Raw genomic sequence first — 57,671 nt, 5'->3', positions numbered from 1 at the left:
GTGGGACGGGCTGTGCGCTTGGGTTATGTTTGTTCTTGGCTTTCTTTGCTAAATCTAAACAATTCAAGACACTCGGTCGGATTTCTTTACCAGCTGTCATTTTTAATACCGATGAACCAGTTATTTTTGGGATGCCCATTGTTTTAAACCCAATTATGTTTATCCCATTTGTCGTTGCACCTTTGGTTAGTTTTGGCGTTTCATACTTAGCGACGTTAATTGGCTGGGTGAAACCAATTATTGGGTTGGCATTACCAGAACAAACACCAGTACTGATTAATGGCTTTTTACAATCAGGTCCCGCGTTTGTTATACTTCAAATTGTGATGATAATTGTGACCTCAATTATTTATTTGCCATTTGCTAGAATTGCAGATAATCAGGCCTTAGCACAAGAACAAGGTAATCAAGAATAGGGTGACACGGTGGTTTGACTGATGACGTGTTGCTGTAAGGGATGATAGCGATGCTGAATCGTCAGCGACAAATTTTAACGGCTTTCAATCAAGAAGCTAACTATCTATCGAGTCAGCAATTGGCCGAAAAGTTTAATGTGTCATCAAGAACAATTACGAACGATATTCGAAGCATCAATGCTAATTTTTCAAGTCAATTAGTCATTTATGATAAGGAAAAGCGAGCTTACTTTATTGAAGACGCCGCAAGATTGGTGAAGGTAGTTGCTTCTGAAGAATTCGGTGATGATCATTTAGCCTTAGCCAAGGATTGGCCATTCTTAATATATTGGTATTTATATACCAAGGATGAACAATGTACGATTCAAAATTTAGAAGATACGCTACACATTTCAGTTTCATTGATCAATCGGACGCTTAAAAAATTGAAAATAGTTTGCCGTCCATGGCACGTCAGGGTCCAAGGAAATAAACAAGGGGTTATTTTGATTGGTAATAAGCTTTGGTTGGACTTTGCTTTAGCACAATTGACATTGCCGCGGATTAATCGGCGCATTGATAATTTATATTTGAAAATGATCTTTAAAAGTCAGGTGAGCAAGCCACAGTTAAAACGGTTATTAAGCCAATTAGTTGAGGATTATCAGCGATTGACTGGAATTCGGTTGCCAGATACGGAGTCATATGTTGCCTTGGTCTTTTACTTGTTGTCGACTAATTCAAGTGACGTGGAAAATTTCAGCTTGCAGGCTATGTCAGTCGAAAGACAGCAATTTATCACCGAATATTTACGATTATCACCTGTGAATAATGTGATGCAACTGCATGGTGACTATCAAGACTTTTTTGAAAAATATAAAAATAGTGAAAATGACACCGTGTATCGGCTCGCTTTGACTAATTTTCAATACCATGAACAAGCAATACTAAATATTTATTTTCCAGTTCATGAAATAACAGATTCCTTGAAACAGCCGTGTCCGTTTACAATTTATGATATTGACCGACCCTTTGTAAAATTTCTTAATGAAGGAACCTTTACGCGCAATCAAGGTAAAGCTAAAGTTATTATTTATACGAACGATTTAGTGGCAGGATATCAGTTGCAGACACAACTGGCAGCTGTTTTACAGCCGCACATTCCAATTGTGATCTGTAATAATATGTTTAAATTAGACGAGTTGATCCAACCGCATGAACATATATTCTTTATTTCTGATCAGTTACGGATTCGTTCTAATGAACTTTTAAATGATATTAGTTTCTTTGAAATTCATACTCTCGCTGATCCTAGTAATTTAGCAGATTTTATTAAGGTAATCAGTCAAACAATTTATCAGGCAAAATAAAAGGAAGCTCGAATTTCGTGTTATGAATTCAGGCTTCCTTTTATTTTAGTAAAGTACTGTTTATAAATCGCCGGCGTCTTTCAAACGTTTCTCTAACAAGTAGGCGTCCATATAGCCAAATGACAATTCGACCACTGAGTCCAGTTCGATTAAGGTACCAACGCGATTAATTTGGTTATCGTCTTCCACGTTATAAAAAATAAAGTGGCCGTTGGTAACCGTACCTGGATAACCAGTCATGTCCGGTAACATCGGATTTTCAGTTGTGAGGTGTAAGAGGTTATTGAAGTTACTTGCCTGTCGCAATTGTGCTTCAAATAAATCGGTCGTGCCATCAAATAAACGTTCATCGTTCAAAACGGGTTGAACATTCAATTCATATTGTTGATTCAATTCGATAAAGCCACGCATCGTTTGCAAGTAGTCTGATTGGATCGTGACCGATTCAATTAGAGAACGTCGGCAGAGCGTGTAGCCACCAAATTGGCCGGTCATATCGACCAAATTGATGACGACACTGTCAGCGTTCAACGTGTTGACGAAACCAACGAAGAACATGTCGGAGCCATCGGCGGAACGAATGGCAATGAGATCGTGTTTAGCTTGGGCATTCACCAAGCTATCATTGATCGCATGAGCGCCGGTAGCCTTAATGGCATCAACGTGATGGTAAGCTGTTTTCACATAGGCACTTTCAAGCAATAACTCATTTCCGCGGAATTCAATAATATTGACCGCATCGTAATTGAGCGCGCGGGACTTTTGTTGACTATAGTTAAATTTATCAAATGGCATGAAATCGAAGGTATCTTCCGCTAGTCCCTGTACCTGACCCTCTAAGTAGTTGTCGTTATTAGCAACGACTAACAGGATGATCTGTTGCTGGGTCAAAGCGTCCGCTAAAATCTGGGACAGTTCGGCGTGTTCGGCGTTGAAATGAACCGGGGATTGTGGCACGGTACTTAAGCCTTCCGTATCAGCATTTTCGATGCGAAAAGCCATGTTATCTAAATCTTCACTCATCGTTTCCACTTCGTCAATGACGCGGTAGCGCATGAAAACTGCGCCGTCTTGAAGCCCAGCGTCGTCGTAAGTGTTCAGGACGACGCCATCGGGTGCCAGACTGTCAATATAGCCGGTGTAAACCACATCGCTATTGGCTTGGTAGAGATTGATAAGGTGGGCCTGTTGTTCGGCCAATTGTAAATCTTCCATAATTGAACTCATCTGGTAACCCCCTTCATTGTTATCGTTTAATCATAGCACGTTTTACTAGGGAACCGTTGCTTTTAGTCTGTTTTCTATTGGTTAAAAAAGTGAATTTTATCGGTAAAATAGCCAATTGCTTGATATATATCTAAAAGATATATATACTGGTGAAGTTCTAGAAGTAAGGTGATTAAAAATGTATGAATTATTTATTTTAGGTCAATTAATGGATCGACCAATGACCGGTTATCAATTGCGTAAGGCACTGATCAGTGTGGTCGGGCAAGAGTTGACGATTAGTTTTGGTGCCCTTTATCCATTATTAGACAAATTAGCCGCAGCGGATGAGTTAACCTTGGATTTCAAGGCGACCACGAGCAAACGCCCCCAGAAAGTGGCGACACTGACGGAAACAGGTCAGCAACATTTCTGGCAGTTGATGATGGCGGCAGTGGGGTTGAATAAACAAACCCAATTGACGTTTCAGATCAAACTGAACTTTTTACATTTGTTGACGTTGCCGCAGCAGTTAACCGTCTTAGCTGACTTTCAAGCCTTTGCCCAAGGTCAGTTAACTAGATTGGCCGAACATCAGTTACAGTTACAACATAATGTCCATATGGTCGCGGCTGATATCACCGATGCTTTATTGGTGAATGAGCTACAAACTGTCCGAGCACAGACACAGTTTGACTGGGTCACTCGGCTAATTCAAACAAAGAAGGAAGCAGAAATATGAAAACACCCTCATTTGCGGCTGATCCCCAAATCCAAAAACGGCGTTGGTGGATCTTAGTTGCCGTCTGTTTATTTACATTTATGTCGACCCTGGATGGTAGTATCGTCAATATTGCTTTGCCAGTGATGAGTAAGTCGCTGGCGATTCCAATGAATCAAGCCGAATGGGTCGTCTCAATCTATTTGATTATTATTTGTGCGTTATTGTTATTATTTGGGAAATTAGGCGATTCTCACGGCAAGATTCGGATCTTTAAAATTGGGTCTGTCTTATTCACGGTTGGGTCACTGTTGTGTGGATTTAACTCTGGTCTGGTGATGTTGTTGGTTGCCCGAAGTCTACAAGCGGTTGGTGCCGCAATGACGATGAGTGCGAATAACGGGATTATTACCGAAGTCTTTCCCTTTCAAGAACGTGGTCGCGCATTGGGCATGATTGGTTCTTTTGTCGCGTTGGGGAGTATTGCCGGACCTGGGATTGGTGGCCTGATTTTAGCTCATTTAAGCTGGGGATATATTTTCTGGATAAACGTGCCTGTGGGAATTTTAGCAATTATCTTGGGCCAGATCATTTTGCCAAAAGACATTACGATGAGTAAGCAGCCGATTGATAAGCCTGGCGCTGTCTTATTTGCGGTCATGATGGTCAGCTTGTTTGCCGGCGTCTTTATCGGCCAAGAAATTGGATTTACGAAGCCGATTATTCTGGGTGCGTTTGTCATTGCAATTATTGCCACAGTGATTTTTGTCCGGGTTGAGTTACATCATGATAATCCAATTTTAGCGCTGCAACTATTTAAAAATTCGCGTTTTTCAATTAGTATTCTCTGTGCGTTTCTGATCTTCGTGGCAAATTTCTTCTTTAATGTTATTTCACCATTTTACTTGGAAAATGCCCGTGGCTTAGCTGCCAATTATGCTGGTTATGCTTTAATGACATTCCCAATTGTTCAAGTAATCGTGGCGCCAATCGCTGGTGCAATCTCTGACAAAATTGGGCCAGAACTATTAACATTTATCGGGTTGGTCTTGATTACGTTGAGTCAGATTGGCTATATGTTTGCTAGTTTGACGACGCCGCTATGGTTCTTCATGTTCTTCATTGGACTGGTCGGTTTCGGAAACGGGATCTTCCAAGCGCCAAATAATTCGATTGTCATGAGCTCAGTTGAGGTGAAAGACTTAGGTGTCGCTGGTGGGATTAACGCCTTAGCGCGCGAACTCGGGATGATTATCGGGATTTCACTAGCAACGACAGTTTTATTCTCAGCGATGAGTCAGTCGGCTGGGTATAAAGTGACGTCATATTTACCGGCTCACCCAGAAGTTTTTATTGACGGGATGCGGGTTGCGTTCATGGTTGCACTCGTAATTTGTTTGATTGCAACCGTGATTACGGGCATACGTTTGTTAAAACGGCAACGTGCTTAGCTGTGAAAAAAAGCTGTTTTTGCCACTCTGGGTGAATCAGAATTGGCTGGAACGTGGTAGCCGCGTTTCCGAGCCAAAGTGCGGTCTCGTAAGCCGGGCTTTATCTAAGTCGCAAAACCAGCAACTAAGATAAATAACACCACTGAGCCAATTCTGACTCACCCGACGTTGAATAGCCGTTTATTTGGAATTTGCGTCATAACTATTTAGTCGAGAGGTTGGCACCTAAAAGGCTCAGCCGTGAAGTTGTCCTTAGTACGGTGGTTTTCCGGACTTAGGACAAGGCCAGTTTTAAAGACCGCCTTTTGGCTTTAAAATGGTCCACGGCGTTCCAGCCTTTTAGATGCCGACCGGCAGGCGGAAATCAATAATGTAACCACTGAAAAAAATGACCTGTGACGACTCAAGCGAGTCATCGCAGGTCATTTTAGTTGTCTAAAATAACTGATCATTAGCCACGGAAATAGCCATAGCTACCTAGAATAACGAGCACGTAACCCGCGGCAATCACGAGTGAAAATAACATGCTACTGCCTTGTTGGAGTCCACGGGCCTTGCAGAACCGTAGACAACCGCTAGTTAAGCTTGCAAGTGCGAATCCAATCAGGATGACACTTGCGGTGCGGCCCCATTTACCTAAGAGGGCCGTCCCGACACTGATAATGGTTAAAATAACGATTAAAGCGAATCGTCCTCGACTTGTCAGCTTTTGTTGCATAAAAATCATCCCACCATAATTAGTTGACGCATTAAACGTTCTGTTTAGTAAAATTCTACCATGGTTATACTAATTTTGCCAAGAAAATTCGAGAAATCCCTTTGTTTTAGTGGAATCTTAAGTCAGAGACAGTTACCGCAATATTGCGTAATTTATTTTTTTCGATAATTATTTGTTGATTGCTATATGTGATAAAACGTAACATTTAATTAGTGAAAGTCACTAAATTAACATATGGGCAGGCTTTAAAAACATATAAAAAGGCAAAAAATTAAAAAATAATGAGCAAACCTCATAATTAATGTTATAATTTCTTACATCAAATGGTACGGATGGGAGTTGTTATTATGAGTGCTGCAAATTCAACGTTCTTAGTTTTATCAAGTATATTGGTCTTGTTCATGACTCCCGGTTTAGCTTTTTTCTATGGGGGGTTAGTTTCTAAACGCAACGTTGTCAATACAATGTTATCAGTTTTTATGATTTGTGGCTTAGCCATTCTACTCTGGATTTTAGTTGGTTATTCGCTATCGTTTTCGGGTAACTTAGGTGGTGTCGTGGGAGATTTGAAGTCGGTTTGGTTACATGGGGTCAACTTGGCCGCACTGACGCCAACGAAAATTCCAACCGGACTCTACATGATTTTTCAGATGATGTTTGCAATTATTACACCGGCCTTGTTTGTTGGGGCAGTCGTTGGGCGAATTCGTTTTAAGTTTTTATTATCGTTTATTATTTTCTGGTCAATTTTGATTTATTATCCAATGGTGCATATGGTTTGGGACAACGGCTTCCTAGCCCATTTAGGCGTGATCGACTTTGCTGGTGGAACGGTCGTGCATATCAATGCCGGCATCACAGCGTTAGTCCTTTCAGCCTTTTTAGGACCACGATACAACTATGGAAAAGGTGAAACGCAACATTACAACATTCTCTGGGTTTTACTTGGAACGGCCATTCTGTGGATCGGCTGGTATGGGTTCAACGCCGGTTCTGCTTTAGCAATGAATGGTGTGGCGATTCAGGCCTTTTTGACCACAACGGTGGCGACGGCGACTTCGATGATGACTTGGATGGTCATTGATATGATTACCAAAGGAAAACCAACCTTAGTTGGCGTTTGTACTGGGACCTTGTGTGGCTTAGTTGCGATTACCCCAGCTTGTGGTTATGTGACCACGACCGGGGCCTTCTGGATTGGCATGATTGCGACGATGACTAGTTACGCCTTTATTACATTACTCAAGCCACGATTAGGAATTGATGATGCCTTAGATGCCTTTGGTTGTCATGGGGTTTCCGGTATCATGGGGAGTATCATGACCGGATTATTTGCGACCAAAGCGGTTAATTCAACGGTTACAATCAACGGTCTATTTTATGGCGGTGGGTTCAAGTTATTTGGGTTACAACTGCTGGCGACAGCATTTACAATCGCTTTTACGACTGTGATGTGCATTGCGATTATTGTTCTGTTGAAACGCGTGGTTAAAATGCGAGTTGATGTTGACGAAGAAAAACTCGGCTTGGATCAAGGTGAGCATGGTGAAGTGGCGGATTATACCGTGTCGATGAGTTCTGAATTGAGCGATATTCAAACGCACAGTAACGAATTTCAAGGTCAACTGGCAAAGTTAATGGCTAATCACGAAAGGTTCCGCTGATGATGTTTAAGAAGACTGGTACGAGGTCACAGTTTAGTGACGTTGTGCTAGTCTTTTTTTTGCTGGTCCAATGTTAGTTATGACTATTAATACCGTGATAATTGAACCATGAATGCTTTTATTAATGACGATGATTGAATACTAGCTCACAGTGCTTAGATTGAATTTAAATAATTACTAATTTTATGAAATCCTTAGTTTTCCGGGGTTACAGCCGGTTAGTAAGCTTAACGAATGAGACCTTGTCTTAATCTTATAAAGTACAGGCGTGGTAACTTTTGGGTATCAAGTGAGTAGTGCTTGCTTGGTAATAAACTGAATGGAGGAGAATGAAGATGCGCAAGTTTTGGCGATTTATATTATTCGCGGTGACTGGCTTAGCGCTGATGGTATTTAGTCCACCTGTGATTGGGCAAGCACGCGAAATTACCGAAGCCATTGGCTTAGATGTCAATAGTGCAGTGATTAAAGATAGTACTGGTAAAGTTTACACGCACGATGAAGTCTTACCGCCTGGCGAATACGAGGTCGACTATAGTTGGAGCATTCCCGATAGTGCCAGTGTTAAAAAGGGCGATACCATGACGTTTGAGCTACCACCCAATATTAATGTGCCGGAACCGGATGATTTCACCTTGTATGCAGCCAGTGGTTCTGGTTCGATTGGGACTGCTCATATTAATCAAGGTGCGTCGTATGGTGTGATTACACTAAATAGCAGCCTGCAATATCGGACGAACCGACATGGTTGGATCAAGGTTGGTGTGGAGAGCAAAGTTGCGGGTTCTGTCAGCATGACGAAATCGGCAAGTTGGTCTAATCCAGAAACGCCAACAGTGATTGATTGGCGGGTTGTCGCGCAACCCAATGATGGGACGACGATGAAGAATCCTGTGATCAAGGATACTTTTAGCAGCAACCAAAAGTATATTGCTGGGAGTGCCGAAGCCACGGATGCGGCCGGTCAAACGATCCCAGTTGCGGTGACAACGAGCTACTTTGGCAATAGTGTCACATTCAAGTTGACTGGATCATACACTGGTAACATTGTATTGTCGTATCAGACACAGACCAAACTACCGACGGGTGCGGACACGTTTACTAACAACGCCGTTTATTCGGATGATGGTGGCTATAAGGATTCGGCGACCGCTTCGATTGATCGTGAGGCTGAGCCGGAAAATCCAGAGCCAGAAACGCCTAATGAAACTGAACCGATAACGATGTCTAAGTCAGTTAGCTGGGCTGATCCGAACGACCAGACGAAATTGAATTGGTCGATTAAGGTTAATGATAATGGGAATACTTTGGTTAACCCCCAAATTGTGGATCATCTCAGTCCTAACCAAACTTATGTCACTGCCAGCGCCAAACTGGTTAATTCTTTAGGGGAATATCAGTTAGTGACTGTTAGTACCAGTGGTAATTCGATTGTTTTCATGGCGGTTGGTTCCTTCACCACTAGTTTACATTTGACGTATCAAACGACGCCTAATGCGGCCAGTGGCCTAGAAACATTTACCAATAACGCTGACTACACGGATGACAGTGGCAACAAGGCGAGTGCTAACGCCGATATTGACCGGACCGTTGAGCCGACCCCTAATCCGATTGGGTTAACGAAGTCGGTTGCTTGGACTGATCCGAATGATAAAACCAAGTTGAACTGGTCGTTGGCGGTGGCTGCCAATGGGAACAAATTAGTTAATCCGTCGATTGTCGATAAGATGAGTGGTAACCAGACTTACGTTGGTGGCAGTGTCAAAGCGATGACGGCGTCTGGTGCAACAATTCCGGTGACGGCGACGCCAAATGGGACGGAGTTATCGTTCCAACTTAGCGGAACTTATACTGAGGATTTAAAGCTGACCTATCAGACGACGACTGATGAAGCTGGTACGGCAGCGACATACACTAATATTGCTTTTTATGTCGATGAAGCTGGTAATCGTGCTTCCGCCAATGCGGCAATCGAGCGTGAAGCGACACCAGTGCCTAAAGTACCAATCAGTATGACCAAGACAGCTGCTTGGGCTGATCCAACTGATCCAACGAAGATCAAGTGGATGCTTGACGTCGATGCTAATGAGAATACGTTAGTCAACCCAGTTGTTACCGATGTGTTAAGTCCAAATCACACTTATATTGATGGGACGGCGGAAGTTCGTGATCTTACCGGACCGTTACCATTTACCGTGACAGTTGATGGATCGAAGCTAGTCTTTAAGATTAGTGGCGATTATGAAACTGATCTGGAAATCAAGTATCAGACTCAAACGACCACGCCAACTGGGGCAGCAACCTTTGATAATGTCGCTGTGCTTGACGATGAGAATAATAACCATGCGGAAGCTAATGCGTCGATTGACCGTGAAGCGCCGCCAGTTAAGGATCCCATCGAAATGACGAAAACCGCTACTTGGGTTGATCCAGCCGATCAGACGAAGATTAACTGGCAATTACAAGTTACGGCCAATGGCAATCAGATGATTAATCCGGTGATTACGGATCAGTTGAGTACTAATCAAACCTATGTTGCTGATAGCGCCAAAGTTATTGATGCGACTGGGCAAAACGTTCCCGTAACGGTCAGTGTTGCTGGTAGTCAGCTGACGTTTGCGTTTAAAGGAACTTTGACGAGTGACCTGACGTTAACGTATCAGACCACGACTAATGCGCCAACCGGTGAAGAAACCTTTGATAATGCGGCAGTCTTCACTGATGATAATGATAATCATGCGGAGACTGACACATCGATTGACCGTGAAGCCCCACCTGAGGAACCTGAAAAAGTTCCGATTGAGATGGCGAAGACTGCAACTTGGGTTGATCCAAATGACCAGACGAAGATTAACTGGCAATTGCAAGTAACCACGAACAAGAACCTATTGAAGAATCCGGTGATTACGGATTTGCTGGCTGGTGAGCAGACCTATGTCGCTGACAGTGCGAAAGCTGTTGCGGCGGATGGTACGGTGATGCCAGTAACGGTTACGGTAACTGGTAATGAGTTGAAATTTAGCTTTTCTGGTGAGTATGGCAGTGATTTCACACTGACGTATCAGACCACAACGAATTCACCGACTGGTGCGGCAAATTATGCGAATGTGGCGGTGCTGGATGATGACGACAATAATCATGCGGAGGCAAATAGTTCGATTGATCGTGAAGCGCCACCGGTTGAACCAGCCAAAGAGCCAATCACAATGGCTAAAACCGCGGTCTGGAGCGATCCAAACGATAAAACGAAGATTAATTGGCAACTCAAGGTTACGGCCAATGGCAACCAATTAGTTAATCCAGTGATTACTGACGTATTGAGTGATAACCAGACTTATGTTGCCGATAGTGTGAAAGTTGAGACTGCCGATGGGACTACGGTGCCCGTCGTTGCAACAGTCACCGGCAATATTTTGACGATGAAACTCAGCGGTAGCTTGACCAGTGATCTGACGGTAACCTATCAGACGACAACTAATGAGCCAACGGGTGCGGCAGTCTTTGCAAACGCGGCCGAATTCGAAGACGATAATGGTAATCACGCTGAAGGTGGTAGTTCGATTGATCGTGAGAATCCACCGGTTGAACCGATTAGCGATCCAGTCACCATGACTAAAGTGGCTGCTTGGGCCGATATGAATGATCGGACGAAGATTAATTGGACTTTAGCGATTGCGGCGAATGGCAATGAGCTCGCTAACCCAGTGATTACGGATGAACTTAGTGATAATCAAACTTATGTGGCAGAATAGTGCCAAGGCCGTTGATGAAGCTGGCCAGACGGTAGCTGTGACTGTCAGTGTGACTGGTCAGATGGTGACCTTTAAGTTTGCCGGAACATTTACTACGAACTTGAAGCTGACGTATCAGACGAAGACGAATACGCCAACTGGCGCTGCAGTCTTTGACAATGCCGCGCTTTACAGCGATGACAACGGCAATAACGCGAGTGCGAGTGCGTCAATTGATCGTCCAGCGGTAGTGCCTCAGCCAACACCAACGCCTAAACCAAATCCAGGGAAACCTGAACCTGGCACACCGGGGACAACGCAACCTGCAACACCAGGTCCTGCGCAGCCAGGAACGACTAATCCCAACACGACTAAGCCAACCAATCCGGGTACAACCGGCAAACCTGGTGCAGGTCCGACTACGCCAGTTCAACCAGCGCAGCCAGGAGCTAAACCGGGTGTGACACCAGCAACGCCAAATGTGACGACGCCGAAAGTACCAACACCATATAATCCGACACCTGGTCGTTTGCCACAGACTAGTGAACGTCGTAATACGGTTATTGATACGATTCTTGGTGTCTTAGCACTGTTGTTAGGCTTAACACTAGGGTATTTTGATTATCGACGGCGACTATTGTAATTTAGAAAGGTGGATTGCCCTATCGCAACCTCAACCCAATACCAACAAGCTTGTTTAGCAAGTTGGCATCACGCCCGACGATTTTGACATTGCTTAGCAATGCTAGAATCGCCGGGTTGTTTTTGTCTTGGTAACAAAAGGGCAAAAGGCTCACAAACGTAGCAATTACGTCTAAAGTAGGACTCATTCAAATATAGCGCTCCGTCAGTCAAAATCGGTGTGCTGTGGGGGACAACGCCAGCCAAAGTGCGGTCTGGCGCCTCACTTCAAAGCCGGAAAATCACGTCTTTGAAGTGCCCCGCAAAATTAGTCAGCCAAGAACGCCGCCTAATCTTGCCGACACTGCACACCGATTTCGACTGACTCCGCTAAGCGTAAATAACAGATTTATCCAAAAAAGAACTACTGACTTAGTTGGAGGTTGTTGCCGATAGTATCGGATGTGCAGGTGGCGTTTGACCGGCATTTTTGCCGGCCTTACACCACGGACGGTTCGGGAGATTTGCGGTTTTTGCAAAGCTTCCGGGCGAGGTTCAAGACGTTCCTAAGGCTTGAACCGGTCCCTCGTCCGCATGTTATCAGCAACAACCGGAAGCGGCAGTAATCGATTATTTCTCATCGTCCGATTGTTGACGTAGTAGCGCAGATACAAAATTTTCAACTTACAACCTTTAGTTGGAAACAAAAAACGCCACGATGATAGTGACGTTGTGGGAAGGATGAAACGTACCAGTGAATTAACGATTGTTGTTCTCAGGTATTATTCTTCAAATAACTGACTAACCGTGCCAGTCGCTTCGTCGCCGAGGATAGCGTTAGTCACTAAGTGGTCAAAATAGGACGTTTCGACCACCCCGGCGAGAGTTGCAAACTCAGTGTTCAAAGCTGTTAAATGGCTATAACTTGGGAAATGACAATCAATCAAAAAATTGCCGTTATCGGTCAATGTCATGCCATCACGATTAGCCGCAGTACGGATGCTGGCTTGACCGCCGTGTTCAGTAATGGCGCGCATCACGAGCGCAAGCGCTTTAGGTAAGACTTCGAGCACGAGGGGCGTCTTGGGGTCAAATTGCTCTTGAACGAGTCTTGATTTGACGGTTAATAGCCAGTAGTTATCTGCCAAAGTGGCAATGATTTTTTCGTTGGTATGGATGCCGCCGCCACTTTTTAAGGCTGAGCCATGCGTATCAAGCTGGTCGCAACCGTCAAAAGCAATATCGACTCGATCACAATATTGTGGATCAATGACGGTATAACCTAAAACGGTTGCCAGCTGGCGTGTGGTTGGTGATGGTGTGACAACTTGAATGTCATTCACATGATTAGCAGCTTCTTTGACGAGTTCGGCAACAGTCGACCCACCACCAAAGCCGACGATCATGCCGGGTTTGATTAAAGGTAAAGCCTGCTGTACGATGGCTTGTTTGATAGACATTAATGATCACTCCTGAAATATAGTGAGTCGCCATGGGTTGTTTCGGACGACTGAGATGAACTGATTCCATGATAGCACTAGCCTTCAGAAAGCGCGATTAACTTACAAGTAGTTAGTAATTAATAGACTTATTTTATGATAAATTGAAACGCGAAAATTTATTTGATTAAAGCCACGTCTTAAAATGAATGTACATTGATAGCTACCCTAATTGTGGTGAAAGAGGGTAACGGCAATGAAGAGAAAGCGAATTCGATTAGGTGTGTTAATACTGACGACCACATTAGTTTTGAATCTCGGGGTCGTGGCGGATGCTTCTACAGCGACACCGTTTGGAACCAGTCGTTGGCGAGCGCCACGAGTAACTTATGTGGTCAGTGGGTCATCGTATTATCGCTATATTTATGCGACGGCCATTCGGGCTTGGAATGCAACGGGGCAATTTCATTTTGTGCCAGGATCATACGCCCATCATCAAGTCACGTTGACGACAAGCGGTGCGACCACTGGTCAATATCATATGTTGGCTGGGATTACTTTTACGTCTGGTCCGAGAAATGGGTACTTTACCCAAGCAAGAGTGCTGTTATTGACTAGAAATTTGGCAACCTATCATTATACGACCTACGATCAGATTCACGTCGCTGAACATGAGTTAGGTCATGTGATGGGGCTGCAACATAGCACTGCGAGAAACAGTGTCATGCTAGCCAATAATCGGTATAACGGGATTAGTCGTAATGACATTTACGCTGTTGAGAGACGGTACCATACGCCAGTAGGGAGACATTCGTAGGCTTAGAGTTTTAGCCATAGTTGGCGGTTAGCTGTCGATTTGAAGGCACAGCGTTGGACCCCACAACCAGTATCATGCAAGCGATGCGCCTTTAGTGGGCCTGGTGAAAACCAGGCTCATTTTTGTGGTTGTTTGTCACTTTTAGTTGGGTCAGAATTAGCTGGAACGTGGTGGCCGCGCTTCTGAGCCAAAGTGCGGTCTCAGAAGCCGGGCTTTATCTAAGGTGGGACCACCGCCTAAGATAAATGTCACCACTGAGCCAATTCTAACCCGTCCGTCGTTAAATAATTGTTAAATTTAAAGTGCTAATTCTGATTATTAACTAGCAATGCAAATAGCTAATTTAGACCCCGACCGGTAGGCGAAAAAGCACAGTCCAGGCGTTGACACCTCTTTAAAATAATTCTAAACTAAAGTCACGTGTTAGTAAGCGCTGACACCAATCAAAGACTCAACTGATAAATACGGTTTAAAATTTTAAGGGGATGTCGAGATGGCAAAGAAAGTCTATACAGATTATTTTTTTGATGAACCAGCTTACAATACTCATGATGGGGGCTATATTCCACTGGTCACGCCGAAAGTAGCGCCACAACCATTAGTGATTCCACCACTGTTGAAGCCAGATAAGCAAACAGCGACGGATGATTATTACACGGTGACTGCTGAAGCGAGTGAAACACAATTTTTGCCTGGTAAGAAGACCAAGACTTGGGGCTATAATGCTGGTTTCTTGGGTCAAACAATTGTTTTTCGTAACGGTAAGCATACGCATATCGATTTGAAGAACGAGTTGCCAGAGTTAACCACGTTCCACTGGCATGGTTTAAATGTGCCCGGACCAATTACCGATGGTGGTTGTCATGCGCCAGTTTATCCTGGAAAAACGAATCACATTGATTTTGATGTGGATCAACCAGCGGCAACGATTTGGTTACATGCCCATCCATGTCCATCAACGGCCACCCAAGTTTGGAAAGGGTTAGCCGCGATGGTGCTCGTCAAAGATGATGTGGAAGACCAATTGCCATTACCACGTAATTATGGTGTCGATGATATTCCGATGGTTTTGCAAGATCGTGAATTTCATGAAGACAACCAATTTGATTATCGTGCCGACTACGATCCCGATGGTGTCCAAGGGCATACCGCACTCGTGAATGGGACCGTCAATCCGTACTTTGACGTGACGACGCAACGTGTTCGTTTACGGATTTTAAATGGATCGAACCGCCGTGAATGGCGCTTACACTTTGACGATGATTTGGAATTTGCACAGGTCGCTTCGGATGGCGGAATTATGCCAGCACCCGTTGATCTCACCAAATTAATGATTACCTGTGCCGAACGTGATGAGATCGTGATCGACTTTGGTAAATATCAACCTGGCGATGAAGTCACGTTGATGACAGACGATACCCCATTGTGCCACTTCCGCATCAAGGCATTTACCCCTGATGAGACTAAGTTGCCGGCACATCTCGTGGATATTCCTGATGAAACGCCAACACCTGGGTTACCTGTTCGGAAGATTACAATGGACGGGATGGATGAAGAAGTCGCAATGGACGGTAAAAAGTTCGATATGCAACGCATCGACGCTCGTCAAAAAGTGAACGACGTTGCCATTTGGGATATTACGAACACTAATAGTACTGAAAACGGGATGGTGCATCCATTCCATGTACATGGGACGCAATTTACCGTGTTGTCACGGAATGGCGGCCCTGTCTATCCAAATGAACATGGTTGGAAGGATACGGTCGGTGTCAATCCTGGTGAAACGGTCCGGATTAAAGTTCGGTTCAAATTGACTGGGGTTTACATGTATCATTGTCACATCATTGAACATGAAGATGGTGGGATGATGGCGCAAATTGAATCTTATGATCCAGACCATCCAAAGACGTATCATTTGATGGATATGACAACCTTGCGGAATGCGTTTGCCGAAGAACAAGGCGTTAAACCAGAAGATGTTTGGATGCCAGGAATGTAAATTAGCGCTTGCTTTTCAGTAAATAGATACGCTAAAATTAAGCTAAATAAATAACACTATCGGAAGACATTAAAGTTAGATAAGGTACGCCGCGGCGTATCGGAGGGTTACGGCCAGATAAGATGAGCAACAACAATCTTATCTGGTCGTTTTTTGTCTTCTCAGGGAGGAAAAATTGTGAAAGAAACATCCTATTGGAGTCGGAATTTTATTTTAATTTTGATTGGTAACGCGTTGCTATTTATGGTCTATAACATGCAAGTTCCGGTGTTACCTTTGTTTGGGAAAAAGCTGGGGTTAACACCAGCTCAAATTGGGATTTTTGTTGGTGCGATTATGTTTGCGGCTTTATTGACGCGCTTATTTGTCCCGTGGTTTTCAGGAAAATTTAGTAAGAAAGTATTGCTAGTAGTTGGGATTCTACTCTATTTATTGGCTTCGGTTGGCTACCCCTTGTTAGGTAGCTTTGGCCTGTTGGTATTATTACGATTATTCAATGGCCTAGGACACGGCATTACAACAACTTATTTCGCCACTTCGGCCGCGGCTGAGTTGCCAGCTAATAAAATCGGTGAGGGCATGGGGTACTTTGGTATTGGGACGATGGTCACGGCGTCATTAGCGCCATTATTGGCATTAGCCATTGTACAACAGTTTTCGTTTACGGCCTTCTTTTTAAGTTGTATTGGCATTTTGTTTGCGGCAATGTTAGCCATTTTGGGGACGTCACAGCCGAAGCAACCGGTTATACATACAGCGAAAAAGGCCGCCATCTTTGATCGTCAATTTATCCCTCAGTGTAGTTTGGTATTTATTTTAGGCGTTTTAATGAGCGGTGTGATGACCTTTACGCCAATATATGCGCAGCTTAAGCATCTTACGGCTATCTCGTGGTTTTTCTTTGTCGCTGCGGTGGCCGGTGTCGTGATTCGACCAATTGTTGGGCGTTCATTTGATCAACGAGGGCCGCGGTTAGTTTTGCTCATCAGTACGGTATTGTTGACGGTCGGCATGGTCATGATTGCGTTCATTGATCGTAATTGGTTGCTAGTGGTGGCGGGTATCTTTTATGGGGTTGCTGATGGGGCAATTTATCCAACCTTACAAGCCTGGGTCTTTAAAGTGACTTCCGTTGAAAATCGCGATACTGCCACTGGCATGTTTTTGAATTCTTATGACTTAGGCATGGGATTGGGTGCAGTTGTCCTTGGTGCGCTGGTCGAAGATATTCAGTATCAAGGGATGTTCTTAGTGTTGGCCGTGGTTGGTTTGATTTATATTGGGTTATCGCTGGGACTAAGTCGACGCTGGCTTGCTTAATTGCGATTCAGAAATACTGTTAACTACCTGTTGAGTCTGTTAGACTGGGAAATGAAATTGTTCTAACAGGGGGAAATGAAAATGGCACTTGCAGCAACAATTATGGCGTGTTTAGTCGCGCTGGAACACTTTTTTATCTTATGGTTAGAGATGTTTAATGCGGACAGCGAAATGGCCGCCTCAGCATTCGGTGTTTCACGAGAGTTATTGAAAAAGCCAGAAGTCCAGACTTTGTTTAAAAATCAAGGGTTATACAATGGTTTCTTAGCTGTTGGGATTCTTTTTAGTTTATTCGTAGTGCCGGCAGCGGCCAGCATGGGCGTGACGTTGTTTTTCTTAGCCTGCGTAATGGTCGCAGCAGCTTATGGTAGTGTCACTGCCAGCAAGTCCATCATCGTCGTACAAGGATTGCCCGCGTTGATCGCGTTTGTTTTGATTTATTTAGCCTAAACAATGACTAATTAACTGGAAAATTTTCGCTTGCGGTTGTCAGTGACTTCACCAGCTATGGCGACCGGTTCCAGCCATAGGACGTCTGAAACCTCGCTTTTAAGCTTTACCCAAACCGCAAATTTTAAAAGTCGTCGGTGGCCTAAGAATAGAAAATCGCTGTTCTAAAGCCACTTACATAGCAGGTTTCGTCACTGACAACTTGCGGCTGGAATTGTTTTTGGAACTCAAATAATAATCATTTCAATTTGAGTGTAGCAAGTTATTCGGACTTTCCCGTGACGGTGATGTTAGTCAGCGCTTTATGCTGACTTAGATCACAGGGCGACCTTAAAGACGTGTATTTTCGGCTTTGAGGCGAGGCCACAGACCGTACTATGGCTGTGACCGTTCCCCCCACAGGAAAGTCCGGATGACTGGCGAAACGGTATCATAGATAGTTGAGCTGCACCCCATCGCTAGATGATGTGGGTGTTTTTTTGTTTGCCGTTCAGCTCTGTTAATTAGTCAATGAAAGCGTTACAATTTAGAAGTCATTAACACTGGTTAATCAACTGGTGAGAGGGGGATGTTCAAAATGACATCACGAATTGGAAAAGGAATTAGTTGGCTCTTAATCGTTGCATTAGCGGTGACTGAAATCATGGCAACTTGGTTGATGTGGCTGGGGAAAAGCCCATTTGGGGTCGTTATTCATGGTCTATTAGGTCTAACAATTGTCTTGGTTGGTTGGAGAAGCTTGCACACCGTTCGGCAGAATCGAATTTTTTCTGGTCATGAGCCGACGCTGAGCCAAGTTTACAGTTTGATGATCACCAATTTAGCAATGCTAGAAGTAATTGCAATTCATGATTGTGACCATATGCGTCAAGCGATGGGCTGGAATTATCATTTTACGTTGGCATTATTATTAGTGAATATTATCGTTTATCTGCCAAATCTGATTTCACTGGTTTTAGCAAGTCAAGGACAGCTGAATGGGGTAGTGGCAACTTTGATTAGCGGTCCATTAATTGCGATTGCCTTTTTAAAGTTACATCTACTGGGCGCCTGGTTACCCGTTTGGGGACCTTGGAATCGATCCTTCTTTGCGCTGGGCGTGGACGCGATTAGTTGGTGGATTTTGGTCATTACAGCTGTTGCGGGAATTTTGGTGGGAATGATTGCTACCTATATTTTAGGAGAACTGACGACGAGTTAAGTCGTGGTGCTTAATTGGGGGTGTCCTGATGGAGCGCTTTTTTCATAAGCTGAATTGCTAGTGTCTGGTTGGTTAGTTGTGAAATAATTAAGGGTAAATAGTTGAGTCGGCGAGTCAAGATGAAAGTGGGCGCAAAATGGATGGGTTAAAAAGTAGCACGATGATTGAGTTAGTTGGGGACCAAGTCTTTCATTTACATAATCAAAAAATCAGTTACGTACTGGACGTCATGCCAAATGGTCAATTGGGACACTTGTACTATGGTCAGACGTTGGGAAAGCTGACTGACGCGGATGTCGCCTATTTACAACGGCACAGCAGCCGCTCAGCTGGAGTTGTGGCCTATTCAATTGAAACGGGTGATTTCAGTTTGGCGGACCGCGCGCAAGAATGTCCGGTGTACGGTTCGTCTGATTTTCGGCGTGGGGCGTTGGCGGTTAGTGTGAAACAAGAGCCTTGGTACCTAGACTTTATTTACAAAAGTTATACGGTGACGGCGACGAAGCCCCGTTCATTGGCTCAACCGACAACATATGCGGTTGGTGACCAAGACGCGCAACAGCTTGCGGTGACTTTGATTGACGAAGTGCACCAGTTGAAACTGATTCAGTATTACACGATTTTTAAGGACCATGGTGCGATTGTACGTAGTAGTACGCTGACGAATCTTGGTAGCCAACCAGTCATGATTCAAAATATGATGAGTGCCACTTTGGAATTACCGGATGATCAATTTGAAATGGTCAACTTAGCGGGCGCGTGGCTGAAAGAACGTGGCATTAAACGACATAATCTGGCTCAGGGGACGGTTTCGGTGGAGTCCTTGCGCGGGGCGTCGGGACATCAACATAATCCATTTGTCGCGTTAATGCGCAGTCGTGAGTTAAATCACGGGGACGTTTACGCCAGTAATTTAATCTATTCGGGAAACTTTTTGACTCAAGTAGAAGTGAATGAATGGCAACAGACCCGCTTGATGACTGGGATTAGTCCGGCTTATTTTGGCTGGCGGTTGGCGGCTGGAGAGTCCTTCAGCACGCCGGAAGCGGTGCTCTATTACAGCCATGCCGGAATCAATGGTTTGATCAGTGAAACGCAAGCGCTCGCCCAACAACACATTGTGGCGCATCAATGGCAACAGCGGCCTCGACCGATTGTTTTCAATAATTGGGAAGCGACGTATTTTAAGTTTGACGAGACGAAATTGCTAACTTTGGCTAAACAAGCCCAGCAATTGGGAATGGAATGTTTTGTTGTTGATGATGGCTGGTTTGGTCATCGGGATGATGATTGGACCTCGTTAGGAGACTGGCGGGTTGACCACCACAAATTTCCAAATGGTATCGGTCATTTTGCAACGCAAATTCACGCAATGGGCCTGCAAATGGGCTTATGGTTTGAACCAGAAATGGTGTCACCAGATACACCACTTTATCGTGATCATCCGGATTGGGTCGTGCGACATCCATATCCTCGAACGGCGATTGGTCGGCATCAGTATGTGTTAGACTTTGCGAATCCAGCGGTGGTGCAAGCTATTTATGACCAAATGAAACCAGTGATTAAAGCGGCTCAGCTCGATTTTATGAAATGGGACATGAATCGCAATATTACTGAAGCGTACTCGCCTTATCTAGCGGCACAAGGCTTGCCGCAGACAGAATTTTATCATCGCTATATTTTGGGTGTTTATCAGTTGTATCAAAAAATCTTAACGGATTTTCCAGACTTATTAATTGAAGGCTGTGCGGGCGGTGGTGGACGCTTTGATCTAGGCCTGCTCTTTTACAGCCCACAAATGTGGCCGAGCGACGATAGTGATGCGGTGGAACGGCTGGGTATCTTAACTGGCACAACTTTAGCTTACCCCTTAGCGGCGTTCAGCAATCACGTTTCGGCAGTTCCGAATGCGCAAGTCGGCCGGCAAACGTCGTTAGCACTACGGCAAAATGTAGCTGATTTTGGGCCACTAGGGTATGAGCTGGATATTACGAAGCTGTCAGCGGATGAACTAGCGGCGATTAAAGCCAATATCACATTCTATCAACAACATCGTCAGCTCTTCGTCAACGGTCAGTTCCAGCAGTTACGACCAATAGAACCGACTGCCAATACGGTTGCTTGGAGCGTGACAAATCCGGACCAGACCGAATTGTTTGTGGGGTTTTATCGTAAGTTAGCCCGTCCCAATCCAACGGTGTTAGCGACGATTAGTTTGCCAATGGTCAGTGCCGAGCGCCATTATCAAATTGACGATGGTCCCATTGTTAGTGGGCGGTTATTACAAAAGTTCGGACTCCGTGAACCGGATCAATTTAATGGTGCGAATGCAGATACCGCCGAATTACGCGGTGATTTTCAATCACATCTATATCATTTGATTGCGGTAGATTAAAGAAAAAATAGCACGTCTGCGTCCCAATTAATGGTCGCAGGCGTGCTGTTTTTAGTCATTTTCAGTGGCTACCCGAACACGGTTAATGACTTGCTTATAGGTAAAGACGATTCCTAAGAAGAAACTGGATGCAAGTAAGGCAGCGAGTGGCAAATGGTTAAACATGTTCGTCGGTAAAACCAGGGCTAATAATGGAAATGCATAGGCGGCCGGTAGTTTTAAGTTTAATAGTGCCAATAAAATAAAAACCAGTGGCAAACTAATGAGTGTGGTTAATAGCCAAGAGGCGAAGACGAGGTGAATAAGGACTCCAAGCGTGGCAGCGCCAGTTAAGGCAGTGATTTGCTTGAGGGCCATTTTGCCATGATAAGTTGGTTGCTGTAGTGCTTCAAAAAACACCACTAATACTGGTGGGATGGCCGCCATTTGTGGATTGCCACTTAACCAAACTAAACCGGCCCACACGATTCCAGCGACTAGAAAAATACTCATGTGGCGAATAGACAACGGTTCACCTGCAGGAATGCCGTGATACAAGCCGCGGAATAACACACCAGCCATGAGAATCAGTGTGAACCCAAAAATTGCGATGATAAAGGACCAGTGTGTCGCGTTCACGATAATCGGCAATAGCCCAGTCGCAAATGAAGGCGCTAGGGTCGATCGTAAACTTCTTAATAAGACGAGTATTAGTAGCAGGGTGGTCACGACTTTAGTCGGATAGTTGAGTGGCAATAGATTGATGATGAAGCCAATCACCGCCGTGCCGGATGGCGCTAGAAAAATCTTAATTGGTTGGCGAATCCAGTCACGCTTGTGATAGATCCACATACCTGCCGTTAAGGCGCCAATTTCTGGTAAAATAATTTCGTAATCGTGTAACCAAGTAGCAATGCCAACCATGCTAAGGACTAAGGCAAAACCAACGAGGTAGTCACGCAATTCAGTCTTCTCTAAATGCATTTGAAACTAAGATCCTCCTTAAATCATTTGATATAGAATAGTTATTTAATTGATGACAACGTTTTTGATTATATCACAGAGTTAAATTGAATTCTGGTGCTAATGCTGCCGTTTTGTGATCCTTTTAGATAAATTCGATAATCGAAATATTGCAAAAATAATTCTATAAATATATAAAACCGTTACCAAAATGAATTGGTAACGGTTTTTGTAAATAACTATTTTTTTCCGACAACGACGGTTGTGGCAGTCGCTAGCACGTGTCCAGCGCTAGCTTTATAAAAGTGATTTAACCAGTAACCAGGTTGTAGGGGTAATTCGGTGTCTAAGGCGTAAAGTTTAAAGGTATAATCGTGATCTTCATTTGGCGGATAGGGGCCAACGTAGTGTTGTGTAATGGTCAGATCAGTTTCGCCAGTATAGCCACCGGCGGTCGAGTTATTACCTTGAACCATAGCTACGGCACCAGTTTGACTAGCATTTTCTGGAATATCCGTTGTCTCGGCGGGAATATTGGCAGCAATCCAATGAATCCAAGTGAAGCCACTAACTGGAATGGCATCGTCATCGTAAAAAACGAAGGCTAAGCTTTTAGCGTCAGCGGGAACATCTTCGATATGGATTGGAAATGAGACGATTGGGTGCCCCTTGAGTTGTAATTCTGGTGCGGCTTGCTTGGAATACTTGGCAGCCAGGACACCATTTTCGGTTGGAATTGAAACTTTCATCAAAAATTCCTCCTTACAGTTGATGGCACTGGGTACTGGTGTGACGTTTCGCCTGCCGGTTCGCCCCTAAAATGCTGGAACGCCATGGGCCATTTTAAAGCCAAAAGGCGGTCTTTAAAACTGGCCTTGGTCTAAGTCCGGGAAAAACCACCCGTACTAAGACCAATTTCATGGCTGAGCATTTTAGGGGCGAACCTCTCGGCTGGATTTAGTTTCTAAAACAGGAAACTTATCTAACGTCGGGCGGGCCAAAATTGGCTCAGTGGTGTCGTTTATCTTTGGCGCTGTTTTTGCGCCTTAGATAAAGCCCGGCTTGTGAGACCGTCCTTTGGCTCACAAACGTGGCCACCACGTTCCAGCCAACTTTGGACCAACCAGAGTGGCAAACTAAAGTAATATCCAGTGTTGTTGATTGTATTATAACGCTAATAAGCGTTGCCGTAATGCCGGATCAACGGCGTATAAATATAGACCATAGCGGCCGCGCTTCATTAACACATTAATCGAATTAAAAATGATTTGAGCTTTTAATGGCGCTAAGTTACCAAGGTCATCGCGGTTCTTGAACGCTTCTTGATCTTCGTACCGCTCGGGATGGACGACAACGGTATCCGTGGCCGCGTCATAACCTACAGATGGTCCTAAAACCACGCCAGCATAGTTGAGGTCGAAACCTTGGATAGTGTAAATTGAGCCGACTTCGTTGAGCGTCTCTGATCGCAATGCCCAAGGATCATCTGTTAAATTGACTTTATCCCAAGGAATCTTGAGACTACCTGCAGTCACGTACCAAGTCCCGTGGTTAACGACGTATGGAAAGTCCGCAGTCGCCACCAATCGCGATAAGCTGACTTCGTGGTCACGTTGGCGAATTAGGTCATACATGGGTTGACCGTCTGAAAAAACTTTGAAGTCAAACTGTTTATCGACAGGCTTGGGTGACAGGTTTCCTTGTGTAAACTGGTCAATCCAGTTCACAACATCGGCGTTACCATTCATTCTGAATTGTTCATCCAGATTAAAAGTTTCATGTGGATATAGCGCCAAAAATGGCGCTAGATCACTCGTTTGCCAGTAACTTTTTAGCTTTAAAACTTGCCGCGTATCGAAGACGAGAACAACGACACGACTGTGTTTTATCAGTTCAGTTAGCTGGTTGTGTCCAGTGAATTTATTGTAGCGATCCGGTTGCGTGAGCAAGAGATGCGCTTCATCAATAAAGACGACATCCGCCATAGTGTCGGTTTTAGTGAGTCGGTTAATTAACGGTGTTGGCTTTTGAAAGTCCTTTTTTCGTAAATCGGGATCATCACCGGCGAGTCGCTTATAAATCTTGAGCATCTCGTTATGGTTAACGACCAGATAATTAGTCGTATTTTGTAAGTCATTCGGTTTTTCGCTGCGGCTTAAAGCTTGTAACCGACTGAAGGCCGCGGCTAGTACGGCGCTCTTGCCGGTACCGGCGTCACCGTGAATGACGAACAGGCCAGTATCTGGTTGTTGCCGATGTTTCCGGATAAAAGTTAGTAAGGTTTGTTCCAATTGCTGTTGCGCTGGCGATAAAGCGGCTTGATCCGCTAGTTTAAAGGTCGCCGCGCTAAGTTCTGATGTCATAGAAAGCCTCCTGTGCGCATTATAACGTAATGCGTGGGCTAATTGAAATGGTAATCCTTACAGATGGTGGTAAAATAAAACTAACCAATTTAGTCGTAGGAGGGATTTTATGAAACTTGATTTTTCCGTGGCGGTGCATAGTTTGCTCTATTTAGACGCCCATCGCCCTAACAAGGTGTCCAGTCGGGAGCTGGCCCAATCATTACATTTAAATCCCGTCATGATTCGTAATATTCTATCCGTTTTACATAAGCAGGGTTATTTAATCGGTACGGTCGGTAAAAATGGGGGCTATCAGCTAGAAAAAGCGCTCACTGAAATGAACTTGGGGGATCTGTATGACTTAACAATTCCACCGACGCTTAGTTATGCGCGCTTTATTACCGGCCATTCTGGGACAGATGATGAAGCCACGGAATCACCAATTGCGGCCAATATTAGTGAGACGTTAACCGATTTGTTTACGGTTGCGGACCGGCAATATCGGGCGTATTATCATCAATTCACTATGGCAGATTTACAGCGAGACATTGAACACCATGGTACTTTTTTAGCCAAGGAACGCGGTTTAGATTCTTAAGTAAAACAACTGAGCTAATTGCAAATTAAGGTGCTCCAGGTTAAGAACCTTAATTTCAAACGAGTTTGTTGTTTGGAATTGTCAGTCGGCTCGGTTGATGCTATCTTTAATGACATTAAAGGCAAGGCATCTTTTAGAGGGGGACTGGCAATGGAACCACGTTTAGTGTTAATTCATGAAGAAGGTCGTTACCGCGAATTGTCGGAGCAACGTTTCTGGTTGGAATCAGCCGAGTTTTGGGGCGTTGATGGCCGTGGTGATACCGCTAATGAAGCGATTGGCAACTTTCTGACGAACTTAGTTCAATATTGTCGTGATTATTATCAACGTGATTTATGGCAGTTGGATAATCGGCTCATGCAGCTCGATCACGTTGATGCGGTTTTAGCTTATGCGGACGCCGGTAAATCACCAGCCCCACTCTTTTTATTTAAAGTTGTGACTGCCGCGCACGGACTGGCTTCCGCTTAAAGTTGAGAAATTCTTAATCAAGGATTCACACTTCCACAACAATCCTGTGAGACACTTGGTGGTATGATAAGTGTAAATTACTGGAGGGTTGTCTGATGGATTTAAATAAGATTTATCAACTGATGGATAAGTTTGAACAAAGCAGTTTATCTAATTTTGAATATCGTGATCAAGAATTTGAAATTCAAATGGGTAAAAAAGGACATGGCAAACCGGTGGTCAATACCCAACCGACACCACTACCAAATGCGCCGGTAGCGCCTGAGGAACCAGTTCAGTCGGCACCAGAACCAATTGTGGATACGCCAGTTGCGCCAACCGCTGAACCGACACCAATCAGTACGCCGGCACCAGCCCCAGTCGAGGACGAAATTGACCCAGCCGAGTGCATTACCGCACCAGTGGTCGGTATCTTCTACCAGGCTCATTCAGCCGAAGAAACGCCATATGTCAGTGTTGGCGATCAAGTCAGTGTCGGTCAACAAGTCGGCTTGATTCAAGCGATGCAAATGATGCGGCCAGTGGTTGCCAAGCAAGCTGGTCAAGTTAAAGCCTTGCTAGTTGAAAATGGTGATGAAGTTAACTTTGGTCAGCCATTAATTCAATTAATTCCTGATAATCCAAGTGATATTTAAGCAAAAGTGTTAGTTGTCTGCAATCTGGCAACTAACACTTTTTTTGACCAATGTAAAACACCCGCCACAATCCGTGACGGGTGTTTTAGTAAACGATTGAGTTAGTTTTGACGCCGCTTGATTAAGGCTTTGCCTAAGCCAAGGGCGAGACCACTAAGTGCTAAGAGTACGGCTCCAGCAGCGGCGATGTGCCGTGTGGAACTTTCATCAGTTTGTGGTAATTTGTCCAATGAGTTTTGATCTTGAGCAGCAACTTTTTTAGCGGCGTCCTTGAGGCTAACTTGTTCATTGGCGTTAGCTTGTGGTGCAGTACTAGTTGGTGTAGTGACAATCGTATCGGCTTGGCCGTTACTGTTATTGTTACCATTGTTGGTATTGCCAGTGTTGATGCTGTCACCGTTACCATCGGTGTTACCACTACCATTGTTGTCCCCGGTATTAGTATCGCCGTCACCGTTATTGTTGTCAGTGTCCGTGCCACCGTTACCGTTGTTATCACCGGTATCCGTGTCGCCATCACCATCGCCAGTATCTTTGGCAGTAACCGTGACAGTGATTACTTTACTGATACTGTCGCCATTGGCATCGGTATAAGTGTAAGTGACTTTGTAGGTGCCAGGGGTATTGGTATCGACATCACCGTCAACGGTAATTTGGCTAAAGTCTAGCGCATCGCCGTTTTCATCCGTCGCACTAACGAAGTTGTCCGCTGGATTCCAAGTGTCACCGGCCGTAATTGTCGAATCATTAGCATCGAGGCTTGATTTGTTGGAAACGACAATCGTTGCGGTTGTGGCGTACGTTTCACCGGCGCGCGTCATGAAGGTATAGGTTACGGTATAAGTTCCGGTCTTGGTGAGGTCAGTGACCACGTTACCGTTACTGTCCTTAATCGTAATTGCTAAATCACTACCTGCAAGGTCGTTACCCGCGCCATCAGTAGCTTTCTTAACGTTGTCTGCTGGGTCCCAGTTGCTAGTCGTTGAGATTTCTTTGTTGGTTTCATTTAGCGTAATCCCGTAGACAATCACTTTAACTGTCTTGGTCACGACATTACCGGCAGCATCGGTGAAGGTGTAAGTGACGTTATAAGTGCCTGGCGTGTTAGCGTCAACCGTATCGCCACTGACCGTGACATCTTTGAAATCAACGCTGGAACCGTCCGTATCACTACCTGCAAAGTTATCTTCGGCAGTCCAACCATCACCTAATGAAACAGTTTGATCATTGCTGTCGACGGATGCAGTACTTGCAGTCACCGTAATCGTTGCAGTCTTTGTAATGGTTTTCCCAGTTGCGTCCGTGTAAGTGTAGGTGACTTTGTAAACACCAGGAGCATTGGTATCAACCGTATCACCGCCAACTGTGACATCGTCAATTGTGAGCTGATTGCCGTTGTAGTCGGTACCGCTAAAGCCATCACTGACGTTCCAGTTGGTGTTTGGTCCAGCCACTAGGTTGCCATCGTTTGTGTCCAAGCTGGTTTGACTGTCCACCAATTCCCGGATATAAGAACCAGTTGCGTTATTAGCCAACAAATCGCTAGAAGTTAGCTTGTCACCGTTACTATCAATCCAGTTACCAGTGTAGGTATCGTCGGCTGTAATTTCTGGAAGACCAGTATCGGTACTCCAGTTATTCTTACTGCCTAGGATGATCTTTTGTAAATTAGTATTGGTGAGCATGTCGGTCATTGTGGTGACTTTCGACATATCCCAGTTAGAGAAGTCTAAGACGGTCAGACCTTTGTTACCCCAGAACATGAAGCGCATATCGGTCACTTTGCTAGTGTCCCATTTTGAAACATCTAGGGCAGTTAAGGCTGAGTCGCCATCAAACATATCATACATGGTTTCGACATTTGAAGTGTTCCAATTTGAGACATCTAATGTTGTTAACATGAAATCACCGACGAACATACCACTCATATTAGTGACTTTACTAGTGTCCCATTTGCTCGTATCTAAACTTTGCAATTTTTCCATGTAGGCAAACATGTTCTGCATGTTGGTGACATTGCTAGTGTTCCAGTTAGCCACATCTAGTCCATCAAGTATCCAAGTGCTATTGAACATGAAGCTCATGTCAGTGACGTTACCGGTATCCCAGTTAGCCACGTCCAGATTATTGAGGACATTTGCGCCCCAGAACATGTGGTTCATATCAGTAACACTGCTGGTATCCCAGTTAGCCACATTGACGTTGGTGAGTCCAATAGCGCCATTGAACATGTAACTCATGTTGGTGACTTTACTCGTATCCCAGTTACCGGTGTCCAAATTGGTTAATTTTTCAGCGTAAGCAAACATGTATTGCATGTCGGTGACTTTACTGGTGTCCCAGTTAGAAACATCTAAGCCGCTGAGAACCCAAGCACTTTGGAACATGAAACTCATGTTGGTGACGTTGCTAGTGTTCCATTTCGAAACGTCCAAATACTGCAGGGCGTTAGTCGTATAGAACATATAGCTCATGTCGGTAACTTGACCAGTGTCCCAATTAGAAACGTCTAGATTGGTTAAGGAGTTATTTCCAAAGAACATATAATTCATGATCGTCACATTACTTGTATCCCAATGGCTAACATCCAATGAGGTTAACATGGTATTACCGGTAAACATGCTGGCCATAATCGTGACTTGAGACGTATCCCAATTAGAAACATCTAACGTTTTTAGCTTGGTATTGTAGAACATGAAGCCCATATTAGTCACGCTACTGGTGTTCCATTTACCAACATCTAATGAAGTGATGAGGCGATCATAAGCGAACATGTTATTCATATTCTGAACTTGACCAGTGTCCCAGTTACCAACATTCACTGTTACTAGGCTGGTGTTGTTAGCAAACATGAAGCCCATATCAGTCACCTTACCGGTATCCCATTGGCTGACATCAATCGTGGTCAAGGCAGTGTCACCAGAGAACATACTGCGCATGCTTGTCACGTTACTAGTGTTCCAATTAGCGAAACTGACAGATACTAGGGCAGTATCACCCATAAACATTCCCGCCATATTGGTTACTTTACTGGTATCCCATTTACTAAGATCCAAACTAGTTAGTGAACTGGTTCCATTGAACATTGCACCAGTATCAGTGACCTTGCTAGTGTTCCAATTACTGACGTCCAATGTTTTAAGTGAACTAACGTGATAAAACATTGATGCCATATTTTTGACTTGACTCGTGTTCCATTGTGAGATGTCCAACGATGTTAGGGCACTGTCGTTTGCAAACATTGATTGCATAGTAGTGACATTACTAGTATTAAAGTTTTTTGCATTAGTAATTGTCGTCAAATTAGTTAAATCTCTAAAGAGACCAGAAGAATCTGATGCGCCATTAACAGTGTCTTCAAAGTTGATTTCCTTAATTTTGTTGGCGTAGGCTGCCCAAGGATTTTTGCCATTAGTATTGACGAAAGTTCCACCACTGATATGCAAGACGCCGTTACTGTCGATACGCCAAGCACTGTCACCATAAGTCCCGCTAGCAATATCATCCGTTGCCGCTGCCCGAACGGTAACGGATTCTGGTGTAGCGACTTTGAGGGTGTCTTCACTGGTGTTTGGAACAGTTTCAAGTGAGTCATCTTTAGCCACATTGGTGTCAGTATCGGACTGGTCAGAAACGGTTGTGTTGTCATCATTTAATATGGTCTGATCATCACCGTTAGTGGTTTCATCTGGATTAGTGGTGTTGGTTTCGTCAGGTGCCGGTGTTTGTTCGCCGTTACTATTGTCAACATCAGTGTCGCTATTATTGACCTGACCGTCATTAGTTTCAACTTGATCAGTGGTCGTGGTGCTCTTGTCAGTCTGATTGTCACTAGTTGTATTTGTGTCCTGGTTACTATCATTGGTTATAGTTGTCGAACTATCTTCAGTCACTTCGGTTGTTTTCTTGTCGTCTGAGCCATTATCAGTAGTAGGCGTCATATCCGAAGTGACTTCGGTATCGCTAGTGACAGCTTTCGTATCATTGTTAGCGGTGTCATTTTCGGTCGCTTCAGTTGTTACACTTGTATTCGTGGCTAATGGTGTGGTTTCAGAGCTTTGGGTGCTAACCTGACTAGTCGTTACGATTGGTGTTTCGGTAGTAGTATCAGCGTGAGCGTTTAACGTGTTAATTTGCCAAGTAAAAGCAGCCAATCCGGCAAAAACCCAGAAACGGCCTTTTTTGTACATCTTGTAATGAACCTTGGTGTTAGTTGGTTGTGTCATGATTAAATCCCCTTATAAATTATTTCACCTATTAAAGTGTTACAGGTAGCTTCTTAGTAAACTGTTTTAATCAGTTTGTTTTGACAAACACCTATCAAATAGGTGTGATCAATAAGTAAATGAAGTTACTGGTAAACTTTGATGGTGTTGCTTATTGTGGTGCTTAACTATCTATAATTTGTATTTTATATCAATATATTTATTTGTAAACCGTCCAAAAATGCCGAATAAACGCCTTTATACAAGTCATTAGGGAACAACATAAAATTATGTTATTGAAGAAATTTAAGCACCAAAATGGGAGATTTTAGAATTAGAAAACGGTTTCAAATGGTGTCTTAATTAATTAAAAAACCTAATTATTGTCAAAATCGATAAACTGATGTGATTCGTATAGGCTGAGACTGATTCTTTAAAGTCAACCAAATACACCTCCGATTCAAGCTATTTCCTACATACTATGTTCATGGTATAAAATAATTAAAATATAAAATGAAATTGTAATTGTTTTTAAAAAAATCAACTAACGATTTGGTTATGTCGATGTATATAGACGGTTTCGGAAAACATTTATTATTTTTTGAAACTTATTGTTAATAAATTGGACTAACTCATTTAGCGATGTAAGGTGGCCATTTTGGCTTGGATCGCTTTAGGGTTAGTTATTTTGAAAGTGATTCCTAAATTGGAAATTTTTGGTGGTTTGAGAAAAAAAGTATCGACTGAAATGCTACACCGTTTTTTTTGCGATTCAATCTTGAAGAAATTGTGAATGTGATGAAGAAACTGTGAAGCGCAGTTTGATTAAAAAATAAATATCTGTAATAAACTGTTCAGATAAGCTTATCAAGAAATTAAGTTTAACCAATGTGAGAAATCCTTGAAACTGATTTAATCAGTTTCATTTTGACGAACTGTTAGACTGTTAAATACGGGTTAATGAATGAAACAGACATTTCAAAAAAGCGGCATGGATTGCTGTGGTTAAGGCTTTTCTGATGGCATGAAAATTAGGCGATTACCAATTAAGTTAATCGTGATTACTGCCTTATCAGGATATTATTTATTCGTTATATTGACAGATGAATTCAAAGATTGTTAATAAATTCAACTAAAATTCATTTGTTGGAATATATCGGAAAATTATGTATTATGAAGCCGTCGGGAATGATTAACAACGTTAACTTAGAACGTCAGACACTGTGTACGCGCATTAATAGTTTGATTAGTGCTGATAAAAAGCTAGGGTTGCATCTCGGTATCAATCAACTTAGATCAACTGTTTTATTAAATTCTGAAAGAAGGCATCATCGTGAAATCTTTACAAAACAAGGCGTTTAAGGGCGACCCTAAACTGCGTTACAAAATGTTTAAAGTGGGTCGAACCTGGGTCTTTATGACTATGGCATCCTTTGCCTTGACTGGTGGCATGCTCGTTTCGCATGCTGACACCACCGCACAAGCCGATACCGCAAGTACAGTGACAACTTCAAGTACCGAGGGGAGTAGTACGGATAGTGCTGCTAGCACCGAGGTGAGTGATTACGAAAATGCTGCAATGTTAGCGGCTGACACTGCCGGTAGTTCATCTGTTGAAAGTTATGCTTCAAGCAGTGCGGCAAGTAGCTCCGCTGCAAGTAGTACGGCGTCGAGTACTGCAACTAATAGTAGTTCTGCTGCAAGCAGCACCGCATCAAGTGTCGCTACAGATAGTAGCTCTGCCGCAAGTAGTACGGTATCAAGTACTGCGGCTGACAGTAGTTCAGCTGCAAGTAGCACAGTTTCAAGCAGTGTAACTGATAGTAGTTCCGCTGCAAATAGTTCGGTTGCAGACGATACCGCAACTTCAGACACAAAAACTGCCCAAAACAGTTTAAAGGGGCTTGCTGACGTTGTGACATCAACAGATGCCACGACCGCTGCCACCAACTCAGCGATTGATGCATATGCCGCGACTTCAAATGCCAACACTGACAGTACTGCTGCTAATGCCGCAGCCTCGTCAGCAACTTTGGCATCATCATATGCCTCTGAAGCTAGCTCATATGCGAACTTAGTAAATACCTTAGAGACACAAAATGCGTTAAGCGCTGCTTCGAGTGCCTATCAAGCTGCTTTGAATAGTGCCGCATTAGCAAATCATTACAATAGTTTAGCTAATATGTATCTGAACGCTAATGATGCCGGGGTTGGTTCAGTTGCTGGTAATGCAATTGACTATGCAACGGCTTCATCAGCTGCGGTTTCTGCTGCAGCGGCTGCTAGTTCATATGCAACGGTTGCTTCATCTGCAACAGACGTCGCAAAAACGGCGGCAACTTCTGGCGTGGTAAGTTTGGCAAGCAGTACTTATGCCGCTGCCAGTTCAGCTGCTAATGCTGCAACGAGTGCTGCTAATGCCGCAACTGAGGCAGCTAACAGTGCTTATCTTGCGATGCAATATGATAAAAACAATGGCAATGTTTCTTCAGCTTATGCCGTTGCAAGTGGCGCAGCAGTTACTGCATCAACAGCAGCTTCAACGGCCGTAGCCGCTGCCACGGCGGCTTCATCAGCCTACGCAGCCGCAATTGCTGCTGCTACTGCTAATGATTACACTGCCGGTAGCACCGCTTATTCAGTAGCAACTGATAATATGAATACCGCGATTAATAATAATTCTGCGGTTGCTGCTGCTAATGAAACTGCGCAGTCTTCCGCGACTTATGCAAATTCTGTTGCGGTTTCAGATGCTGCTTCATCAGCTGCCAATGATACTAACGCAGCCAGCTCATCTGTTACTGATGCGACGACTGCTGCCAGTGATGCTGCTACTTATAATGGGACACAGGCGTCAACCTATGCGTCATTAGCTAATGCTGCTGCGGATGCCGCTTCATCAGCTTATGCCGTTGCCAGCTCAGCAACCGAAGCTGCTGCAATTGCTGCTTCACCAAAAGAAGCCAACTCGTTAGCTCGGGTGGCTGCCAATGCCGCAGCAGATGCCGCAAGCTATGCTGCCACAGCACAAACCAACGCTGCGTTAGCTAAAGAATTTAGTAACGACGTTTCTGGCGAACAAGACGCTAATTCTGGCGCAAGTTCAACTTTAACCACCAGTACTGAAACGGTTAAAGTCGGTAGTAATGCCAAATTAGCTGCAACGGTTACCGCAGTCAATGGTAGTGGTATTTTAGCACCAAACTATTCGATTAGTACTTCAACGTATGTTTGGTATATGTCAACTGATGGTAAAACTTGGACCAAAGTTGAAAGTGATGGCAGTGCTTATCTTTCTTATATGATGACTGAAGCCGGGACTTATTATTTCCAAGCCTATGTTTCAGGTAAAAAGTCGACTTTAGTACAATCTACTAATTATACGGCTTCTTCTAATGTTATTACGATCGTAGTCACTGATCCAAAAGGTTCTTACGATGAACAAGCTAGCAGCTCAGCAGACTTGGCAGGAAGTTATGCTTCAGGCGCTAGTTCGAATGCCGACATGGCTAGCAGTGCTATTTCAGCAGCTAGTTCAAGTGCCAATCTGAGTGGTTCGCTGGCTAGTTACTATGCAAGCCAAGCAAACTCAGCTTATAGCAATGCCAGTTCATATGCACAACTAGCTTCTGGCGCCGCAAGTGCAGCCCAAGCTGCGCATGACCAAGTTTCTGGTTATGAAACTACTGGTGATTACGTTACTGCTAGTTCATACGCCGCTAATGCCGCGAGTTATGCCGCCGCAGCCAGTTCATATGCTGCTTTAGGCAGTACCGCCGCTTCAGCTGCATTAAGTGCGATTACTGAATCATTAAATCAAGCCGTTAACGAAGGTGGTGGGACTGAAGCTGGGGATTATTTAGCCTCCAGTTATGCCAATGCCGCTTCAGCCGCTGCTGAGAATGCCAAAAACCAGGCTTCACTGGCATCTTCACATGCTAATGATGCCGCGAACGCCTATATTTCTGGCGCGAACTTCAATGCTGGTACTGATGGTTATTCATCAGCTGCTAGCTCAGCAGCCTACGCTGCCAGCTCATACGCTGCTTATGCTGCTAACGCCTCTAGTTTAGCGGCTTCATATGCGGCAACTGGCGATTATGCCAATGCCGCTCGTCAACAAAGTTATGCGTCACTTGGGCTGACCTTGGCCACTGAACAATTAAACGCTGCTTCAAATGCAGCTGCAGCGTTAACTTCAACAATCGTGAATACTGAGACTGATTATTATAATTCGGTCGCTCAAGATGCGTTGAACGCTGCGTCGGATGCGTCGTCAGCCGCTGCGATTGCAGGATCAACAGCTGATTCAATCGCAAATACAACGGGCACTAATACCGCACTTGGGTCATCATATGTGTCCGCAACGCAAGACTACGCTAAGGATGCATCCAGTGCCGCTGCCGAAGCAAATGCTTCAGCTTCACAAGCTGCTAGTTATATGACACAAGCGTCAAGTGCGGTTGCCGCTGGTAACTTTGCAGATGCGAGTTCATATGTCAATCTTGCAAGTACGGCAACGGATGCGGCTACTTCATACGCTGCAGTAGCCAATTCAGCCGCAGCGGTTGGTAAAGATCTTGCTACCAGCGCAGTTGCTTATTCTAATGACCTATCCAATCCAAAATATGATGAACAAGGCGATGCAAGCAGTATTTTTGGGATTGTTGTTTCCGGTGGCTTTACAACTCAGCCGGCTGCAGTCACCTCAACTACTTCTGGCAATACAATTACCTTATCTGTTGCTTCTGCAACTGGTTTGGGTGCTATTAATACTGGTAGTAAAACGAGTTGGTATGTACAAGTCAACGGAACGTGGATGTCAGTTGCCGATGCAGTAACTGCTGGCTATTTAACTAGTCAATCAGCTACTGGGAGCAATCGTGCCGCATCAAACACTAGTACTTTGACTGCACAAATTGCGAGTGACTTTACAGGAACGATGGTCTTCCAAGCTTACACACAATATGGCAATCTTGGCGCTTATCTTTTCTATAACTGGGGTAGTAATTTAGCCGAAGTTGATGTTTATGATAGTGATATTCCTGCAACTGATATTTCGGTTAATGGGAATGATTACCTTGTGTTACCAACTGATAACTCAAATGATAGTGACGTTACCGGTCAATATACGGCAACCACTAACCCAGGTAATGCGACTGGTGAAATAACTTGGACTAGCAGCAATCCTAACGTTGCGACTGTTGATGATACTGGTCTAGTTACTGCTGTAGGTGCTGGGACAACAACTATCACAGTTACGATTACTAATGCGGATGGTTCAACTTATTCTTCATCAAAGACGATCACTGTTGGTAATGGTTTAAGCGATAAAGAAGTTTCTACTGGTGATGACTTAACTTGGGTCCCAGAAGGTAATACAACCAGTTCTGATAGTGATGCAACTTATCAATGGTATTACTCAGCTACTGCTGATGGTGAAGGCACCGCACTTGATGGTCAAACTGGTGCTAATTTAAACCTTAACAATATTACAGCAGGACAAGCTGGTTATTATTACTTGGTTGTAAATACCAGTGTTACGACAGATGGCAAGACTAGCACACAGACTGTTACCTTAGGACGTGCTTACCTAACTGTTGATTCAATTCAAACATCTACAGCTAGTTCTGCAGCAAGTGAGGCTGTAGATCATGCCAACGCAGCTGACTCTTATGATAAAATTGCGAGCTCATATGCAGATGTCGCTGGTCAATACACGAATCAAAACTCTAGCTCAGCATCGTATGCTGCTGAAGCAGCCAATGCTGCGAGTGATGCCGCCGAAGCTGCGAGTGAAGCTAACTCTGCCGAAGCTGCTGCAAGCACAGCCGCTGCAAATGCAGATTCTGCTGAAGCAGCCAATGATAATTCGGCCGCTTCGAGTCACGCGCAAGCAGCCAAAGAAGCTGCCTCAGCTGCTTCATCAGCTAAGAAGAAAGCTTCAAGTGCTGCCGATAAAGCCGGTTATTATGCTTCCTTAGCAGCCGGTGATCAATCAGATACTGATACGGATGCGGATGCTGATACCGATACGGATACGGATACCGATACCGATACCAATACCGACACAGATACCGATACGGATACGGATACTGATACTGATACGGACACGGATACGGATACGGATACTGATACCGATACCGACTCAGATACTGATACCGATACCGACACGGATACCGATACCGATACCGATACGGATACGGACTCAGATACTGATACGGATACTGATACCGATACTGATACCGACACAGATACTGATACGGATACCGATACGGATACCGACACAGATACTGATACCGATACTGATACTGATACCGACACGGATACCGATACCGATACCGATACCGATACAGATACCGACACGGATACCGATACTGACACTGATACTGACACCGATACTGACACGGATACCGATACGGATACGGATACGGATACGGATACCGATACCGATACCGACACAGATACGGATACCGATACGGATACCGATACCGACACCGATGGTGATGGTGACAATATCAATACTGGTGACCAAAATAACGGGTCAAACGGTAGCAATTCCGGTGACCAAAATAACGGGTCAAACGGTAGCAATTCCGGTGACCAAAACAACGGGTCAAACGGTAGCAATTCCGGTGATCAGAACAACGGGTCAAACGGTAGTAATACTGTGAACTCCGGTAATCAAAACAATGGTTCAACTGGGAATGGTAGCGCCGACTCTGCTAATGGCATGGCCGACCACATCACCAATACGGATCATGTCTCTGGCAATGATAAAAACCAATTAGGTTCAACCTACAACTTGCCACAGACTAATGAAGCAAGCACTAACCCAGCTACGGTTGGTGGTGCAGTCTTATTAGCCCTTAGCAGTTTGGCTGCATTGCTTGGTCGCGGGTTCAAGAAACAGGACCATACAAAATAGTGCCAAAGATACTGTCTAGTTTGAGATTAATAATGTTGGTTCGTTAAGCTTCATAAAAAATTCCCAAAATATTACTAAATTTATAAACGTTCTAACACATGCGTTAATCATTTAGGCAGTACAATTGATTTGAGCGTCAGAACGGGTTATTAACCCGTTTTGGCATACATATGGGAAAAGTTAACTCTGGAAAGGTGTGGGTGTTAAATTGCAACGGACAGAAATTAATCAGTTGAAGCAATCTATCAGAAAGTTAGGAAACTTATACGATCCAAGTACTCAGACGGTTACGTTGGTCTTATCAGTGTCTGAGCGGCGACATCGAGCCAAGGTTGAATTTATTCATGAGGCTACTTTTAGCACGGCATGGCGCGCCGTTGCGGACATACTGACTAAAACTGCTCAGAACGCATGGGTTCGTATTGAAAGTGTACAGTCTGTTCAGAAGTTATCGCGTGCACAATTCGAAGCCCGGTTGGCAAAAGTCGAACGAATGAACTATTGGCGAGATGGCGTTAGTTTTGATCCATCGTTCAAAACGGCCTTGTTAGAGATGGAAATTAATGGTCAGGCCATGTTTAGACCAAGCAAGGAGCATAAGATCGGTCGTAATTCTGCTAAAGCGTGGGTGGATTATGAGCGGTTAGTGCCATATTTAAAGCGCCGAGATGGTGACTTGGCAGTAGATGTCACGAAGACGGCGTCAGTTTGGACCTTTACCACAGCAGGAATTTTTACCACCGGTGGTCAGATCTGGTCGTTAGAAACTACGGAAACTTGTGCGAAAGGAATTCGTATTTTGACCGATCCCGAAGCGGAGATTAAGCAAGTCATCGACGATGGTGAGCGCTTCTTAATCAATCAGTTGAAACCCACCGGCGAGTTTATTTACGGCTACTACCCTAGTCGGCAACGTGTATTGACGAGTTATAACTGTGTTCGTCACTTTTCTTCATTATATGCTTTGCTAGAGGCCATTGAATTCACTGGCCGGACGGAAGATTACAGCAAGATTAAGCAGGCAATCCAATGGGGATTAGACAATGCCACAGTTGAAGTGGATGGTGCTATTTTTATTGATGATAATGGCGAGCTTAAATTAGGTGGTCAAGCGTTACTCATGCTGACCCTGAGCAAATACCAGGACGTGACTGGTGATGAGACCTTTATGCCAGTGCTAATGCAGGCTTTCAAAGGTGTGCCACATTTTATTCAGGACAACGGAAAAATGGTGCATGTTTTAAATCCTGATTTAACGCTAAAAGCTGCGTATCGGATTATTTATTATGAAGGTGAAGTGGTCTTTGGCTTAGCCCGACTTTACGAGCTGACTAAAGATGAAGCGGTGTTGGCACTAGTTAAGCAGATTTTGGACTTCATGGTTGCCAATGATTACGGCCGTTATCATGATCACTGGATTTCATATGCCATTAATGAAGCGTTGTTAGTTTTCCCTGACAACCGCCAATACATGGCCTTGGGATTGAAAAATGTGTTCATTCATCTCAAGTTTATTGAAGAACGAGAAACGACGTATCCGACCTTGTTAGAGCTGTTGGATGCCGCCGTTAAAATGACGGATATGGTTAAAGCTAGTGGTAATGATGATTTACTAGCACCCTATGATTTACGGCGGTTACGTCAAGCCTTGAAATATCGGGCAGAGTATGAAGTGACTACGGGAAGTTTCTTACCTGAAATTGCGATGTATTTATATGCACCTTCAAAATTTATCGGTGGTTTTTATGCGCGGCATGATAGTTTTAGAACGCGGATTGATGACTGTGAGCATTTCTTATCAGGGTTGATTAATTACTATAACTATACTTATCGGCGATGATTAAACTAACTTAGAGAGGAATTTAACATGATTTATTTTATTAATGAATACATTCTACCTAAAAATTCTAGCGTTGAGCATCGGGCCATCAAACGGGTCAAGTTGTTTAATCATTACCATAAGCCTGCTCAAATTGTGACCAAGGTTTATGATCGGCTACAACATCGCACACAGGCCAGCTTTGACTTAGCTGATGATCAGATCTTGAATATGTTTGACTATTTTCAGGATGCGACGGCTGTGGAAACTAAGGTAATGCACACCGAAGATTTAAATCTTCCGGTGGAATATGCCGTCGAAGTGGGATCAAACTTCAGTCGGGTTTTTGATGGTGACGACTTAGTTGAAAATGTTGGCTTTATTCCGGGTACGATTGGCCGCGTTTTCTACCAAGAATTTTTGGATAATCAAGGCAATCGTGCTTCCACTGATCTCTGGGATTGGCGGGGTTTTAAATCGGCTACCCAATATTTTGGGCAAGACGGTAAATTGACTATGGAGCGTTATTACACGCCCGCCGGAAAAATTGTTTTAGAACAATTTTTCGTGGCAGACACAGCAGGGAAACCCTTAGCATCGCGGATTATTTTAAAAGACTATGCTGGACAAGCAGAACGTTTCTTCCAAAATCCAACAGCTTTGTTTAATTTCTTCATTAAAGAATTGAGCCACCGGGATTCTGAAAAAACGACCTTTATTAGTGATCGTCCTGGGACCGGGGTAGAACCACTGTTAGCCTTGAATGATGATTCGCAAAAGTTTGTGATGGTTCCGGTTTATCATACTAAAGACATTAACGATCCGTTACATGCGCCATTAGATGGTTTCTTACAACCAGCATTTGACAATCTGCAACATTTCACCGGCTTTATTACGGATACAGAGAGTCAGAAACGACACTTGGAACAACGTTTTAATGCGATATCTGTCACCACAATGCCAACAGTCGCAACGACTGCGCTTAAACAGTCTCATTTGGTCCCAATTACTGACCGGCATCAACAGTTACTATACGTCGGTCGTCTAGCACCAGACCGTCAATTGGACCAGTTAATTCGGGTGGTCGCATTAGTACGTGATCAAGTCCCAGATGTTCAGTGTGACTTATACGGCTTTGGTGATCCAGATTATATTAAGACGTTGACTGAGTTGATTGACTCATTGAAATTAACGCAACAAGTTCATTTGAAGGATTACGATCCTCATTTGGCAGATCACTATGATGACTATCAACTATTATTAAATACTGAACTTGTGAATGGTGGGCCGTTAGCCATGACTGAGGCGATGGCACATGGGATTCCAGTGATTAGTTATCGCTTTAACTATGGTCCGCGTGATTTTATTAATGATGGTGTTGATGGTTATGTGGTACCTGCGGGTGATCAATTGGCGATGAGTCAACGGATTATCACGTTTTTACAACATCCAGATCAACTGGCAAACTTTAGTGAAGCGGCATTTAAACACATTCATGAAAACCAGACGCACTTAAAAGTTTGGCATCGTTGGCAACGATTATTGGGACGCTAGGAGGTAGCAGATGTATTATTTTTTAAATGATAATTTACAATTCTCGAAATCAGGTATTGAAGAGGCTGAGATCAATCGGTTACGACTCTTCAAAGCGCATCATAACGCAGCCGCAATTGTGACACGCATTTTTGCGATGGATCTGCATGCCGTGATTCAAGGTGCTGGGCTTGTGGACGCCGATGTGATTAATCTGTTTGATTTCTTTTGTGGCAGTCAAACCGTTCCAACACAACCGTTAATGCTAGCGGACTTTCAAGTGCCAGCGGACGCCATTAAAACGCGTAAAGGTCGCCAAGTACAAGTTTTCCAGCAAGGTAAGCTGTTAATGGTGATCTATTTACGTGGTCAAGGTGATGAGATTAGTAATGTTCAATACTTTGACGTGAATGGTAAGACCCTCAAGATGACTTGGTGGGATACACGTGGAATGAAATGCTTGGAACAGTTCTTCGACTGGACTGGAAAAATTGCTCAAGAGGCTTACTTTGGTCCCGATGGCCAGATTCATCTAGAAAAATTACATTTATTGAATCATGTGGGGAAAGAGCGTTTAACTTGGCGGGTGCTGAATTACCGTGAAAGCAGTTGGACGTTTAATGGTCTGAATGAGCTAACGCGTTTCTTTTATGATGAATTAAATACCATGAATCAGGATGAAAATGTCTTTATCTGTGATCGAACGGTTGAGTGTGCTTGGGGATTATTCAATATGACGACACCTGCGCGTAAGGTGCTCCATTTGCATAACAACCACGTGGGAGATGCCAGTGACGTTTTACATTCTACCTTGAATAATAACTATGCGAATGCGTTAAATAATTGGGATGAATGGGATGCGGTGATTGCCGCAACACCACAACAATCAGCTGATGTCGTGGCACGCTTTGGAAAGTCAATCCCATGCTTCACGATTCCAGTGGGATATGTGACAGATGAAACACTCGCAATGTCGCCAACTTCCTTTGATCAACGGCAATCCAATCTGATTGTGCAAGTTGCCCGACTAGCTCCAGAAAAACAACAAAATCATTCGATCGAAGCCTTTCAACAAGTTAAACGCCAATTTCCAGATGCAAAGCTTGAATTGTGGGGCTATGCGAATGGTGATACTGAGAAGGCACTGCGTCAACAAGTTAAGGCAGCGCATTTAGAAGACGATGTGCTATTCAAGGGTTACACCACGGATGTGAATGCCGTTTATAATCGGGCCCAAATTGGTCTCTTACCGAGTCGTGCCGAAGGCTTCTCACTGATGTTGCTGGAAGCACAGGCACATGGTTTACCGATGATCGCTAATGACGTCAAGTATGGTCCAAGTGACATTATTCAAGATGGTGTTAGTGGTATCTTAACGACCGATGGTAATATTCAGCAGTTGGCGGATGCAATGCTAGATCTGCTTAGCCACCAGGATAAATTGGCTGAATTTAGTGCCAATGCTTATCAAAATGCCAAACGGTATTCTGAAGATGAAGTTTATGACCAATGGCAGCGATTATTAACGTATTTTAACAGCAACGCAGAGGTGATGGTATGATACTAGACCAAAATGATTTTAGATATTTTGAGGGTAAGTTTTATCCGCAGGTTCCTACCGGGTTAGTTATCAACCGAATCGGCCATAAGCGAGCTCATTTTAGTGGTTCAGATCAGTCTGTCAATGGTGCTTTTGTGTTCATGAATACTGAACGGCGTGCTTTTTTGCATGCTCAGCAATATCCAGAAACCTTTGACCTGACGACTTGGATTACCACACACCCTAAAGTGAAGCTGTTAATTACAGAGGAACCCGTCCCAGAATTAAAAGATAAATTACCCCAATTTATTGTCCCAAATACATGGGATTTTTATAAGTCAGTCGCGGCGTATATTCGTCAACGATATTTTGGTGAGATTATCACTGTGACTGGATCGGTTGGTAAATCGACGACTCGCTTGATGACCGTTAAAATACTGACAATGTTGCACCAAAAAGTGTTAACCAATATTGGTAATGAAAACGTTCGGCAAGTTGCGGTGCCTTTGCTCACGACGACCTTACAAAATCCAGATGCGTTGGTTGCTGAATTGTCAATCAATGCTTTGAACAATCGTGATAGGAAGGGTGGTCCCGTTTCTCGTCTTTATCGTGCGACTGCCGCCGTTATTACTCAAATCGGTGGTGCTCATTTGGCGGAGTTAGATCAGGTTGAAGATCCACTGATGTTTTTAGCGGAACGGAAGACCCGTATCTTTGAAGGGCTACCCAAAGATAGTCGAGCCATCATTAACTACGATATGACACCACGTGTCTATAAGTATGTCGTACAAAAGGCAGCCGAACACACGACAAACATTTACAATTATAGTTTACATGACCAACATGCTGACGCTTATGTTTTGGAACAAAAAAACTTTCGAGATTATACTGAGCTGACGATTCAAGTGTTAGATGAGACAAAACAGGTTCAGTTATCGATGCCCGGAAGCGGCGTTATATCTGATCTGTTGGCGGCATGTGTGACGGTCAAGAGCTTAGGATACAAGTTACCAGATTTAACAAAGCTATTTATGGGCTTCGAAGCACTAAATAGTGAGCTTCGGTTTCAGAAGGTTAATACTGCCCATGGGCAAGTGACCGTAGTTGATGATACGCACGGATCGACGTTACATTCAGTTAATAATGTGCTATCAGTTTTCAAGGAACGCGGTAAATTTTATCAAGGTAAGAAAGTCCTAATCATGGAAACTGGTGAAGATTTAGGAAATAAAGCGGCTAAATATAATTTAGCGTTTGAGGAGCGTATTCTTTCGAGTCAAATCGACAAATTGATAGGGTATCGAGATGCAGATATCAAGGTCTTGGTGGATGCTTTGTCAGCAAAAATTCAAACTGATTTCTATACTGATTTGACTGCTGTAAATCAGGTTATTCAAGACTTACCAAATGATTCGTTAGTAATCATAAAATCATCTGATGGCCGAAAGTATGGTTCTGACTTATGGCAATTGCCAGAAAAAGTTAGTCAGCAAATAGGAGAATAAGTAATGTTGATTATAATGACTATTTACGCGAGCCTAAAAACTGCGATGCGCTTGGTTATTTATTTGGTTCTGGGCGGGCTGGTTATGCTAGTTCGACACCGCAATCGAAAAAAATCTCGACGTGAAATGGATGAGCAAACAAAAAAATTTGTTGCGAAAACAAAAACGGATGAGAATGGCAAATATCCTTGGGAATAAGGAAGTTTATGCAAGTTATGAGCCTAGCATAGCCCAAAAAGCCGGATGATTGGGGCTCTCAATCGTTCGGCTTTTTAGCTTGCCATTAACTGTTGTTGCACGGGTTAATAACAAATATTTGGCAAAAAAAGAGTCTGGTCTTTTCCCCAGACTCGTGATTATTCTAAGTTCTAGCCGATTGCGGCGACAGTTTCTAAGAACCACTGATTAAACGCATGAGCGTCAATGTCGACACAAACCGTGGCATTGGTTTTACCATCGTGGTATGCACCGCGGGTATCGCCAACAGTTTCGCCATTGGCAGGACCTTCAGTTTGAACGTCAATCCACATTTTTTCAGTGGTGAAGGCTTCTGGATGTAATAGGTAGAAGAGTGTGTTGACGTCATGCATCGGTAGGCCAGTTTTATCGCCATCACCATAGTGCGTGAATAAAGCGTGAAGCATGGTACCGGTGCGTCCGAGTGTTGGTAACTTTTGCATGGTTGCCGGTGTTAGCAAGGCTTTCATGGTCACATCCAAGCCAACCATGGTAATGGGCACACCAGATTGATACATGATCTCGGCCGCATGTGGGTCGGTAAAGACGTTGAATTCGGCGGCGCTTGTCATGTTGCCTCTGCCAAGGGTGCCACCCATAGCGACAATCTCTTTGATCTGCTTTTTAACTTCAGGATAAGTCTTAAATAGTAAAGCGATATTAGTATAAGCACCGGTGGGAACTAGCGTGATTGGTTTTGAGGCGGCCATAATGTGATCACGCAAAGCCTCGACCGCCGTTTCTGGCAATGGATCGGCTAAGTCAGTTGGAAAATCGTAACCCGGCATACCTGAGACACCATGGATACGAACAGCATCTTCAAACGGCTTGATCAAGGGTTGTGGCGCACCACCTGCGACTGGAACTTAACTATTGAAGAAACGTGTTAATTTTAAAGTCGTTTTATCGACGGTAACATTTCCAGCAACCGTGGTAATTAATTCTAAATCAAAGTCAGGATGATTGAGTGCAATGGTTAACGCAGCTGCATCGTCAATTCCTGGGTCAGTATCCATAATAATCTTAGTTGGCATGTGAATCCCTCCAAATGATAATCTAGGCCATCACGATGGTTGCTTTTATTTTAGCATAGTGTTGGCTATGAATCCGATTGCAATTCGAACGGGATTGCCGTAGCATGACATTAAACGTTCCATATGATGGAGGAAAAAACAATGGCAAAACCACGGGTAATCTTAATTACAGGCGCGTCTTCCGGAATTGGGAAGGCAACCGCCCTTAAGCTTCAAGCACAAGGTAACATTGTTTACGGCGCCGCTCGTCGGATTGAAAAAATGACTGACTTAGCTGCGGCCGGCGTGCACGTTTTAAAAATTGATGTGACCGATGAAAAAACGCTGATTGCAGCGGTTAAAACAATTCAAGTTGAACAACAACGGCTAGATGTCTTGATTAATAACGCCGGTTACGGTTCTTATGGCGCGTTGGAAGACGTGCCATTATCAGAAGGCGAATATCAATTTAAAGTCAATGTTTTCGGTGTAATGCGTCTGACCCAACTGGTATTGCCAATCATGCGAGCACAACACCGCGGTCGCATTATCAACGTATCGTCAATTGGCGGCAAAATTTATCAACCGTTAAGTGCTTGGTACATGGGCACCAAACATGCGATTGAAGGGATGAGTGACGCTATCCGGATGGAAGTTGCCCCGTTTGGTATCGATGTGTCGATCATTGAACCCGGTGGTATTAAGACCGAATGGGCCGGCATCGCGGAGAAAAAATTATTAGAAGTTTCTGGTGAGACGGCTTATCATGAGCAAGCAATCAAAGTTGGTGCAATCTTATCACTGTTTGATCAGTTTGCATCGAATCCCGGTGTCATTGCGAAATTGATGGTTCGCGCGGTCAATGATGTGAAACCGAAGTCGCGCTACCATGCTGGGATGGGTTCTGGTCTATCACTGACTGCTAGAAAATGGTTGTCAGACCGTCAATTCGACAAGATGATGACGACCGCAATTAATGGTGCCGCCAAGTTAGCAAAGCTCGAACATCATGGTCAGCGTACGGGCAAACGGCATTATCAACATAACTAAAAGTTGACCATTTAGATCGCTAGTAAATGAGACAAACGATCAATTTTATGTCGTTTGACCGTGTGGTATGACAATTTTAGGATATTGTTAATATGAACAGCATTTATGGACGCATGCAAGTCTGTAAATGCTGTTTTTAGTTAAAATCTAAAGGTTGAAAGACTCAAAAACATCACAAATGTCGTAGTATCAGTAACCGTTACGTCTGCAGTAGGACTCACCCAAATTTAGCGCTCCGTCAGTCAAAATCGGTGTTCTGTGGGGGAAGGCGCTTGCCAAAGTACGGTCTAGTGCCTCAATTCCAAGCCGATAAAACACGTCTTTGAATTGCTCCGCGAGATTAGTCAGCCAAGAACGCCGACTAATCTTGCCGACACCGCACGCAAATTTTAACTGACTCGTAAATAACGAATCTATCCAAAAAAACAACTACTGACTTAGCTGGAGGCTGTTGCCGATAGCATCGGACGTGCAGGTGGCGTTTGACCGGCGTTCCTTTTGCCGGCCTTACACCACGGACAGTCCGGGAGATTTGCGTTTTTGGCAAAGCTTCCGGGCGAGGTTCAAGACGTTCCTAAGTCTTGGACCGGTCCCTCGTCCGCATGTTGTCGGCCACAACCGGAAGCGGCAGTAATCAACTAGTTTTCATTACCTAATTGTTGACGTAGTGGCGCAGACTGGCAATTTTTAACTTTCTTTAGTTAAAATTGTTTTCCCAGGACATCAATGACGCGATAGCTCGCAAATTGCGTCAAGTTGTCGAGAAAATCTTTTAAGTTGTCACGGGACATGAAGGCCGCTTCGATGAGATAGTTCATTTCACCAGTGGTTTGGTAATGGTGGCGAATGTCATTACGGTGTTGGTGAATAAACGCGAGATAAGCGGTTTGCTTAGTGGCTAACAATTTAACTTGAATGAACACTTGGAGATTGAAACCGATCTTGTTCAAATCAGTTTCAATGGTGTAATTTTTAATGACACCGGTGGCTTCCAAGTTGGCAATGCGAGCGGCCACGGCTGGCGCGGTTAGATGCACTTGTTGTGCTAAGTGGCTAACTTTAAGTCGACAATTTCGATTCAAGGCTTTTAAAATGGCCATATCAGTCGAATCAATCAAACGGAACACCTTACTTTCTAAAGTTTTAGGACGGAAAGACTTTCCTTTTAATGTTAACAGACTTTTGATAAAACGTTAGACTGTTTACATGAAACTTTTTCAGTTACATCATTGTGGAAAATGGGTGCGTTTTACTGCGGTTTTGGGATTGGTTATGCTACGATTAAAAACATTAAGGATAAGGACGTGGGAGGTAACTTATGCAGACCTTGATTCAAACATTTATGGAACGACGCGGGGACTTACTAACGGCGTTATGGCAACACTTGGGAATTTCAATCGCGGCGTTAGTGATTGCCATGATCATTGCGATTCCACTCGCTATTTGGGCTGTTCGGCGTCCTAAGATGGCGGAAGGACTTTTGCAACTGACGAGTGTCCTGCAGACGATTCCGTCACTGGCGCTGTTAGGATTATTGATTCCACTCGTTGGGATTGGGACAGTACCAGCGGTGATTGCGTTAATTATCTATGCGTTATTACCCATCTTTCAAAATACGTACTTAGGTATTTCAGAAATCGACGATTCGATTGAAGAAGCGGCGGATGCTTTTGGGATGTCACGGATGCGGAAGTTATTTAAAGTAGAATTTCCAATCGCGCTCCCACAAATTATTTCTGGGATTAGAACAGCCCTAGTCCTGATCATTGGGACAGCCACGTTGGCAGCTTTAATCGGTGCTGGTGGCCTTGGAACTTTTATTATGCTCGGGATTGATCGCAATAACACGTCATTGTTGTTAATTGGGGCAATTTCGTCGGCGTTACTTGCGATTGTGTTATCCGCGCTAGTGCGTTGGTTTCAGACAGCCAAGCCCAAGCAAGCTTTGACCGTTTTTGCGGTGATCGTGGCGTTGCTCGGTAGTGGGGGTGCTTACAGTGCTTACGCCAATCGGACAGAAACCATCACGATTGCCGGTAAGTTAGGATCAGAGCCTGAGATCTTAATTAATATGTATAAAGATTTGATTGAAGCGAGCGATGCGCACGTCAAAGTGGCGTTAAAACCTAACTTTGGGAAAACGACGTTCTTATTTAGTGCGCTCAAACATAATCAAATTGATATTTATCCTGAATTTACGGGATCGGTATTGGAGACGCTAGTTAAGGGGAATAATCCCAAGTCAATGACAGCAGTGGAAACGTATCATTTAGCGAAGCAACGGCTTGCCAAGCAAGATGAAATGTCGCTACTCAAACCGATGGCTTATAACAATACTTATGCGCTAGCCGTGACGAAGAAGTTTAAGCAGGAACATCAGTTGGAAACGATTAGTGATTTGACTCAAGTTGATTCGCTGTTGAAACCCGGGATGACCCTTGAATTTATTGACCGTGACGATGGTCTAAAGGGACTGAAAAAGGCCTATGGCTTAGATGTAACGGCTAAATCAATGGAACCAGCTCTGCGCTATGAAGCCATTAGCAAAGGTCGGATTAATTTAGTTGATGCTTATTCAACAGATAGCGAACTACGACAGTATCATTTGGCGATTTTAAAAGACAATAAGCACTTCTTCCCAACTTATCAAGGTGCACCATTGATGACGACGGCATTTGCAAATAAACATCCAAAAGTGGTGCAGTCGCTGAACAAATTGGCTGGGAAAATTTCAGAAACTGATATGCAAGAAATGAATTATGAAGTCAACGTAAAAAACAAATCGGCGGCCACAGTGGCACATAACTACTTGATTAAACATGGTTTATTGGAGGGGAGCAATTAGGATGACAACAGCAATTGAATTTAAACACGTCAAAAAAGACTTTCATGGCACTAACGTCATTCCTGACTTGAACCTCAGTGTAAAAAAGGGTGAACTCTTCGTGTTGGTCGGAACTTCAGGGAGTGGTAAGACAACTTCGTTGAAGATGATTAACCGCTTGGAACCGCTGACCGCTGGTGAAATTTTGGTGAATGATCGCGATACCACGACGGTGCCGGTACGGGATTTACGCTGGGACATGGGGTATGTGTTACAACAGATTGCCCTATTTCCAACCATGACCGTCGCACAAAACATTGCGGTGATTCCAGAAATGAAAGGCACCCCGAAAAAAGAGATTGCGAAAACAATTGATGAATTATTAACTGAAGTTGGCTTAGATCCCGAAGTTTATCGTAATCGGATGCCAGATGAACTTTCAGGTGGCGAGCAGCAGCGAATTGGCATTTTGAGAGCCATCGCTTCGAAGCCGTCAATCGTACTGATGGATGAACCGTTTAGTGCGTTGGACCCGTTGTCGCGGCAACAGTTGCAGGATTTGGTTTTAACGCTACATCAGCGCTATGGCAATACGATTGTCTTCGTGACGCATGATATGAGCGAAGCGTTAAAGCTGGGCGATCGGATTGGTATCATGCGGCATGGTGACTTATTGCAGGTGGATACGCCTAGCGCGATTGCCCAACATCCGGTCAATGACTTTGTCCGTGACTTTTTCGGTGCCAGTCGTGCGAAGAATGTCTATGATATTTATGTGGGACGGGTAGGGCTAGTACAAGGTTATCTCAAAGAGAAGCCAGCAGTGGCAGACAATCGGATTCAAACGTTAGACACTGAAGACACGCTACGAACTGGTTTTGAAGCGCTCGCCAATCATGATTATTTAGCGATTACGGATGATAAGGTTGTACAAGGCTATTTGGACCGGCAAACAGTGATGGCGTATTTGAGCATGCATGAAAATGGTTAGAGTGTGAGTTGAGCCGGGTGCTTCCGAGCATTGCCTAGCCAGGTAATTACGGCGTTTTTGGCAGTAGTTACCTGGCGTAGCAAGCGGAAGAAGCAGGTTCGACGAACACGTTTCGACCATCAACAAAACAGGGCCCTCCAGACACAAGCACTCAAAAAATTAGGAGGTAATTTCAATCATGGCAAAACAATATGATGTAATCGTAATTGGTGGTGGTCCAGCTGGGACTGCGCTGGCAAGTGGGTTAAAGGCCCAAGGCAAATCGGTTTTGATTGTTGAATCAGATTTATGGGGTGGAACTTGTCCTAACCGTGGTTGTGATCCTAAAAAGATTTTACTGAGTGCAGTGGAAGCCAAACAAGCTGCAACAAACTTTCAAGGGCATGGATTGTCCGGTGTTCCAACGATTGATTGGCCCAATTTGATGACGACGAAGCGGGGCTATACGGATGGAATTAATGATGGCACGTTAAGCGGCTTAAAGTCACAAGCCATTGACACTTTACACGGCCAAGCTTATTTCCGTGCGGATGGCGAATTAACCGTTGATGGCAACTTGGTTACTGGCACTGATATTGTGATTGCAACGGGACAACGCCCAGCAATTTTACCGATTCCTGGACATGAGTATTTCAAGACGAGTACAGACTTCTTAGACTTAGATCAGATGCCAAAACGCGTCACGTTTGTCGGTGGCGGCTACGTTGGGTTCGAATTGGCGACCATTGCACGAGCAGCAGGGGCGGAAGTTCATTTAATTCACCACAACGATCGACCACTGAAAAACTTTGATCCAGAACTGGTCAAAGCATTGATGGCCAATTTGACGGATCAGGGGGTCACTTTTGATCTGAACGTGGACCTCAAGCAGATTACCCAAGCAGCGGATGGCCTACATCTAACTGCTCATGATGACTTCGAGTTAACGACTGATTTGGTCGTTTGTTCAGCTGGTCGGATCCCTAATGCGGATCATTTAGGCTTGGAAAATGTTGGCGTGACTTATGATCGCCATGGGATTCAGGTTAACGATCATTTACAAACGGCCGCTGACCACATTTATGCTATTGGTGACGTCAGTGATACGCCGGTGCCTAAGTTGACGCCACTAGCCGGTTATGAGGCGCGCTACTTAGTTGGCGAATTGGTGGAAACTGGCGCACCGATTAGTTATCCAGTGACGCCAACCCAAGTTTATGCGTCACCAAAATTAGCCGAAGTTGGCGTTACGGCGGCTCAGGTTGCGACGGACACCACTAAATATCGCGTGACGACCTTAGATATGACCAAATGGTTCACGTATTATCGACTACAAATACCGCAAGCATTGGCGAAAGTGGTTGTTGATCAACAAACTGGTTTGATTGTGGGAGCCAGTTGTTTAAGTGAAATTGCCGATGAAATGATTAACTATTTAACAATTCTGATTGAAAAGAAACTCAGTTTGGCAGCGATTCAAAAGCTGATTGTTGCTTATCCGACTCCAGCGAGTGACTTACAGTATTTATATTAATAAGTAGTCAAAAATGACACGCCCAATCAACAGTGATTGTTGATCAGGCGTGTCATTTTTATCTGGAATAATTTTAGTGACGCTGACGTTTATAGTAGCGACCGAGTCCGAACAACAAGCCAGTGCAGGCGAATAAGACTAGTCCCAGGAAACGGTTGGCAGTCGTATGAGCTTCATTTGTCTGTGGTAAGGTCTTTGTTACTGGTGCTTTTTTGGTAGCTTGGTCAGTCGGGAACGGTGTCGCTTGCCCCGAGTGTGTCAATGAGACTACTGAATCAGCACGTGTCGCAACTATTTTAGCTGGTGACTGAATCGGATCACTTTTAAGTCTTGTCGTTGGTTGAACTGCTAAATGTGCCACTTCTTCAGCAGGACGTTGTGATGCCGGATTAGGCCGCGGCTGATTATTAACTGTCGCAGGTTTTGCGGTTACGGTGACTAAAACGGTTTTTGTTGTGACTTGATTTTCACCATCAGTATAGCTATAAGTAACAGGATAAGTGCCAATCGTGTTGGCATCAACCGAACCAGTGAGGGTTAATTGCGCCAACGATAATGGTTGACCATCAAAGGCGGTAGCGTTCGTTAACCCCATTGCTGCGTTCCAACTATCACCAACAGTTAGAGTGACATTGTGTGCATTGATTGCCGCCAAACTAATAACGGTGACCGGCATTGTGACTGTAGCATCTGCTAAATGGTAAGTCACCAAATATTTTCCAGGCTGAGCCAAATCAGTTACAGGTTGGCCATTGCTGTCAGTCAGTGTTACTTGAATGTCCGCTGTTGAAGCGGTATCCCCAGTGGGGGTGACTGCACGGGTAACGTTGCTCAATGGTTGCCAATCATCGGTGGGCGTTAAGGTTTTACTGGTTTCTGCTAAGCTAATGCCATAAACAACGACATTGACCGGGGCAGCGCTAGTATCATTGCCAGCAGCATCCACGTAGTGATAGACCACTGAATAGATGCCGGGGTTGCTAGTATCGAGATTGCCAGTTACTTTTAGCTGATGCAGGTCAGTGATTGGGACACCATTTTCGTCTAGCGCAGTCTTGATACCGCTAGTAGGGTCCCAACTTGTGCCGAGTTTAATACTAGTTGCCTGACCGACCAGTTTGGCGGCACTAGTGATGGTAACCGTCGCAGGGGCGGTGTAGTCATCAAGAGTGTAGGCGATTGGTGCAATGCCCAGTCTGCCCAATTGCGGATTGTCAGCCGGTGCAGTAACCGTAACATCTGAACCGCTCCGGAGGATACCAGCGCGATCAAGTGCTTGCCTAACATTATCAGCGAGATCGAGTTTACCAGTTGTGGACTTGGTCAAGTCAGTCTGTTTCAAAATAATGCCGTAAACAATGACTTGGACGGTTGGTGCGGTAGTTTGGTTGCCAGCAGCGTCAATATACGTATAGGTCACATGATAGACACCAAGCTGATTTGAATTAACATTGTCGGTCTCGGTGACTCGACTAAAGTCGTTTAGAGTTTGACCATTTTCGTCGATGGCAGCTTTGATGCCAGTTTCCGGTTGCCAAGTATTCCCGAGTTTGATAGCGGTGGTTTGACCGGCTAGCTGAGCTTGATTAGTAACGGTCATCTTAGCTGTCACCGTATCTGTATTACCTAGGGAATAGGTTAAATCATAAGTGCCGGGTAACGTCAGATTTTGACTATCAGCAGGAATTGTAACCACAATATCTTGTGCCGGGATAGTTTTGCCAGTTTCATCAACTGCCGCAATAATATGATCAGCTGGATTCCAACTTGCGGTTGTTGATTTGGTGAAACTGTCTTGGTCGAGACGTAGCCCATAGACGATTACTTGAGCTGGTGCCGAAGTGGCAATATTACCGGCGGCGTCTGTATAACTATAGGTAGCCGTGTAGACTCCGGGCGTTGTGGTATCGACTGTGTTAGATGATGTGAATTTATTGTTGTCATTAATAAAACGATTATGTTCATCAAGTGCTATTAAAACCCCTCGCATATCCCAAGGCGTTCCAACTTTAAATCGCACGTCACGACTAGTTATTTTGGCATTACTGTAGACGTGTACTGTCATACTGGTTAAATAATCAGTTCCAAGGGCATAATTAATGGTATAAGTACCAATTTTACTTAAGTCATCTACATTACCACCATCGGCACGAGTAATAGTCAAATCATTTCTCGGCAATTTATCTCCAGATAAGTTAACAGCAGTGTTGATATTACTTTCTGGGTCCCAGCTATCAGTCGTAATTTTATCAATGTTTTTATAGTTTAAGACGATACCATAGACTGCAACAGTAATTGGGCCCGAACTGACGGTGTTGCCCACAGGATCCGTGTAGTCATACGTAACCGTGTAACGCCCCAGAGTATTAACATTGACGGTCCCAGTAACCTTGATTTTGTTGAAATCAGTAATAGGCACACCGTTTTCATCGATTGCTGAAATCAGTCCATCGGCTGCGGTCCAAGAACCGTGCCATTTGATTGCGGCGGATTGACCAACGAGTTGAGCCTTGCTGGTGACGTTAACTGTTGCTGTCGTGGTGAAATCGTCCAAAATATAGGTGATTGTATAGGTGCCAGGCTGATCGAGGTTACGACTTGCAGTCGGAATCCTAACTATAATAGAGTATGAACTTGCCGGTGCTGACCAGTTTGTATTTTCGAGCCCTTGTGCAATATTATCGCGGGGATCCCAATTCGCAGCGACAGGAATGTTGATAATCTTATTCTTTAGAATTAGTCCGTAGACAAGGACTTTAGTTTGAAATTCGACGCTAGCTATTTTTCCATCAGCGCTCAGGTAATTATAGCTAAACGTGACTGTGCTGTATCCTAATGTCATCGGATCAATGGCAGTTGCACCATCGTTGGTAATCATAGGATTAGTTAAATCAACTGAATTGTTGTGATCATCCGTTGCTGTTAAAAAATTATCTGATGGTTGCCAAGCCTCAGTCGCCCCTAGCTTGAGAGTACTATTCTTCAATTTAATTGTGGGCATATATTGCCAAGTATAGGTCAATGTCGTATTTCTGGGGGTGGCATAGGCTGCAATTAGTTCACTATCGGTTAAAATATCTTTTGGGTTGGCCGTATTTACCCAATTACCAGTGTAACCTTTTGTAATACCAGACATAGCTGATAATTGGCAATTTGATGGTAAAGTGACTTGTGGCCCAAAAGTAATAGTAGGTATAGTCGAATTTTCAAACAGATAATTTGTGTCTTTGAAATTGGTTGTATTCCAGTGATCTAAATTTAACTCATTTAAATGGAATAAATTATAGAAGATACCATCGGCATTAGTAACATTGCTAGTATTCCAGTTGTTGATTGTCAATGATGTTAGTTGTTGGCAATCTTTAAAGGCATATGAAAAATCTGTAATGCTGCTGGTGTTCCAATCGTTTAAGTTTAGGATTTGCAAAACAAAATCGTTACGGAATAAGTCTGTAATATGTGTAACGTTTTTTATATCCCATTTATTGATAGTGATTTTTGTCAATTTTGTACAGCTACTGAACAAATCTGTCATATTAGTAACATTGCTAGTATTCCAGTCATTTAAATCCAAACTTGTGAAGGCGTTGCTACCTAACATAGCACGCATATTGGTAACTTTAGAGGTATCCCAGTTACTAATATCCCAAGTGGCTAAATTAGCTCCCCAAAACATACGGCTCATATCGGTTACATTTGAGGTGTTCCAGTCGCGAATATTGTCCAATAAGTTCGTGATATGAGTTGTTTGAAATAACCCACTCATGTCAGTGACATTTGTTGTATCCCAACCAGGTCCAATTAAATTCAAGCTAGTTAGTGCCTGATCATTCACAAACATTCCACTTAGATTAGTAACGTTTGAGGTCTTCCAGTTGCTGAGGTCAAGCGAGGTTAAGGCTGTTTGCTCAAAGGTACCGGCCATATTAGTTACCTTCGAAGTGTCCCAAGAATTGACATTTAAACTGGTTAGTTTCCAGTTACTAAAAAACATATTGCTTAAGTTAGTGACTTTAGAAGTATTCCAACTATCAATGCCGTTAATAGCTGTTAATTTAGAATCGTTTTCAAACATTTGATTCATATCAGTTGTGTTGCTGGTATCAAGCAGATTGGCATTATTAATAGTTTTTAGATTGCTTAAAAATGAAAAAATCTGTGATAAATCTTTCCCGGCAGTAACAGGGCCATCAAAGTCAATTTCAGTGATGGTGCTGCTATAATCGGCGCGCCAGGGTTGGTCGTAAGCTCTGCCGGCCGTACTTAAGGTAGTTCCGCCTGCAAAGTGGAGAACGACGTTACCAGCCCCGTCATCTGTCACTGACCAGCCGCCGTCTTCCACGGATGCCATCCGCATTAGGCTATTACGACTCAGTTGCATTCGTTTAGGCGTAGCTGGGTTAGAAACAGTGGTCGATTGATTGGCAGCGTTGGTTGTTTTTTGTTCGGTCATATCGGTTGGGTTCGACCGATTCTGGTTCGAAGCAGGTGTCGTAGAATCAGAAGTAGTCTTAACCGGTTCCTCAACTTGGTTTGAGTCTGGTTTTGAGACATTTGAATTAGTCTTATCCATGTCAGGAACAGTAGTCTGCTTAGTAGATTCTGAATTTGACGGTGTGGTTGATGACGGTTTTTGTGCCGTGTCTGCGTTCGAATCATCAGTGACGACAGTCGTATTGGTTGTGCTGCTATCAGTCGTGGTTTTATCAGCTGTGTCTAGGATAACCTGCTTAGTGTCCGCTGTTTTCGGTGTCGTGGTAGTTGCGGTCGTTGGTGAATTAGTCGTATTATCTTGGTCAGTATTCGCCGCTTGAGCAGTTGTGCCAACTAATTGCCAGCTCAGCAAAGTCATGCCAGCAAAAATCCAAAATCTTCCCTTTTTATACATCTTATAATGTGTTTTCGAGTTAATTGATTCAAACGTATTCAACACTCCCCCAAGGATCTAGTTGACTAATGGTTAATAAATAACCAGCTTTTTAATTGTTTATGTTAATTGTTTTATACATAACTAATTTTATATCTTTTAATAAGAAAGTAAACGCTAACGAGTCAGGATTAGGACAAATAAAATAGGCTTTGCAAAACTTCATCTGTTTTGCAAAGCCGATTGTTAATTAGCGTGTAATTTTGGATCAATTCGTCGTTGCTTAAAATAGAATTCCCGGTCGTGTTCGTTAACTTCGCGCAAAATGTGGCAAGGATTGCCGACGGCGACGACGTTGTCAGGTAGATCTTTGGTCACAATGCTACCAGCTCCGACGACCACGTTGTTTCCGATTGTAATGCCAGGTAAAACGATTGCGCCGGCACCGAACCAACAGTTTTCACCGATGTGGACGGGCGCGTTGTATTGATAACCCTGAGCACGTAGTTCTGGCAAGATCGGATGACCAGCCGTTGCCACCGTGACGTTAGGACCGAACATTGTGTGGTCACCCACATAGATATGGGTGTCATCGACTAAGGTTAGATTGAAATTAGCATAGATACCACGGTCAAAATGAACATGATGACCACCGAGAAGGTTGCGCCCTTTGCATGACTTAAGCCTCCAATGCCTCACTGATAAAGTTGAGCACGCCTTGGTCTTGATTACTGCCCGTTGTCCGATCCGCTACCGCGGTGACAGTCGGTTGCGCATTTGCCATGGCAACCCCTAAGCCGACTTCACGCAACATTTCGAGGTCGTTCCCACCGTCTCCAAAGGCACACATTTCGCCTAGTTTGACTTGAAGAATGTCGCCGAGTTCCTTTAAACCGGCCGCTTTGTTGAGGCCAGGCTGGATAATATCGATATCGCCATGGCCACTGCTCGTCGGTTCACCTAAGCCGGCTAATTTTTCACGCAAGTTAGCCACAATCGTCATCGTTTCTGCTGGTGGACAACTAATGGCAAATTTTAAAATGTCATCGTCAATGCTGGCAAAGTCAGTTACAACGGCCAAATGATGGTAATAGTGACGCATCTCGGCGACGTGGGCGGGGTCCTCGGTGCTGAGGGCATAAGCACTCTTTGCG

Annotated in this window: 36 protein-coding genes and 2 pseudogenes (2 of these 38 cut by a window edge); 26 read left to right on the top strand and 12 right to left on the bottom strand. The window is 44.1% G+C overall.

The genetic code is table 11. The features are described 5' to 3' along the window. Both FFM64_RS10105 and FFM64_RS10100 read left to right on the top strand, forming a co-directional pair. On the top strand, positions 1–416 hold the 3' portion of the coding sequence (locus tag FFM64_RS10105; protein WP_137607898.1) for a PTS sugar transporter subunit IIC. 883 nt of this gene lie to the left of the window's left edge; 416 of the gene's 1,299 nt are visible here — the last part of the coding sequence; its start codon lies beyond the left edge, outside the window; the stop codon is at positions 414–416. Between the two features lie 50 nt (positions 417–466). After that, on the top strand, positions 467–1,765 hold the full coding sequence (locus tag FFM64_RS10100; protein ID WP_171000384.1) for an HTH domain-containing protein: 1,299 nt from the start codon (positions 467–469) through the stop codon (positions 1,763–1,765). 60 nt (positions 1,766–1,825) lie between these two features. On the opposite strand, the gene FFM64_RS10095 is transcribed toward FFM64_RS10100, so the two are convergent. Further along, entirely contained in the window at positions 1,826–2,992 is a 1,167-nt protein-coding gene (locus FFM64_RS10095) for a hypothetical protein (protein ID WP_137607896.1), read from the bottom strand. A 178-nt stretch (positions 2,993–3,170) separates the two neighbouring features. Here FFM64_RS10095 and FFM64_RS10090 point away from each other — a divergent pair, with 178 nt between their 5' ends. Together FFM64_RS10090 and FFM64_RS10085 are read left to right on the top strand one after the other, a co-directional pair. Further along, a complete protein-coding gene (locus tag FFM64_RS10090; protein ID WP_137607895.1) occupies positions 3,171–3,713 on the top strand; it encodes a PadR family transcriptional regulator in 543 nt (180 codons plus the stop codon). Further along, complete coding sequence (locus FFM64_RS10085; RefSeq protein ID WP_137607894.1) at positions 3,710–5,143, top strand: MFS transporter; 1,434 nt, start codon at positions 3,710–3,712, stop codon at positions 5,141–5,143. Before FFM64_RS10090 ends, FFM64_RS10085 begins: the two co-directional genes overlap by 4 nt. A 451-nt stretch (positions 5,144–5,594) precedes the next feature. Here the strand turns inward: FFM64_RS10085 and FFM64_RS10080 are convergent, their stop codons facing one another. After that, a complete protein-coding gene (locus tag FFM64_RS10080; RefSeq protein ID WP_137607893.1) occupies positions 5,595–5,861 on the bottom strand; it encodes a DNA binding protein in 267 nt (88 codons plus the stop codon). Positions 5,862–6,208: 347 nt separating this feature from the next. Here FFM64_RS10080 and FFM64_RS10075 point away from each other — a divergent pair, with 347 nt between their 5' ends. From FFM64_RS10075 to FFM64_RS10065, 3 genes are all read left to right on the top strand, one after another. Continuing rightward, positions 6,209–7,525 (top strand): ammonium transporter, encoded by a 1,317-nt coding sequence (locus FFM64_RS10075; RefSeq protein WP_137607892.1) that lies wholly within the window; start codon positions 6,209–6,211, stop codon positions 7,523–7,525. Between the two features lie 335 nt (positions 7,526–7,860). Then, complete coding sequence (locus tag FFM64_RS10070; RefSeq protein WP_171000382.1) at positions 7,861–11,277, top strand: Ig-like domain-containing protein; 3,417 nt, start codon at positions 7,861–7,863, stop codon at positions 11,275–11,277. After that, positions 11,249–11,899 carry a hypothetical protein gene (locus tag FFM64_RS10065; protein WP_171000381.1) on the top strand — a complete coding sequence of 217 codons (651 nt, stop codon included), beginning with the start codon at positions 11,249–11,251 and terminating at the stop codon, positions 11,897–11,899. Before FFM64_RS10070 ends, FFM64_RS10065 begins: the two co-directional genes overlap by 29 nt. A gap of 760 nt (positions 11,900–12,659) precedes the next feature. On the opposite strand, the gene rpiA is transcribed toward FFM64_RS10065, so the two are convergent. Beyond that, positions 12,660–13,337, bottom strand: coding sequence for a ribose 5-phosphate isomerase A (gene rpiA / locus FFM64_RS10060; protein ID WP_137607889.1), 678 nt, complete (start codon positions 13,335–13,337; stop codon positions 12,660–12,662). A gap of 235 nt (positions 13,338–13,572) precedes the next feature. Between rpiA and FFM64_RS10055 the strand changes: the two genes are divergently transcribed. From FFM64_RS10055 to FFM64_RS10030, 6 genes are all read left to right on the top strand, one after another. After that, positions 13,573–14,133, top strand: coding sequence for a matrixin family metalloprotease (locus FFM64_RS10055; RefSeq protein WP_137607888.1), 561 nt, complete (start codon positions 13,573–13,575; stop codon positions 14,131–14,133). Between the two features lie 493 nt (positions 14,134–14,626). Beyond that, complete coding sequence (locus FFM64_RS10050) at positions 14,627–16,132, top strand: multicopper oxidase family protein (protein WP_137607887.1); 1,506 nt, start codon at positions 14,627–14,629, stop codon at positions 16,130–16,132. A gap of 177 nt (positions 16,133–16,309) precedes the next feature. Continuing rightward, the gene (locus tag FFM64_RS10045; RefSeq protein WP_137607886.1) at positions 16,310–17,452 is read left to right on the top strand and encodes an MFS transporter; all 1,143 of its coding nucleotides are present in this window, start codon (positions 16,310–16,312) and stop codon (positions 17,450–17,452) included. A gap of 81 nt (positions 17,453–17,533) precedes the next feature. Then, positions 17,534–17,902 carry a DUF1304 domain-containing protein gene (locus tag FFM64_RS10040; protein WP_137607885.1) on the top strand — a complete coding sequence of 123 codons (369 nt, stop codon included), beginning with the start codon at positions 17,534–17,536 and terminating at the stop codon, positions 17,900–17,902. 577 nt (positions 17,903–18,479) lie between these two features. Next, positions 18,480–19,103, top strand: coding sequence for a hypothetical protein (locus tag FFM64_RS12500; protein WP_223876950.1), 624 nt, complete (start codon positions 18,480–18,482; stop codon positions 19,101–19,103). A gap of 160 nt (positions 19,104–19,263) precedes the next feature. Next, positions 19,264–21,498: an alpha-galactosidase gene (locus tag FFM64_RS10030; protein WP_137607918.1), complete on the top strand. Its 2,235-nt coding sequence runs from the start codon at positions 19,264–19,266 to the stop codon at positions 21,496–21,498. A 51-nt stretch (positions 21,499–21,549) separates the two neighbouring features. Here FFM64_RS10030 and FFM64_RS10025 read toward each other — a convergent pair whose 3' ends face one another. The 3 genes from FFM64_RS10025 to FFM64_RS10015 all read right to left on the bottom strand — a co-directional run bounded on the left by FFM64_RS10025 (position 21,550) and on the right by FFM64_RS10015 (position 24,803). Continuing rightward, on the bottom strand, positions 21,550–22,461 hold the full coding sequence (locus FFM64_RS10025; RefSeq protein WP_137607884.1) for a hypothetical protein: 912 nt from the start codon (positions 22,459–22,461) through the stop codon (positions 21,550–21,552). 218 nt (positions 22,462–22,679) lie between these two features. After that, positions 22,680–23,189 carry a YbhB/YbcL family Raf kinase inhibitor-like protein gene (locus tag FFM64_RS10020; protein ID WP_137607883.1) on the bottom strand — a complete coding sequence of 170 codons (510 nt, stop codon included), beginning with the start codon at positions 23,187–23,189 and terminating at the stop codon, positions 22,680–22,682. A gap of 417 nt (positions 23,190–23,606) precedes the next feature. Further along, positions 23,607–24,803: a DUF2075 domain-containing protein gene (locus tag FFM64_RS10015; RefSeq protein ID WP_137607882.1), complete on the bottom strand. Its 1,197-nt coding sequence runs from the start codon at positions 24,801–24,803 to the stop codon at positions 23,607–23,609. Positions 24,804–24,912: 109 nt separating this feature from the next. On the opposite strand from FFM64_RS10015, the gene FFM64_RS10010 reads away from it, so the two are divergent. The 3 genes from FFM64_RS10010 (at position 24,913) to FFM64_RS10000 (ending at position 26,489) form a co-directional block, all read left to right on the top strand. After that, positions 24,913–25,383, top strand: coding sequence for an RrF2 family transcriptional regulator (locus FFM64_RS10010; protein WP_137607881.1), 471 nt, complete (start codon positions 24,913–24,915; stop codon positions 25,381–25,383). Positions 25,384–25,533: 150 nt separating this feature from the next. After that, positions 25,534–25,854 carry a hypothetical protein gene (locus FFM64_RS10005; protein WP_223876949.1) on the top strand — a complete coding sequence of 107 codons (321 nt, stop codon included), beginning with the start codon at positions 25,534–25,536 and terminating at the stop codon, positions 25,852–25,854. A 95-nt stretch (positions 25,855–25,949) separates the two neighbouring features. Next, positions 25,950–26,489 (top strand): acetyl-CoA carboxylase biotin carboxyl carrier protein, encoded by a 540-nt coding sequence (locus FFM64_RS10000; protein ID WP_137607879.1) that lies wholly within the window; start codon positions 25,950–25,952, stop codon positions 26,487–26,489. A 101-nt stretch (positions 26,490–26,590) separates the two neighbouring features. Here FFM64_RS10000 and FFM64_RS09995 read toward each other — a convergent pair whose 3' ends face one another. Beyond that, positions 26,591–30,715 (bottom strand): BspA family leucine-rich repeat surface protein, encoded by a 4,125-nt coding sequence (locus FFM64_RS09995; protein ID WP_137607878.1) that lies wholly within the window; start codon positions 30,713–30,715, stop codon positions 26,591–26,593. A gap of 1,312 nt (positions 30,716–32,027) precedes the next feature. Between FFM64_RS09995 and FFM64_RS09990 the strand changes: the two genes are divergently transcribed. The 6 genes from FFM64_RS09990 (at position 32,028) to FFM64_RS09965 (ending at position 44,220) form a co-directional block, all read left to right on the top strand. Then, entirely contained in the window at positions 32,028–37,622 is a 5,595-nt protein-coding gene (locus FFM64_RS09990; protein WP_137607877.1) for a KxYKxGKxW signal peptide domain-containing protein, read from the top strand. A 208-nt stretch (positions 37,623–37,830) separates the two neighbouring features. Next, positions 37,831–39,462 (top strand): glycosyl transferase family 1, encoded by a 1,632-nt coding sequence (locus FFM64_RS09985; RefSeq protein WP_137607876.1) that lies wholly within the window; start codon positions 37,831–37,833, stop codon positions 39,460–39,462. A gap of 27 nt (positions 39,463–39,489) precedes the next feature. Beyond that, entirely contained in the window at positions 39,490–40,995 is a 1,506-nt protein-coding gene (gene asp1, locus FFM64_RS09980; RefSeq protein WP_137607875.1) for an accessory Sec system glycosyltransferase Asp1, read from the top strand. Between the two features lie 10 nt (positions 40,996–41,005). Continuing rightward, positions 41,006–42,535: a glycosyltransferase gene (locus FFM64_RS09975; RefSeq protein WP_137607874.1), complete on the top strand. Its 1,530-nt coding sequence runs from the start codon at positions 41,006–41,008 to the stop codon at positions 42,533–42,535. Next, a complete protein-coding gene (locus FFM64_RS09970; protein WP_137607873.1) occupies positions 42,532–44,022 on the top strand; it encodes a Mur ligase family protein in 1,491 nt (496 codons plus the stop codon). Before FFM64_RS09975 ends, FFM64_RS09970 begins: the two co-directional genes overlap by 4 nt. Positions 44,023–44,025: 3 nt before the next feature. Further along, entirely contained in the window at positions 44,026–44,220 is a 195-nt protein-coding gene (locus tag FFM64_RS09965; RefSeq protein ID WP_137607872.1) for a hypothetical protein, read from the top strand. Positions 44,221–44,390: 170 nt separating this feature from the next. Here FFM64_RS09965 and rihC read toward each other — a convergent pair. Beyond that, positions 44,391–45,293, bottom strand: a pseudogene (rihC, locus tag FFM64_RS09960) (ribonucleoside hydrolase RihC). A 141-nt stretch (positions 45,294–45,434) separates the two neighbouring features. On the opposite strand from rihC, the gene FFM64_RS09955 reads away from it, so the two are divergent. Next, on the top strand, positions 45,435–46,322 hold the full coding sequence (locus FFM64_RS09955; RefSeq protein ID WP_137607871.1) for an oxidoreductase: 888 nt from the start codon (positions 45,435–45,437) through the stop codon (positions 46,320–46,322). Between the two features lie 701 nt (positions 46,323–47,023). On the opposite strand, the gene FFM64_RS09950 is transcribed toward FFM64_RS09955, so the two are convergent. Next, on the bottom strand, positions 47,024–47,449 hold the full coding sequence (locus FFM64_RS09950) for an Lrp/AsnC family transcriptional regulator (protein ID WP_223876948.1): 426 nt from the start codon (positions 47,447–47,449) through the stop codon (positions 47,024–47,026). Positions 47,450–47,640: 191 nt separating this feature from the next. Here FFM64_RS09950 and FFM64_RS09945 point away from each other — a divergent pair, with 191 nt between their 5' ends. The 3 genes from FFM64_RS09945 to FFM64_RS09935 all read left to right on the top strand — a co-directional run bounded on the left by FFM64_RS09945 (position 47,641) and on the right by FFM64_RS09935 (position 51,650). Further along, positions 47,641–49,167 carry an ABC transporter permease/substrate-binding protein gene (locus tag FFM64_RS09945; protein ID WP_137607869.1) on the top strand — a complete coding sequence of 509 codons (1,527 nt, stop codon included), beginning with the start codon at positions 47,641–47,643 and terminating at the stop codon, positions 49,165–49,167. A 1-nt stretch (position 49,168) separates the two neighbouring features. Beyond that, positions 49,169–50,137: an ABC transporter ATP-binding protein gene (locus tag FFM64_RS09940; RefSeq protein WP_137607868.1), complete on the top strand. Its 969-nt coding sequence runs from the start codon at positions 49,169–49,171 to the stop codon at positions 50,135–50,137. 178 nt (positions 50,138–50,315) lie between these two features. Beyond that, positions 50,316–51,650 carry a dihydrolipoyl dehydrogenase family protein gene (locus FFM64_RS09935; RefSeq protein ID WP_137607867.1) on the top strand — a complete coding sequence of 445 codons (1,335 nt, stop codon included), beginning with the start codon at positions 50,316–50,318 and terminating at the stop codon, positions 51,648–51,650. Positions 51,651–51,723: 73 nt separating this feature from the next. On the opposite strand, the gene FFM64_RS09930 is transcribed toward FFM64_RS09935, so the two are convergent. The 3 genes and pseudogenes from FFM64_RS09930 to FFM64_RS09920 all read right to left on the bottom strand — a co-directional run. Beyond that, the gene (locus FFM64_RS09930; RefSeq protein WP_171000379.1) at positions 51,724–56,580 is read right to left on the bottom strand and encodes a BspA family leucine-rich repeat surface protein; all 4,857 of its coding nucleotides are present in this window, start codon (positions 56,578–56,580) and stop codon (positions 51,724–51,726) included. A gap of 183 nt (positions 56,581–56,763) precedes the next feature. After that, positions 56,764–57,171 (bottom strand): annotated as a pseudogene (locus tag FFM64_RS09925) (sugar O-acetyltransferase); the annotation flags it as partial. A 25-nt stretch (positions 57,172–57,196) separates the two neighbouring features. After that, on the bottom strand, positions 57,197–57,671 hold the 3' portion of the coding sequence (locus FFM64_RS09920) for a Cof-type HAD-IIB family hydrolase (protein ID WP_137607865.1). The gene runs 317 nt beyond the window's last position; 475 of the gene's 792 nt are visible here — the last part of the coding sequence; its start codon lies beyond the right edge, outside the window — the gene reads right to left on this strand; it ends in the stop codon at positions 57,197–57,199.

It is taken from the genome of Lactiplantibacillus daoliensis, from assembly GCF_005405005.1.
In the GTDB taxonomy this organism is placed as follows: domain Bacteria; phylum Bacillota; class Bacilli; order Lactobacillales; family Lactobacillaceae; genus Lactiplantibacillus; species Lactiplantibacillus daoliensis.
Note: the sequence above shows the minus strand (reverse complement) of the source record. Positions and strands in the feature narration are given on the sequence as shown.

Coding starts and splice junctions, on each gene's coding strand:
- FFM64_RS10100 (WP_171000384.1), top strand. CDS start 467: ATGCTGAATCGTCAGCGACAAATTTTAACGGCTTTCAATCAAGAAGCT.
- FFM64_RS10095 (WP_137607896.1), bottom strand. CDS start 2,992: ATGAGTTCAATTATGGAAGATTTACAATTGGCCGAACAACAGGCCCAC.
- FFM64_RS10090 (WP_137607895.1), top strand. CDS start 3,171: ATGTATGAATTATTTATTTTAGGTCAATTAATGGATCGACCAATGACC.
- FFM64_RS10085 (WP_137607894.1), top strand. CDS start 3,710: ATGAAAACACCCTCATTTGCGGCTGATCCCCAAATCCAAAAACGGCGT.
- FFM64_RS10080 (WP_137607893.1), bottom strand. CDS start 5,861: ATGCAACAAAAGCTGACAAGTCGAGGACGATTCGCTTTAATCGTTATT.
- FFM64_RS10075 (WP_137607892.1), top strand. CDS start 6,209: ATGAGTGCTGCAAATTCAACGTTCTTAGTTTTATCAAGTATATTGGTC.
- FFM64_RS10070 (WP_171000382.1), top strand. CDS start 7,861: ATGCGCAAGTTTTGGCGATTTATATTATTCGCGGTGACTGGCTTAGCG.
- rpiA (WP_137607889.1), bottom strand. CDS start 13,337: ATGTCTATCAAACAAGCCATCGTACAGCAGGCTTTACCTTTAATCAAA.
- FFM64_RS10055 (WP_137607888.1), top strand. CDS start 13,573: ATGAAGAGAAAGCGAATTCGATTAGGTGTGTTAATACTGACGACCACA.
- FFM64_RS10050 (WP_137607887.1), top strand. CDS start 14,627: ATGGCAAAGAAAGTCTATACAGATTATTTTTTTGATGAACCAGCTTAC.
- FFM64_RS10040 (WP_137607885.1), top strand. CDS start 17,534: ATGGCACTTGCAGCAACAATTATGGCGTGTTTAGTCGCGCTGGAACAC.
- FFM64_RS12500 (WP_223876950.1), top strand. CDS start 18,480: ATGACATCACGAATTGGAAAAGGAATTAGTTGGCTCTTAATCGTTGCA.
- FFM64_RS10030 (WP_137607918.1), top strand. CDS start 19,264: ATGATTGAGTTAGTTGGGGACCAAGTCTTTCATTTACATAATCAAAAA.
- FFM64_RS10025 (WP_137607884.1), bottom strand. CDS start 22,461: ATGCATTTAGAGAAGACTGAATTGCGTGACTACCTCGTTGGTTTTGCC.
- FFM64_RS10020 (WP_137607883.1), bottom strand. CDS start 23,189: ATGAAAGTTTCAATTCCAACCGAAAATGGTGTCCTGGCTGCCAAGTAT.
- FFM64_RS10015 (WP_137607882.1), bottom strand. CDS start 24,803: ATGACATCAGAACTTAGCGCGGCGACCTTTAAACTAGCGGATCAAGCC.
- FFM64_RS10010 (WP_137607881.1), top strand. CDS start 24,913: ATGAAACTTGATTTTTCCGTGGCGGTGCATAGTTTGCTCTATTTAGAC.
- FFM64_RS10005 (WP_223876949.1), top strand. CDS start 25,534: ATGGAACCACGTTTAGTGTTAATTCATGAAGAAGGTCGTTACCGCGAA.
- FFM64_RS10000 (WP_137607879.1), top strand. CDS start 25,950: ATGGATTTAAATAAGATTTATCAACTGATGGATAAGTTTGAACAAAGC.
- FFM64_RS09995 (WP_137607878.1), bottom strand. CDS start 30,715: ATGACACAACCAACTAACACCAAGGTTCATTACAAGATGTACAAAAAA.
- asp1 (WP_137607875.1), top strand. CDS start 39,490: ATGATTTATTTTATTAATGAATACATTCTACCTAAAAATTCTAGCGTT.
- FFM64_RS09975 (WP_137607874.1), top strand. CDS start 41,006: ATGTATTATTTTTTAAATGATAATTTACAATTCTCGAAATCAGGTATT.
- FFM64_RS09970 (WP_137607873.1), top strand. CDS start 42,532: ATGATACTAGACCAAAATGATTTTAGATATTTTGAGGGTAAGTTTTAT.
- FFM64_RS09965 (WP_137607872.1), top strand. CDS start 44,026: ATGTTGATTATAATGACTATTTACGCGAGCCTAAAAACTGCGATGCGC.
- FFM64_RS09955 (WP_137607871.1), top strand. CDS start 45,435: ATGGCAAAACCACGGGTAATCTTAATTACAGGCGCGTCTTCCGGAATT.
- FFM64_RS09945 (WP_137607869.1), top strand. CDS start 47,641: ATGCAGACCTTGATTCAAACATTTATGGAACGACGCGGGGACTTACTA.
- FFM64_RS09940 (WP_137607868.1), top strand. CDS start 49,169: ATGACAACAGCAATTGAATTTAAACACGTCAAAAAAGACTTTCATGGC.
- FFM64_RS09935 (WP_137607867.1), top strand. CDS start 50,316: ATGGCAAAACAATATGATGTAATCGTAATTGGTGGTGGTCCAGCTGGG.